Origin of the sequence: Streptomyces hokutonensis (assembly GCF_000376565.1) — a bacterium.
GTDB classification, from domain to species: domain Bacteria; phylum Actinomycetota; class Actinomycetes; order Streptomycetales; family Streptomycetaceae; genus Streptomyces; species Streptomyces hokutonensis.
Map to the genome: position 1 here is coordinate 1 of NZ_BARG01000058.1, position 55,817 is coordinate 55,817.

At 67.7% G+C, this 55,817-nt stretch carries 58 protein-coding genes and 1 pseudogene; 11 read left to right on the forward strand and 48 right to left on the reverse strand.

The genetic code is table 11. From position 1 onward, the window contains the following. Positions 1 to 50: 50 nt before the first annotated feature. The 30 genes from rplQ to rpsJ form a co-directional block, all read right to left on the reverse strand. Positions 51 to 551: a 50S ribosomal protein L17 gene (rplQ, locus tag SSP08S_RS34745; protein WP_019072274.1), complete on the reverse strand. Its 501-nt coding sequence runs from the start codon at positions 549 to 551 to the stop codon at positions 51 to 53. 83 nt (positions 552 to 634) lie between these two features. Continuing rightward, entirely contained in the window at positions 635 to 1,657 is a 1,023-nt protein-coding gene (locus SSP08S_RS34750; RefSeq protein WP_019055532.1) for a DNA-directed RNA polymerase subunit alpha, read from the reverse strand. A gap of 116 nt (positions 1,658 to 1,773) precedes the next feature. Then, positions 1,774 to 2,178, reverse strand: a complete 405-nt coding sequence (gene rpsK, locus SSP08S_RS34755; RefSeq protein ID WP_003956432.1) for a 30S ribosomal protein S11 — start codon at positions 2,176 to 2,178, stop codon at positions 1,774 to 1,776. A 69-nt stretch (positions 2,179 to 2,247) separates the two neighbouring features. Then, on the reverse strand, positions 2,248 to 2,628 hold the full coding sequence (gene rpsM, locus SSP08S_RS34760; RefSeq protein WP_019055531.1) for a 30S ribosomal protein S13: 381 nt from the start codon (positions 2,626 to 2,628) through the stop codon (positions 2,248 to 2,250). A gap of 206 nt (positions 2,629 to 2,834) precedes the next feature. Then, positions 2,835 to 2,948 (reverse strand): 50S ribosomal protein L36, encoded by a 114-nt coding sequence (gene rpmJ / locus SSP08S_RS34765; RefSeq protein WP_003998809.1) that lies wholly within the window; start codon positions 2,946 to 2,948, stop codon positions 2,835 to 2,837. A 59-nt stretch (positions 2,949 to 3,007) separates the two neighbouring features. Continuing rightward, entirely contained in the window at positions 3,008 to 3,229 is a 222-nt protein-coding gene (gene infA / locus SSP08S_RS34770; RefSeq protein WP_003948620.1) for a translation initiation factor IF-1, read from the reverse strand. A gap of 228 nt (positions 3,230 to 3,457) precedes the next feature. Beyond that, positions 3,458 to 4,294, reverse strand: a complete 837-nt coding sequence (gene map / locus SSP08S_RS34775; protein ID WP_019072275.1) for a type I methionyl aminopeptidase — start codon at positions 4,292 to 4,294, stop codon at positions 3,458 to 3,460. A 103-nt stretch (positions 4,295 to 4,397) separates the two neighbouring features. Continuing rightward, a complete protein-coding gene (locus SSP08S_RS34780; protein WP_026179094.1) occupies positions 4,398 to 5,057 on the reverse strand; it encodes an adenylate kinase in 660 nt (219 codons plus the stop codon). Beyond that, on the reverse strand, positions 5,057 to 6,370 hold the full coding sequence (gene secY, locus SSP08S_RS34785; RefSeq protein ID WP_019072277.1) for a preprotein translocase subunit SecY: 1,314 nt from the start codon (positions 6,368 to 6,370) through the stop codon (positions 5,057 to 5,059). Before secY ends, SSP08S_RS34780 begins: the two co-directional genes overlap by 1 nt. A 168-nt stretch (positions 6,371 to 6,538) precedes the next feature. After that, positions 6,539 to 6,994, reverse strand: a complete 456-nt coding sequence (rplO, locus tag SSP08S_RS34790) for a 50S ribosomal protein L15 (protein ID WP_019072278.1) — start codon at positions 6,992 to 6,994, stop codon at positions 6,539 to 6,541. 2 nt (positions 6,995 to 6,996) lie between these two features. Next, positions 6,997 to 7,179, reverse strand: coding sequence for a 50S ribosomal protein L30 (gene rpmD / locus SSP08S_RS34795; RefSeq protein WP_006376032.1), 183 nt, complete (start codon positions 7,177 to 7,179; stop codon positions 6,997 to 6,999). Further along, the gene (gene rpsE / locus SSP08S_RS34800; protein WP_006376045.1) at positions 7,179 to 7,784 is read right to left on the reverse strand and encodes a 30S ribosomal protein S5; all 606 of its coding nucleotides are present in this window, start codon (positions 7,782 to 7,784) and stop codon (positions 7,179 to 7,181) included. Before rpsE ends, rpmD begins: the two co-directional genes overlap by 1 nt. 37 nt (positions 7,785 to 7,821) lie before the next feature. After that, positions 7,822 to 8,205, reverse strand: coding sequence for a 50S ribosomal protein L18 (gene rplR, locus SSP08S_RS34805; RefSeq protein WP_019055526.1), 384 nt, complete (start codon positions 8,203 to 8,205; stop codon positions 7,822 to 7,824). A 3-nt stretch (positions 8,206 to 8,208) separates the two neighbouring features. Then, entirely contained in the window at positions 8,209 to 8,748 is a 540-nt protein-coding gene (gene rplF / locus SSP08S_RS34810) for a 50S ribosomal protein L6 (protein WP_019072279.1), read from the reverse strand. Between the two features lie 22 nt (positions 8,749 to 8,770). Next, the gene (gene rpsH, locus SSP08S_RS34815) at positions 8,771 to 9,169 is read right to left on the reverse strand and encodes a 30S ribosomal protein S8 (protein WP_013001411.1); all 399 of its coding nucleotides are present in this window, start codon (positions 9,167 to 9,169) and stop codon (positions 8,771 to 8,773) included. A 213-nt stretch (positions 9,170 to 9,382) separates the two neighbouring features. After that, positions 9,383 to 9,568, reverse strand: a complete 186-nt coding sequence (locus SSP08S_RS34820; protein WP_003948630.1) for a type Z 30S ribosomal protein S14 — start codon at positions 9,566 to 9,568, stop codon at positions 9,383 to 9,385. A gap of 5 nt (positions 9,569 to 9,573) precedes the next feature. Then, positions 9,574 to 10,131 (reverse strand): 50S ribosomal protein L5, encoded by a 558-nt coding sequence (gene rplE, locus SSP08S_RS34825; protein ID WP_019072280.1) that lies wholly within the window; start codon positions 10,129 to 10,131, stop codon positions 9,574 to 9,576. Next, on the reverse strand, positions 10,131 to 10,454 hold the full coding sequence (rplX, locus tag SSP08S_RS34830) for a 50S ribosomal protein L24 (protein ID WP_019072281.1): 324 nt from the start codon (positions 10,452 to 10,454) through the stop codon (positions 10,131 to 10,133). The genes rplE and rplX overlap by 1 nt, the downstream gene beginning before the upstream one ends. Before the next feature lie 2 nt (positions 10,455 to 10,456). Beyond that, entirely contained in the window at positions 10,457 to 10,825 is a 369-nt protein-coding gene (rplN, locus tag SSP08S_RS34835; protein ID WP_003998823.1) for a 50S ribosomal protein L14, read from the reverse strand. A 128-nt stretch (positions 10,826 to 10,953) separates the two neighbouring features. Beyond that, positions 10,954 to 11,241: a 30S ribosomal protein S17 gene (rpsQ, locus tag SSP08S_RS34840; protein WP_019072282.1), complete on the reverse strand. Its 288-nt coding sequence runs from the start codon at positions 11,239 to 11,241 to the stop codon at positions 10,954 to 10,956. Next, on the reverse strand, positions 11,241 to 11,465 hold the full coding sequence (gene rpmC, locus SSP08S_RS34845; protein ID WP_003998824.1) for a 50S ribosomal protein L29: 225 nt from the start codon (positions 11,463 to 11,465) through the stop codon (positions 11,241 to 11,243). Before rpmC ends, rpsQ begins: the two co-directional genes overlap by 1 nt. Beyond that, positions 11,465 to 11,884, reverse strand: coding sequence for a 50S ribosomal protein L16 (gene rplP / locus SSP08S_RS34850; RefSeq protein WP_010986348.1), 420 nt, complete (start codon positions 11,882 to 11,884; stop codon positions 11,465 to 11,467). Before rplP ends, rpmC begins: the two co-directional genes overlap by 1 nt. A 5-nt stretch (positions 11,885 to 11,889) precedes the next feature. Next, positions 11,890 to 12,741, reverse strand: coding sequence for a 30S ribosomal protein S3 (gene rpsC / locus SSP08S_RS34855; protein ID WP_019072283.1), 852 nt, complete (start codon positions 12,739 to 12,741; stop codon positions 11,890 to 11,892). Beyond that, complete coding sequence (rplV, locus tag SSP08S_RS34860; RefSeq protein WP_003974262.1) at positions 12,741 to 13,088, reverse strand: 50S ribosomal protein L22; 348 nt, start codon at positions 13,086 to 13,088, stop codon at positions 12,741 to 12,743. Before rplV ends, rpsC begins: the two co-directional genes overlap by 1 nt. Positions 13,089 to 13,128: 40 nt before the next feature. After that, positions 13,129 to 13,410 carry a 30S ribosomal protein S19 gene (gene rpsS, locus SSP08S_RS34865; protein ID WP_019072284.1) on the reverse strand — a complete coding sequence of 94 codons (282 nt, stop codon included), beginning with the start codon at positions 13,408 to 13,410 and terminating at the stop codon, positions 13,129 to 13,131. Between the two features lie 12 nt (positions 13,411 to 13,422). Then, positions 13,423 to 14,259, reverse strand: a complete 837-nt coding sequence (rplB, locus tag SSP08S_RS34870; RefSeq protein WP_007384068.1) for a 50S ribosomal protein L2 — start codon at positions 14,257 to 14,259, stop codon at positions 13,423 to 13,425. Between the two features lie 38 nt (positions 14,260 to 14,297). After that, positions 14,298 to 14,717 carry a 50S ribosomal protein L23 gene (rplW, locus tag SSP08S_RS34875; RefSeq protein WP_019072285.1) on the reverse strand — a complete coding sequence of 140 codons (420 nt, stop codon included), beginning with the start codon at positions 14,715 to 14,717 and terminating at the stop codon, positions 14,298 to 14,300. After that, positions 14,717 to 15,373, reverse strand: a complete 657-nt coding sequence (gene rplD, locus SSP08S_RS34880; RefSeq protein ID WP_019072286.1) for a 50S ribosomal protein L4 — start codon at positions 15,371 to 15,373, stop codon at positions 14,717 to 14,719. The genes rplW and rplD overlap by 1 nt, the downstream gene beginning before the upstream one ends. A 5-nt stretch (positions 15,374 to 15,378) precedes the next feature. Further along, the gene (rplC, locus tag SSP08S_RS34885) at positions 15,379 to 16,023 is read right to left on the reverse strand and encodes a 50S ribosomal protein L3 (RefSeq protein WP_019072287.1); all 645 of its coding nucleotides are present in this window, start codon (positions 16,021 to 16,023) and stop codon (positions 15,379 to 15,381) included. Positions 16,024 to 16,040: 17 nt separating this feature from the next. Continuing rightward, positions 16,041 to 16,349: a 30S ribosomal protein S10 gene (gene rpsJ, locus SSP08S_RS34890; protein WP_003948644.1), complete on the reverse strand. Its 309-nt coding sequence runs from the start codon at positions 16,347 to 16,349 to the stop codon at positions 16,041 to 16,043. A gap of 614 nt (positions 16,350 to 16,963) precedes the next feature. Between rpsJ and SSP08S_RS34895 the strand changes: the two genes are divergently transcribed. The 3 genes and pseudogenes from SSP08S_RS34895 to SSP08S_RS56440 form a co-directional block, all read left to right on the forward strand. After that, entirely contained in the window at positions 16,964 to 18,136 is a 1,173-nt protein-coding gene (locus tag SSP08S_RS34895) for a right-handed parallel beta-helix repeat-containing protein (protein WP_026179095.1), read from the forward strand. Between the two features lie 674 nt (positions 18,137 to 18,810). Further along, entirely contained in the window at positions 18,811 to 19,758 is a 948-nt protein-coding gene (locus tag SSP08S_RS59775) for a helix-turn-helix domain-containing protein (protein WP_245608016.1), read from the forward strand. Further along, positions 19,682 to 20,134 (forward strand): annotated as a pseudogene (locus tag SSP08S_RS56440) (Uma2 family endonuclease); the annotation flags it as partial. The gene SSP08S_RS59775 and the pseudogene SSP08S_RS56440, both read left to right, overlap by 77 nt. A gap of 73 nt (positions 20,135 to 20,207) precedes the next feature. On the opposite strand, the gene SSP08S_RS34910 reads toward SSP08S_RS56440, so the two are convergent. Then, positions 20,208 to 20,567 (reverse strand): hypothetical protein, encoded by a 360-nt coding sequence (locus tag SSP08S_RS34910; protein ID WP_019072292.1) that lies wholly within the window; start codon positions 20,565 to 20,567, stop codon positions 20,208 to 20,210. A 183-nt stretch (positions 20,568 to 20,750) separates the two neighbouring features. Here SSP08S_RS34910 and SSP08S_RS34915 point away from each other — a divergent pair, with 183 nt between their 5' ends. Both SSP08S_RS34915 and SSP08S_RS58360 read left to right on the forward strand, forming a co-directional pair. Then, entirely contained in the window at positions 20,751 to 22,142 is a 1,392-nt protein-coding gene (locus SSP08S_RS34915) for a S41 family peptidase (protein WP_019072293.1), read from the forward strand. Between the two features lie 170 nt (positions 22,143 to 22,312). Next, the gene (locus SSP08S_RS58360; protein WP_019072294.1) at positions 22,313 to 22,708 is read left to right on the forward strand and encodes a hypothetical protein; all 396 of its coding nucleotides are present in this window, start codon (positions 22,313 to 22,315) and stop codon (positions 22,706 to 22,708) included. Positions 22,709 to 22,757: 49 nt separating this feature from the next. On the opposite strand, the gene SSP08S_RS61975 is transcribed toward SSP08S_RS58360, so the two are convergent. The 9 genes from SSP08S_RS61975 to SSP08S_RS34965 all read right to left on the reverse strand — a co-directional run bounded on the left by SSP08S_RS61975 (position 22,758) and on the right by SSP08S_RS34965 (position 34,201). Beyond that, on the reverse strand, positions 22,758 to 23,279 hold the full coding sequence (locus SSP08S_RS61975) for a hypothetical protein (RefSeq protein ID WP_158697248.1): 522 nt from the start codon (positions 23,277 to 23,279) through the stop codon (positions 22,758 to 22,760). Beyond that, a complete protein-coding gene (locus SSP08S_RS34930) occupies positions 23,276 to 25,291 on the reverse strand; it encodes a hypothetical protein (RefSeq protein WP_245608017.1) in 2,016 nt (671 codons plus the stop codon). The genes SSP08S_RS61975 and SSP08S_RS34930 overlap by 4 nt, the downstream gene beginning before the upstream one ends. Positions 25,292 to 25,331: 40 nt before the next feature. Next, positions 25,332 to 25,733 (reverse strand): hypothetical protein, encoded by a 402-nt coding sequence (locus tag SSP08S_RS34935; RefSeq protein ID WP_369407107.1) that lies wholly within the window; start codon positions 25,731 to 25,733, stop codon positions 25,332 to 25,334. A 13-nt stretch (positions 25,734 to 25,746) separates the two neighbouring features. Then, positions 25,747 to 28,812 carry a glycosyl hydrolase 115 family protein gene (locus SSP08S_RS34940; RefSeq protein WP_043259899.1) on the reverse strand — a complete coding sequence of 1,022 codons (3,066 nt, stop codon included), beginning with the start codon at positions 28,810 to 28,812 and terminating at the stop codon, positions 25,747 to 25,749. Positions 28,813 to 28,994: 182 nt separating this feature from the next. Then, a complete protein-coding gene (tuf, locus tag SSP08S_RS34945; RefSeq protein WP_019072299.1) occupies positions 28,995 to 30,188 on the reverse strand; it encodes an elongation factor Tu in 1,194 nt (397 codons plus the stop codon). Between the two features lie 143 nt (positions 30,189 to 30,331). Further along, a complete protein-coding gene (fusA, locus tag SSP08S_RS34950) occupies positions 30,332 to 32,461 on the reverse strand; it encodes an elongation factor G (protein WP_019072300.1) in 2,130 nt (709 codons plus the stop codon). Between the two features lie 39 nt (positions 32,462 to 32,500). Continuing rightward, positions 32,501 to 32,971 (reverse strand): 30S ribosomal protein S7, encoded by a 471-nt coding sequence (gene rpsG / locus SSP08S_RS34955; RefSeq protein ID WP_005481264.1) that lies wholly within the window; start codon positions 32,969 to 32,971, stop codon positions 32,501 to 32,503. Positions 32,972 to 32,974: 3 nt separating this feature from the next. Continuing rightward, a complete protein-coding gene (gene rpsL / locus SSP08S_RS34960; RefSeq protein WP_003948652.1) occupies positions 32,975 to 33,346 on the reverse strand; it encodes a 30S ribosomal protein S12 in 372 nt (123 codons plus the stop codon). Positions 33,347 to 33,655: 309 nt separating this feature from the next. After that, the gene (locus tag SSP08S_RS34965) at positions 33,656 to 34,201 is read right to left on the reverse strand and encodes a DUF1707 and DUF4190 domain-containing protein (protein ID WP_102133483.1); all 546 of its coding nucleotides are present in this window, start codon (positions 34,199 to 34,201) and stop codon (positions 33,656 to 33,658) included. Between the two features lie 230 nt (positions 34,202 to 34,431). Here SSP08S_RS34965 and SSP08S_RS34970 point away from each other — a divergent pair, with 230 nt between their 5' ends. The 6 genes from SSP08S_RS34970 to SSP08S_RS34995 all read left to right on the forward strand — a co-directional run bounded on the left by SSP08S_RS34970 (position 34,432) and on the right by SSP08S_RS34995 (position 43,713). Next, positions 34,432 to 35,187 (forward strand): Crp/Fnr family transcriptional regulator, encoded by a 756-nt coding sequence (locus SSP08S_RS34970; protein WP_019072302.1) that lies wholly within the window; start codon positions 34,432 to 34,434, stop codon positions 35,185 to 35,187. Between the two features lie 879 nt (positions 35,188 to 36,066). Then, a complete protein-coding gene (locus SSP08S_RS34975) occupies positions 36,067 to 36,999 on the forward strand; it encodes a hypothetical protein (RefSeq protein WP_026179098.1) in 933 nt (310 codons plus the stop codon). Continuing rightward, positions 36,996 to 39,248: a hypothetical protein gene (locus SSP08S_RS34980; RefSeq protein ID WP_019072304.1), complete on the forward strand. Its 2,253-nt coding sequence runs from the start codon at positions 36,996 to 36,998 to the stop codon at positions 39,246 to 39,248. Before SSP08S_RS34975 ends, SSP08S_RS34980 begins: the two co-directional genes overlap by 4 nt. Positions 39,249 to 39,319: 71 nt before the next feature. Beyond that, positions 39,320 to 41,902 carry a hypothetical protein gene (locus SSP08S_RS62890; RefSeq protein WP_174479427.1) on the forward strand — a complete coding sequence of 861 codons (2,583 nt, stop codon included), beginning with the start codon at positions 39,320 to 39,322 and terminating at the stop codon, positions 41,900 to 41,902. After that, complete coding sequence (locus SSP08S_RS34990) at positions 41,899 to 42,450, forward strand: Pycsar system effector family protein (protein WP_019072305.1); 552 nt, start codon at positions 41,899 to 41,901, stop codon at positions 42,448 to 42,450. Before SSP08S_RS62890 ends, SSP08S_RS34990 begins: the two co-directional genes overlap by 4 nt. Before the next feature lie 45 nt (positions 42,451 to 42,495). Beyond that, positions 42,496 to 43,713 (forward strand): M48 family metalloprotease, encoded by a 1,218-nt coding sequence (locus tag SSP08S_RS34995; protein WP_019072306.1) that lies wholly within the window; start codon positions 42,496 to 42,498, stop codon positions 43,711 to 43,713. A 79-nt stretch (positions 43,714 to 43,792) separates the two neighbouring features. On the opposite strand, the gene SSP08S_RS35000 is transcribed toward SSP08S_RS34995, so the two are convergent. The 8 genes from SSP08S_RS35000 to rplK all read right to left on the reverse strand — a co-directional run bounded on the left by SSP08S_RS35000 (position 43,793) and on the right by rplK (position 55,759). Then, positions 43,793 to 47,692 (reverse strand): DNA-directed RNA polymerase subunit beta', encoded by a 3,900-nt coding sequence (locus SSP08S_RS35000; RefSeq protein ID WP_019072307.1) that lies wholly within the window; start codon positions 47,690 to 47,692, stop codon positions 43,793 to 43,795. A 94-nt stretch (positions 47,693 to 47,786) separates the two neighbouring features. Continuing rightward, complete coding sequence (gene rpoB, locus SSP08S_RS35005; RefSeq protein ID WP_026179099.1) at positions 47,787 to 51,272, reverse strand: DNA-directed RNA polymerase subunit beta; 3,486 nt, start codon at positions 51,270 to 51,272, stop codon at positions 47,787 to 47,789. Between the two features lie 549 nt (positions 51,273 to 51,821). After that, a complete protein-coding gene (gene rplL / locus SSP08S_RS35010) occupies positions 51,822 to 52,205 on the reverse strand; it encodes a 50S ribosomal protein L7/L12 (protein ID WP_086022033.1) in 384 nt (127 codons plus the stop codon). Positions 52,206 to 52,328: 123 nt separating this feature from the next. Further along, positions 52,329 to 52,859 (reverse strand): 50S ribosomal protein L10, encoded by a 531-nt coding sequence (gene rplJ, locus SSP08S_RS35015; protein ID WP_019055481.1) that lies wholly within the window; start codon positions 52,857 to 52,859, stop codon positions 52,329 to 52,331. A gap of 265 nt (positions 52,860 to 53,124) precedes the next feature. Continuing rightward, positions 53,125 to 53,289: a hypothetical protein gene (locus SSP08S_RS61980; protein ID WP_019072310.1), complete on the reverse strand. Its 165-nt coding sequence runs from the start codon at positions 53,287 to 53,289 to the stop codon at positions 53,125 to 53,127. 131 nt (positions 53,290 to 53,420) lie between these two features. Next, complete coding sequence (locus SSP08S_RS35025) at positions 53,421 to 54,362, reverse strand: SCO4651 family lipoprotein (protein ID WP_019072311.1); 942 nt, start codon at positions 54,360 to 54,362, stop codon at positions 53,421 to 53,423. 158 nt (positions 54,363 to 54,520) lie between these two features. After that, a complete protein-coding gene (gene rplA / locus SSP08S_RS35030) occupies positions 54,521 to 55,246 on the reverse strand; it encodes a 50S ribosomal protein L1 (protein WP_019072312.1) in 726 nt (241 codons plus the stop codon). Between the two features lie 78 nt (positions 55,247 to 55,324). Beyond that, complete coding sequence (gene rplK, locus SSP08S_RS35035) at positions 55,325 to 55,759, reverse strand: 50S ribosomal protein L11 (RefSeq protein WP_019072313.1); 435 nt, start codon at positions 55,757 to 55,759, stop codon at positions 55,325 to 55,327. Positions 55,760 to 55,817 lie beyond the last annotated feature (58 nt).

Below are 55,817 nucleotides of genomic sequence, written 5' to 3' on the forward strand. Positions count from 1 at the left end.
CCGCCGCGTGGGCGCGACCAGCCACGACGGCGAGTCAGCCAAAGAACGACTTACGCGTCCTTGGACTCCTCGTCGGCCTCGACCTCAGCCGGCTTCGCGTCCTCGACGACCTCAACCGGAGCCGAAGCCTCGGCGTCCTTCGCGGCACGCTTGGTGGCCGCCTCGGCCTCACCCGTCGCAGCCTGCGCGACGGTCAGGGCCTCGACGAGCTCGATGACAGCCATGGGCGCGTTGTCGCCACGACGGTTACCGATCTTGGTGATACGGGTGTAGCCACCGGGACGGTTCTCGTAGCGCGGGCCGATCTCGGTGAAGAGCGTGTGGACGACGCTCTTGTCCGTGATCACCTGGAGCACCTGACGGCGGTTGTGAAGGTCGCCCTTCTTCGCCTTGGTGACCAGACGCTCGGCGTACGGCCGCAGCTTGCGGGCCTTCGCCTCGGTGGTGGTGATACGGCCGTGCTCGAAGAGGCTCTTCGCGAGGTTCGCGATGAGCAGCTTCTCGTGCGCGGCGCTGCCGCCCAGACGGGCACCCTTGGTGGGCTTCGGCATTTCTTTCTCCTTGGTATCTGCCCCGGCCGTATGAGGTACCGGGGTCAGGACCCGGTGAGCGGACGCTCACCGGCAACAACCGATCAGTACTGCTCGGTCTCCACAAAACCCGCGTCCACGTCGTCGTCGGCGCCGAAGGCGTCGGCAGCGGCCGTCGGGTCGAATCCGGGCGGGCTGTCCTTCAGGGCCAGGCCCATGCCGGCCAGCTTCGCCTTGACCTCGTCGATGGACTTCGCGCCGAAGTTGCGGATGTCCAGGAGGTCGGCCTCGGAACGAGCCACGAGCTCACCCACGGAGTGGATGCCCTCGCGCTTGAGGCAGTTGTAGGAGCGGACGGTGAGTTCCAGCTCCTCGATCGGCAGGGCGAGGTCGGCGGCCAGGGCGGCGTCCGTGGGGGACGGGCCCATGTCGATGCCCTCGGCGTCGATGTTCAGCTCGCGGGCGAGACCGAACAGCTCCACCAGGGTCTTGCCGGCCGACGCCATCGCGTCACGGGGACGCATCGCCTGCTTGGTCTCGACGTCGACGATCAGCTTGTCGAAGTCGGTGCGCTGCTCGACACGCGTCGCCTCGACCTTGTACGTGACCTTCAGCACCGGCGAGTAGATCGAGTCGACCGGGATCCGGCCGATCTCCTGACCCACCTGCTTGTTCTGCACCGCGGAGACGTAACCGCGGCCACGCTCGACCGTGAGCTCCATCTCCAGCTTGCCCTTGCCGTTGAGCGTGGCGAGGACCAGGTCGGGGTTGTGCACCTCGACACCGGCCGGGGGCGCGATGTCGGCGGCGGTGACCAGACCCGGACCCTGCTTGCGCAGGTACATCACGACCGGCTCGTCGTGCTCACTGCTCACGACCAGCTGCTTGATGTTGAGGATCAGGTCGGTGACGTCCTCCTTGACGCCCGGCACGGTGGTGAACTCGTGCAGGACACCGTCGATCCGGATGCTGGTGACAGCGGCTCCGGGGATCGAGGAGAGGAGCGTACGGCGGAGGGAGTTGCCGAGGGTGTAGCCGAAGCCGGGCTCCAGCGGCTCGATCACGAACCGCGAACGGAACTCGTCAACGACCTCTTCGGTCAGAGACGGACGCTGAGCGATCAGCATGAGGTGATTCCTTCAGTCATGGACACCCACTATTTGATGTCCTGCTGTTACTACAAGGGTACGGGCGATACGGCACCGAAGTGCCGTACCGCCCGAATCCTCAAGACAGCCGTGCGTCAGACGCGGCGGCGCTTCGGCGGACGGCAGCCGTTGTGCGGGGTGGGGGTGACGTCCTGGATGGAGCCGACCTCAAGACCGGTGGCCTGGAGGGAGCGGATCGCGGTCTCGCGACCGGAGCCCGGGCCCTTCACGAAGACGTCGACCTTGCGCATGCCGTGCTCCTGCGCGCGACGGGCGGCCGACTCGGCGGCCATCTGCGCGGCGAAGGGGGTGGACTTGCGCGAGCCCTTGAAGCCGACGTGGCCGGCGGAGGCCCAGGAGATCACGTTGCCCGAGGGGTCCGTGATCGAGACGATCGTGTTGTTGAACGTGCTCTTGATGTGCGCGTGGCCGTGAGCGACGTTCTTCTTTTCCTTGCGGCGCACCTTCTTGGCAGCGCCCTGACGACCCTTGGGGGGCATCTATTACTCCTACGGGGAGGTGGTCGGTCCTACAGCGAAGACCGCTGGTGAAGCGTTGTCCGCTGTGGACTACTTCTTGCCCGGCTTCTTCTTGCCGGCGATGGCGCGACGCGGACCCTTGCGGGTACGAGCGTTCGTGCTGGTGCGCTGACCGCGAACGGGCAGACCACGACGGTGACGGAGACCCTGGTAGCAGCCGATCTCCACCTTGCGGCGGATGTCGGCCTGGATCTCGCGACGGAGGTCACCCTCGGTCTTGATGTTGGCGTCGACGTACTCACGAATCGCGACGAGCTGCTCTTCCGAGAGGTCGCGAACGCGGGTGTTGGGGTCGATGCCGGTCTCGGCCAGCGTCAGCTGGGAAAGGGTCCGACCAATGCCGAACACGTAGGTGAGGGCGACCTCCACGCGCTTTTCGCGCGGGATGTCGACACCGGAAACGCGTGCCATTCAATGGCTCCTGGTGATCTTCGGAGGTCTTCCGCAGAACCGGATCCCAGCCGCCGGCCTCTTCGTTCGAAGATTTGGTACGGCGTGGGTCCCCAGCCTCCGAGCCGGGGGTGTCGGGCGCCTACTACGCCCGGGTCCTGCGTATGAACATGTACTGCTCGCGTCGCGCGAATCTCTGCGAAAAGATGCAGAGGGAAGGTCGTGCGTCAGCCCTGGCGCTGCTTGTGGCGCGGGTTCTCGCAGATGACCATGACCCGACCGTGACGGCGGATCACCCTGCACTTGTCGCAGATCTTCTTGACGCTCGGCTTGACCTTCATTGGTGAGGTTCTCCGGGTCAGTTGCCTGCGGCGCCGCTTGCGCGGAACCTGGGCAAGATCTACTTGTAGCGGTAGACGATCCGGCCACGCGTCAGGTCGTACGGAGACAGCTCCACCACGACCCGGTCGTCAGGGAGGATGCGGATGTAGTGCATACGCATCTTGCCGCTGATGTGTGCCAGGACCTGGTGGCCGTTCTGGAGCTCCACCTTGAACATGGCGTTCGGGAGAGACTCGACGACAGTGCCTTCGATCTCGATGGCACCTTGCTTCTTGGCCACGCTTCGCCCTTCGAATCGACTACCTTGATCGACTCGCGCGCGTTCCCCTTGCGGGGTGCATGCGGACATGCGGGTGCACGAGAGCCGACGAGTCAGTCTACGTCAGGGCCCTCGGAAAGACGAATCGATGGAGGATGCCCCGGCTCGAAGATCACTAAGCACAAGGAGAGTGTTCTTAGGGGCGCGGGGAACTGCGCGACCAGCCCCCACCGGCGGTCAGCCGGACAACTACGCCACGGGATCCGGCGCAGCCGTGATCCCATACTCAGCCAGCTTCGCCTTACCCCCATCAGGAGCCGTCAGCACGAGCGGCCCCTCCTCGGTCAAGGCAACCGAGTGCTCCCAGTGGGACGACCACGTCCCGTCGGTCGTGATCACCGTCCAGTCGTCGGACAGCACCTCGGTCTTCGGCGTACCGAGCGACACCATCGGCTCGATCGCCAGGCAGAACCCGGGAATCAGCTTCGGCCCCTTGCCCCGCCGCTTCTCCACGTAGTTCAGCAGATGCGGATCCATGTGCATCTCGGTACCGATGCCATGACCGCCGTAGTCCTCGACGATCCCGTACTTGCCACCGCCGGGCTTCGGCTGCCGCCGGATGTACGTCTCGATCGCGCGGGAGATGTCGACGAGCCGGTTTCCGAGCTTCATCGCGGCGATGCCCGCCCACATCGACTCCTCGGTCACCCGGGAGAGCTCGATGAGCTCAGGGGCGTGACCGGAGCCGACGAACGCGGTGTACGCGGCGTCCCCGTGCCAGCCGTCGATGATCGCGCCGCAGTCGATGGAGATGATGTCGCCGTCCTTCAGCACCACCTCGTCGGAGGGGATGCCGTGGACGACGACCTCATTGACCGAGGTGCAGATGGTGGCCGGGAAGCCGCCGTAGCCAAGGAAGTTGGGCTTCGCGTTGTGGTCGGCGAGGACCTTGCGGGCCACCTCGTCCAGATCCTTCGTGCTCGCGCCGGGTACGGCCGCTTCACGCGTGGCCGCGTGGATCGCGGCGACGACCAGCCCCGCCTCGCGCATCTTGGAGATCTGCTCGGGGGTCTTGATCTGCACCATGGGGGCCTGCGCTCTCCGTCTTCCGCGTCACATGGGATATGGCTGTACACAACAGTACGGCCGCGACGCCCGTGAGGGCACCGCGGCCGGAACTGGTGGGCGACTACTTGTCGTCGTCGCGCTTCAGCGCGTCCAGCGCGCGCTGGGTGATCTCGTCCACCGGGCCGAGCGAGGAGATCGTGACCACCAGGCCCTGGGCCTTGTAGTAGTCGATGATCGGCTCGGTCTGCGTGTGGTAGACCTCCAGCCGGGTGCGGACGGTGTCCTCGGAGTCGTCGTCGCGCTGGTACAGCTCGCCGCCGCAGGTGTCACAGACACCGTCCTGCTTGGGCGGGCTGTACGTCACGTGGAAGACGTGGCTGGAGTCCTTCCGGCAGATGCGGCGGCCGGCGATGCGCTTGACCACCTCTTCCTCGGAGACCTCCAGGTCGAGGACCGCGTCCAGCTTGATGCCCTCGGTCTTCAGCAGTTCGTCCAGCGCCTCGGCCTGCGACACATTGCGCGGGAAACCGTCGAGGAGAAAGCCGTTCACAGCGTCCGGCTGCTCCATGCGGTCCTTGGCCATCGCGATGGTGACCTCGTCCGGGACCAGGTTGCCCGCGTCCATGTAGGACTTCGCCAGTTTGCCGAGTTCCGTGGCCTGACTGATGTTGGCACGGAAGAGATCGCCGGTGGAGATGTGCGGGATGTGCAGCGTCTTGGCCAGTCGCACAGCCTGCGTTCCCTTACCGGCGCCCGGCGGCCCGACGAGGACGATTCGCATCAGCGGAGGAACCCTTCGTAATTGCGCTGCTGGAGCTGGCTCTCGATCTGCTTCACCGTCTCGAGACCGACACCCACGATGATGAGGATGCTGGTCCCGCCGAACGGGAAGTTGCCGCTTGCGTTGAAACCGACCAACGCCATCGTCGGTACGAGAGCGATCAGACCCAGATACAGCGAACCCGGCCAGGTGATCCGGTTGAGTACGTAACTCAGGTACTCAGCGGTGGGCCGGCCAGCCCGGATGCCCGGGATGAAGCCACCATACTTCTTCATGTTGTCGGCGACTTCCTCGGGGTTGAACGAGATCGCCACGTAGAAGAACGCGAAGAAAACGATCAGGAGGAAGTAGCTGACCAGGTAGATCGGGTGGTCACCCTTGGTCAGGTTCTGTGTCACCCAGGTCTTCCAGGCGGAGTCGCCGCTGGAGAACTGCGCGACCAGAGCCGGGATGTAGAGCAGCGAGGACGCGAAGATGACGGGAATCACACCCGCCTGATTGACCTTCAGCGGGATGTAGGTCGACGTACCGCCGTAGGAACGGCGGCCGATCATGCGCTTCGCGTACTGCACGGGAATGCGGCGCTGGGCCTGTTCGACGAAGACCACCAGGCCGACCATGACCAGGCCGACGAGGATGACGGTGCCGAACTCGATCCAGCCGTCGGCCAGCGTGCCCTGCTTCTTGATGGCCCACAGCGCGGACGGGAAGGTGGCCGCGATCGAGATGAACATCAGGATCGACATGCCGTTGCCGATGCCGCGGTCGGTGATGAGCTCGCCGAGCCACATCACGACGCCGGTGCCGGCGGTCATGGTGACGACCATGGTGATGGTCGTGAAGATGGCACGGTCCGGGACGATGCTCGTCGCGACCGTGCAGCCGGAGAAGAGGGCGCCGCTGCGGGCGGTGGCCACCAGGCCGGTGCCCTGCAGGATCGCGAGCGCCACGGTCAGATAGCGCGTGTACTGCGTGATCTTCGCCGTACCGGCCTGGCCCTCCTTCTTGAGGGCCTCCAGACGCGGGATCACCACGGTCAGCAGCTGAAGAATGATGCTCGCCGTGATGTACGGCATGATGCCGAGCGCGAAGACCGTGATCTGCAGCAGCGCACCGCCGGAGAACATGTTGACCAGTCCGAAGAGGCCCTGGTTGCCGGAGGCCTCGGTCACACACTGCTGTACGGCCGTGTAGTTGACGCCGGGGATCGGGACGTGGGTACCGACCCGGTAGACCACGATGATGCCCAGCGTGAAGAGCAGCTTCTTGCGCAGGTCGGGCGTCCTGAACGCCCGGGCGAACGCGGTGAGCACGGTGCCTCCTGCGACCCCCGCGCCAGTGCGTCAAGGGTGACGGTCTTGAGGTTCGACGAATAAGAACAGTGCAGGCCACCTTACCGGCGACTCTGCCCCCGTGGAACGACCAACCGGGGATACCCCGTTATGGGGTATCCCCGGTCGGGATCGCTTATGTCATCGCGCTCAGACGAGCTCGGTGACGGTACCGCCGGCGGCGGTGATCTTCTCCTTGGCGGAACCGGAGACGGCGTCCACCGTCACCTGCAGCGCCACGGAGATCTCGCCCTGGCCGAGGACCTTGACGAGGCTGTTCTTGCGAACCGCACCGTTGGCGACGAGACCCTCTACGGTGACCTCGCCACCTTCCGGGTACAGGGCCGCCAGCTTGTCGAGGTTCACGACCTGGTACTCGGTCTTGAACGGGTTGCGGAAGCCCTTCAGCTTCGGAAGACGCATGTGGAGGGGCATCTGGCCACCCTCGAAGCGCTCCGGAACCTGGTAACGGGCCTTCGTACCCTTGGTTCCACGACCGGCCGTCTTACCCTTCGACGCCTCACCACGACCCACACGGGTCTTGGCGGTCTTGGCGCCCGGGGCGGGACGGAGGTTGTGGATCTTGAGCGGGTTGTTCTCCGCCATGATCAGTCGACCTCCTCAACCGTCACGAGGTGGCGGACGGTGTGCACCATTCCGCGGAACTCGGGGCGGTCCTCCTTGACGACCACGGTGTTGATCCCCTTGAGACCAAGGGACCGCAGTGTGTCACGGTGGTTCTGCTTGCTGCCGATGTACGACTTCGTCTGCGTGACCTTGAGGCGAGCCATTACGCACCCGCCCCGGCACGTGCACGAAGGAGAGCCGCGGGGGCGACGTCCTCGAGGGGCAGACCGCGGCGGGCCGCGATCTCCTCGGGACGCTGCAGGCCCTTGAGGGCCGCCACGGTCGCGTGCACGATGTTGATCGCGTTGGACGAGCCGAGCGACTTCGACAGGATGTCGTGAACGCCGGCGCACTCGAGCACTGCACGCACCGGACCACCGGCGATAACGCCGGTACCGGGGGAAGCAGGCTTGAGCAGGACGACGCCCGCGGCCTTCTCGCCCGTGATCGGGTGCGGGATGGTGCCCTGGATACGGGGGACCTTGAAGAAGTGCTTCTTGGCCTCCTCAACACCCTTGGCGATGGCGGCCGGCACCTCCTTGGCCTTGCCGTAACCGACACCGACGGTGCCGTCACCGTCGCCCACCACGACGAGCGCGGTGAAGCTGAAGCGACGACCACCCTTGACAACCTTGGCGACGCGGTTGATCGCGACTACGCGCTCAACGTACGCGGTCTTCTCGGCGGCAGCAGCGCCGCCGTCACGGCCCTTCCGGTCCCGCCGCTCGCCGCCACCGGCACCGCTTCCACGGCGCTGGGGTCCAGCCATTGGATTACCTCTCTCTTTCCGCTAGCTACGGAAGCGACTAGAACTTCAGTCCGGCTTCGCGGGCGGCGTCCGCCAGGGCGGCGATGCGCCCCGCGTACTGGTTGCCACCGCGGTCGAATACGACAGCCTCGACACCGGCGGCCTTGGCGCGCTCGGCGACCAGGGCGCCGACCGACTTGGCCTGCGCGGACTTGTCGCTCTCGCCGCCGCGGATCGAGGTGTCCAGGGTCGACGCCGACGCCAGGGTGTGACCCTTGATGTCGTCGATGACCTGGGCCACGATGTGGCGGTTGGAGCGGGTCACGACCAGGCGCGGACGCTCAGCCGTACCGGAAATGTGCTTCCGGATGCGGATGTGACGACGCTTGATGGCAGCACGCTTGTAAGCGTCGCCCTTAGCGATCTTCGTACCGTATGCCATGGCTTACTTACCCGCCTTTCCGACCTTGCGCCGGATGACTTCGCCCTCGTACTTGACGCCCTTGGCCTTGTACGGGTCGGGCTTGCGCAGCTTGCGGATGTTGGCCGCAACCTCGCCGACCTTCTGCTTGTCGATGCCCTCGACCGAGAAGTGCGTCGGGTTCTCGACCTTGAACGAGATGCCCTCGGGCGCCTCGACGGTGATCGAGTGGCTGTAGCCGAGCGCGAACTCGAGGTTCGATCCCTTGGCCGCAACGCGGTAACCGACACCGCTGATCTCGAGCTTCTTCACGTAACCCTCGGTCACGCCGGTGATCATGTTCGCCACCAGCGTGCGGGACAGGCCGTGCAGGGCCTTGTTCTGACGCTCGTCGTTGGGGCGGGTGACGTTGAGAACGCCGTCCTCACCCTTGGCGATGTCGATCGGCGAAGCGACGGTGTGGGTCAGGGTGCCCTTGGGGCCCTTGACCGAGACCGTACGGCCGTCGATGGTGACGTCCACGCCGGCGGGAACCGTGATGGGGAGCTTGCCAATACGCGACATAGCTTCTTCCGATTCCTTTCCGCTACCAGACGTAGGCGAGAACTTCTCCGCCTACGCCCTTCTTGCCGGCCTGCTTGTCGGTGAGGAGCCCGTGGGACGTGGAGATGATCGCCACGCCGAGGCCGCCCAGCACCTTGGGCAGGGAGGTGGACTTCGCGTAAACCCGGAGACCGGGCTTGGAGATCCGCTTGATGCCCGCGATGGAGCGCTCACGGTTCGGGCCGAACTTCAGCTCGAGAACGAGGTTCTTGCCGACCTCGGCGTCCTCGACCTTCCAGCCCGTGATGAAGCCCTCCTGCTGGAGGATCTCCGCGATGTGAGACTTGATCTTGGACGCCGGCATCGTCACGGAGTCGTGGTATGCCGAGTTCGCGTTCCGCAGACGCGTAAGCATGTCTGCGATCGGATCAGTCATGGTCATGAATTGGCCTTCGGCCTCTCTCGCCGGGGTTTCCAGGTGCCCATCCCTCTCCTCGATCCGAGACGAGGCGGGTGCGGTGCGGTGGACCTACGGCGTAGTAAGTCGTATGGGCGGCAATCAGGCGCCCAACCCCCCTAGCCTAAGCCATGGAGGGGTGGGCACCTGACCGTGCCCTCTGCTTACCGAGAGCTTCGGGAGTCCGGAAGTACCGGACTACCAGGAGCTCTTGGTCACGCCCGGCAGCTCGCCACGGTGAGCCATCTCACGAAGGCACACGCGGCAGAGGCCGAACTTGCGGTACACGGAGTGCGGGCGGCCGCAGCGCTGGCAGCGGGTGTAGCCACGCACACCGAACTTGGGCTTACGAGCAGCCTTGGCAATCAGAGCCTTCTTCGCCATCTCGCTTACGCCTCCTTGAAGGGGAAGCCGAGGTGACGGAGAAGGGCACGGCCTTCGGCGTCGTTGGTCGCCGTGGTCACCACGGTGATGTCCATACCCCGGACGCGGTCGATCTTGTCCTGGTCGATCTCGTGGAACATGACCTGCTCGGTGAGACCGAAGGTGTAGTTGCCACGACCGTCGAACTGCTTGGGAGACAGACCGCGGAAGTCGCGGATGCGCGGAAGCGCGAGCGACAGGGTGCGGTCCAGGAACTCCCACATGCGGTCGCCACGGAGCGTGACGTGGGCACCGATCGGCTGACCCTCGCGCAGCTTGAACTGCGCGATGGACTTGCGGGCCTTGGTGATGGCCGGCTTCTGACCGGTGATCGTGGTCAGGTCACGGACGGCACCGTCCATGAGCTTGGAGTCACGGGCGGCGTCGCCGACACCCATGTTCACCACGATCTTGACGAGGCCGGGGATCTGCATGACGTTCTCGTAGGAGAACTCCTCACGCAGCTTGCCCGCGATCTCCTCGCGGTACTTCGTCTTGAGACGCGGAGTGGTGGTGGTAGTCATCAGATGTCCTCACCCGTCCGCTTGGCAACGCGAACCTTGTTGCCCTCGTCGTCGAAGCGGTAGCCGACACGCGTGACGACCTTGTTGCCGTCCTTCTCAACGACCAGCTGGACGTTGGAGACGTGGATCGGCGCCTCGGTCGTGACGATGCCACCGGCCTGCGAGCCCTTGGCGGTGGGGCCGGCCTTGGTGTGCTTCTTGACCCGGTTGACACCCTCGACCAGGACGCGCTCGTCGCGCGGGTAAGCGGCAATGACCTTGCCCTGCTTGCCCTTGTCCTTGCCGGTGATGACCTGAACCGTGTCACCCTTCTTGATCTTCATGCTTACAGCACCTCCGGAGCCAGCGAGATGATCTTCATGAACTTCTTCTCGCGCAGCTCGCGCCCGACCGGGCCGAAGATGCGGGTACCACGAGGGTCGCCGTCGTTCTTCAGAATGACGGCGGCGTTCTCGTCGAAGCGGATGTACGAGCCGTCCGGACGGCGGCGCTCCTTCACGGTGCGAACGATGACGGCCTTGACGACGTCACCCTTCTTCACGTTGCCACCGGGGATCGCGTCCTTGACGGTGGCGACGATGACGTCACCGATGCCCGCGTAGCGGCGACCGGAGCCACCGAGCACACGGATGCAAAGGATTTCCTTCGCACCAGTGTTGTCGGCGACGCGCAGTCGCGACTCCTGCTGGATCACGTCTATCTCCTGATCGTCTGCCGGTTCCCCAACAGGGCTGAAGAATCAGCCCTGTTGGAGCCTGGCGGAACTGTCCTGCGGAATTACCCCGCAGGCTGTATTACTTGGAATTCCCTTGCGGGAATTACCTACTTGGCCTTCTCGAGGATCTCGACGATGCGCCAGCGCTTCGTCGCGGACAGCGGACGCGTCTCCATGAGGAGGACGCGGTCGCCGACGCCTGCGGCGTTCTGCTCGTCGTGGGCCTTGAGCTTGTTCGTACGGCGGATGACCTTGCCGTACAGCGCGTGCTTCACGCGGTCCTCGACGGCGACGACGACGGTCTTGTCCATCTTGTCGCTGACGACGAGACCCTCACGGGTCTTGCGGAAGCCGCGGGAAGCGGTCTGCTCTTCAGTCACGTTGCTCTCGCTCATCAGGCGCTCTCCACCGTCTCGATGCCCAGCTCGCGCTCACGCATCAGGGTGTAGATCCGCGCGATGTCCTTCCGGACGGCCTTCAGCCGACCGTGGTTCTCGAGCTGACCGGTCGCCGCCTGGAAGCGGAGGTTGAACAGCTCTTCCTTGGCTTCGCGGAGCTTCGCGAGAAGCTCCTCGTCACCCAGTTCGCGCAGCTCGGACGCCTTGGTACCGGCCGACATCACGCTTCACCTGCCTCGCGCTTGACGATCCGGCACTTCATCGGCAGCTTGTGGGCTGCGCGAGTGAGGGCCTCACGGGCGATCTTCTCGTTGGGGTAGGACAGCTCGAACATGACCCGGCCCGGGTGCACGTTCGCGATCCACCACTCGGGAGAACCCTTACCGGAACCCATGCGGGTCTCGGCAGGCTTCTTCGTGAGCGGGCGGTCCGGGTAGATGTTGATCCAGACCTTGCCGCCACGCTTGATGTGGCGGGTCATCGCGATACGGGCGGCCTCGATCTGGCGGTTCGTCACGTACGCCGGCGTGAGGGCCTGAATGCCGTACTCGCCGAACGAAACCTGCGTACCGCCCTTGGCCTGACCACGGCGCTTGGGGTGGTGCTGCTTGCGGTGCTTGACCCTACGGGGGATCAGCATGTCGGTCAGGCCTCCGTTCCGGTGCTCTCAGCCGGAGCGGCAGCGGCGGCGGGAGCCTCGGCCTTGGGGGCCTCGGCAGCCGGCGCGGACTGCTGCTGCGGCTTGCGGCCGCGGCCGCCACGCTCGCCACCGCGGCCACCGCCACGGGCCGGGCGGTCGCCGCCCGGGCCGCCACCGCGAGCCGGGCGGTTACCCGCACGGGCAGCGGCGTTCTCGGCGCGGACCTCGGCGATGTTCTTGACGTCGCCCTTGTAGATCCAGACCTTCACACCGATACGGCCGAAGGTCGTCTTGGCCTCGAAGAAGCCGTAGTCGACGTTCGCGCGGAGCGTGTGCAGGGGCACACGGCCCTCGCGGTAGAACTCCGAGCGGGACATCTCGGCGCCGCCGAGGCGGCCACCGCACTGGATCTTGATGCCCTTGGCGCCGGCCTTCATCGCCGACTGCATGCTCTTGCGCATGGCACGGCGGAAGGAGACGCGGGAGGACAGCTGCTCGGCGACGGCCTGAGCCACCAGCTGAGCGTCCGTCTCCGGGTTCTTGACCTCGAGGATGTTCAGCTGGACCTGCTTGCCGGTCAGCTTCTCCAGGTCACCGCGGATGCGGTCGGCCTCGGCGCCGCGGCGGCCGATGACGATGCCCGGGCGAGCGGTGTGGATGTCCACACGCACGCGGTCACGGGTGCGCTCGATCTCCACCTTCGAGATGCCGGCGCGCTCCATGCCGGACGTCATCATCCGACGGATGGCGACGTCTTCCTTGACGTAGTCCTTGTACAGCTTGTCGGCGTACCACCGGGACTTGAAGTCCGTGGTGATGCCGAGCCGGAACCCGTGCGGGTTAACCTTCTGGCCCATTACCGGGTTCCTTCCTTGCTGCTGACGACCACGGTGATGTGGCTGGTCCGCTTGCGGATCCGGTAGGCGCGGCCCTGGGCACGCGGACGGAACCGCTTCAGGGTCGGGCCCTCGTCGACGTAGGCCTCGGAAATGAAGAGGCTGTCGGCGTCGGTGTGGTCGTAGTTGTGCGCGGCGTTGGCAATGGCGCTGTCCAGCACCTTGCCGACCGGCACGCTCGCGGCCTGCGGGGCGAAACGCAGGACCGCCTGAGCCTCCGTGGCGTCCATGCCACGGATGAGGTCCACCACGCGGCGGGCCTTCATGGGCGTGACGCGGATGTACCGCGCCTGGGCCCTGGCTTCCATGGTTGTCCCTTCAGTGTTTGTCATGGTCGTTCACCCCGCGCTAGCGGCGCTTCGACTTCCGGTCGTCCTTGACGTGACCCCGGAAGGTGCGCGTCGGCGAGAACTCGCCGAGCTTGTGGCCGACCATCGACTCGGTGACAAACACCGGGATGTGGGTCTTGCCGTTGTGCACCGCGATCGTGTGGCCGAGCATGGCCGGGACGATCATCGAGCGGCGGGACCAGGTCTTGATGACGTTCTTGGAACCGGCTTCGTTCTGGGCGTCCACCTTCTTGATGAGGTGTCCGTCGACGAAGGGCCCCTTCTTGAGACTGCGCGGCATCTAAACCCGCTCCTAGCGCTTCTTGTTCGTCTTGCGGCGGCGGACGATGTACTTGTTCGAAGCCTTCTTCGGCGAACGAGTACGACCCTCCTTCTGACCCCACGGGGAGACCGGGTGGCGACCACCGGAGGTCTTGCCCTCACCACCACCGTGCGGGTGGTCGACCGGGTTCATCGCCACACCGCGGACGGTCGGGCGGACGCCCAGCCAGCGCTTGCGGCCGGCCTTGCCCCAGTTGATGTTGCTCTGCTCGGCGTTGCCGACCTCGCCGACCGTGGCGCGGCAGCGCTGGTCGACCAGGCGGATCTCACCGGAAGGCATACGAAGGTGGGCCATCGTGCCCTCCTTCGCGAGCAGCTGCACGGAGGCACCGGCGGAGCGGGCGAACTTGGCGCCGCCACCGGGACGGAGCTCGATCGCGTGGATCGTGGTACCGACCGGGATGTTGCGGAGCGCCAGGTTGTTGCCCGGCTTGATGTCGGCCCCGGGACCGTTCTCCACGCGGTCGCCCTGCTGCAGGTTGCGCGGGGCGAGGATGTAGCGCTTCTCGCCGTCCGCGTAGTGCAGCAGCGCGATGCGCGCGGTGCGGTTGGGGTCGTACTCGATGTGCGCGACCTTCGCCGGCACGCCGTCCTTGTCGTGACGACGGAAGTCGATCACTCGGTAGGCGCGCTTGTGTCCGCCACCCTGGTGGCGAACGGTCACACGACCGGCGTTGTTACGGCCGCCCTTGCTGTGCAGCGGGCGGACCAGCGACTTCTCCGGCGTGGACCGCGTGACCTCGACGAAGTCGGCGACGCTGGAGCCACGACGGCCCGGCGTAGTCGGCTTGTACTTGCGGATTCCCATTTCTCAGTCCTCGTCCGATATCGGACGATCCGACCCGCTTACGCGGCCGGACCGCCGAAGATGTCGATACGGTCGCCCTCAGCGAGGGTCACGATCGCGCGCTTGGAGCCCGCGCGCTGACCGAAACCGGTCTTGGTGCGCTTGCGCTTGCCCTGGCGGTTGATCGTGTTGACCCCGGTGACCTTGACCGAGAAGACCGCCTGGACGGCCTGCTTGATCTGGGTCTTGTTGGCGCCCGGGGCCACGATGAAGGTGTACTTGCCCTCGTCGAGGAGCGCGTAGCTCTTCTCCGAGACGACCGGCTTCAGCAGCACGTCACGGGGGTCCGTGTACGACTTGCTGATCGGCGTCTCGACGGTGTTCTTGCCTTCGGCCTCGTGGCGCTTCGCCTTGGCGACGCGCGCGGCCTTGGCGGCCTTGGCCGCCTTGGAGGCGATGCTCGGGTGACGCGTAGCCATCAGGCTTCGCTCCCTTCGGTGTCAGCGGCCTGGGGGCCAGACACGAAGGACTCGAAAGCGGCCTGGGTGAAGACCACGTCGTCCGAGACGAGAACGTCGTACGTGTTCAGCTGGCCCGGCTCCAGGATGTGGACCTGGGGCAGGTTGCGCGCGGAAAGCAGCGCGGCCTCGTCGGAGCGCTCGATGACCAGGAGCACGTTCTTGCGCTCGCTGACCTTGCCGAGGAAGCTCCGGGCGGCCTTGGTGGAGGGGGTCTCGCCCTCGATCACGCCGGTGATGACGTGGATGCGAGCGTTGCGGGCCCGGTCGGTGAGGGCGTGGCGCAGGGCCGCGGCCTTCATCTTCTTCGGGGTCCGCTGCGAGTAGTCGCGCGGCGTGGGGCCGTGGACGACGCCACCGCCGGCGAACTGCGGGGCGCGGGTCGAACCCTGACGGGCGCGGCCGGTGCCCTTCTGGCGGTACGGCTTCTTGCCGCCACCGCGGACCTCGCCACGACGCTTGACCTTGTGCGTGCCCTGACGGGCGGCGGCCAGCTGTGCGACGACGACCTGGTGAAGCAGCGGGATGCTGATCTTCTCTACGTCGAAGATCTCGGCCGGGAGCTCTACGGTCCCGGCGGTGTCGCCGGAGGGCGACAGAATGTCAATGGTGCTCATAGTCCTCAGGCCCCCTTGGCCGCGGTGCGGACCAGGACGAGGCCGCCGTTCGGACCAGGAACCGCGCCCTTGATGAGGAGCAGGCCCTTCTCCGCGTCAACGGCGTGAACGGTCAGGTTCTGGGTGGTGACCCGCTCGTTGCCCATACGACCCGCCATGCGGAGGCCCTTGAACACACGACCCGGGGTGGCGCAGCCACCGATGGAGCCGGGAGAGCGGTGCTTGCGCTGGGTGCCGTGTCCGGCGCCGAGGCCCTTGAAGTTGTGACGCTTCATGACACCGGCGAAGCCCTTGCCCTTGCTCTTGCCGGTCACGTCCACCTTGACGCCGGCCTCGAAGGTCGCGGCGGTGATCTCCTGGCCGAGGGTGTACTCGCTGGCGTCAGCGGTACGGATCTCGACGAGGTGACGACGGGGGGTGACGTCGGCCTTGGCGAAGTGACCCTTGAGGGGCTTGTTCACCTTGCGCGGGTCGATCTCGCCGAAGGCGATCTGGACCGACTCGTAGCCGTCGGAGTCATTCGTACGGACCTGGGTCACGACGTTGGGTCCGGCCTTGACGACGGTGACCGGAACAACACGGTTGTTCTCGTCCCACACCTGCGTCATGCCGAGCTTCTCGCCCAGGATGCCCTTGATCTGCTTTGCCATCTTCAGCTCACCGACCCCTAGAGCTTGATCTCGATGTCGACACCGGCCGGCAGGTCGAGTCGCATCAGAGAGTCAACGGTCTTGGGGGTGGGGTCGAGGATGTCGATCAGGCGCTTGTGCGTGCGCATCTCGAAGTGCTCGCGAGAGTCCTTGTACTTGTGCGGCGACTTGATGACGCAGTACACGTTCTTCTCAGTGGGCAGCGGCACCGGGCCCGCGACCGACGCACCAGTGCGGGTCACCGTCTCGACGATCTTCTTCGCCGAGCTGTCGATGACCTCGTGGTCGTAGGCCTTGAGCCGGATGCGGATCTTCTGTCCCGCCATGGCTACTCAGTAGTCCTGTCTCTAGTAACGCTCTGCACCCCGGCAAGCTCTTCTGCTCGCTTCGTTCTTCGATTCCTCCGACCCACGCGGTCGGGTGTGTCGCGCTCTCACCGACACAGAAGTCCCAAGGTTCGGAACTTCCCTACTGGGAAAGCACGGCCCTTCCGGAACCGCAGGCCGAGGGCGAAGAAGCCCACCGGGTGCCTGGCCTGCGCTGCACTGACGCTTCCCGAAAGATTCCCGTACGTCCGCCTCAGCGCTGCCGTAAGGCAGTTGGGGCGACGAGTACTGTGGGACTCGCTTCCGGTCCTCCCGACGGGAGGCGCGCAGCATCAACACTCGACCGAGCAACTCGGACAGTCTGCCATATGGGGCAGGGGGCTGGCCAATCGGGGCGTAGAGATTACCCGGGGAGTGACGCAGGTCAAACACGCGCGCCAGCCGGGTGTCTCGCTCGGCCCCCATCGCCGTTCACCCCTGTGAATAAGAATCAAGTACACGTCCATTGACGCGTCCATAGCAAGCGCTTACGGTCCCTCACGAGAAGCGGGAAAGCGCTTTCCCTTGCACTTGTACGGCACCCCTGGTCATGGGACGACCCTGGAGGCAGAACGATGCAAGCGAGACCAGTCATGGCGTGCGTCGGCCTGATGGCCGGCACACTCGTAGCACTCTCCGGCACCCCGGCGCAGGCCGCGAGCGCCACCCAGTACGTGTCACCGACCGGCACCGCGAGCGCGGCCGGCACCCTGGCCGCCCCCACCACCCTCGCCACCGCGATCGGCCGCATCGCGTCCGGCGGCACGATCTACCTGCGCGGCGGGACGTACGCCTACGGCTCGACGATCACGATCCCGGCGGGCGCCGACGGCACGGCGTCCGCCCGCACCACGCTCATCGCGTACAACGGCGAGACCCCGGTCCTCAACTTCGCTTCGCAGAGCGAGAGTTCATCGAACCGAGGGCTCCAGCTCTACGCCAACTACTGGCACGTCTACGGCCTCACGGTGTCGCACGCGGGCGACAACGGGATCTACGTCGGAGGCAGCAACAACGTCATCGAGCGCACGGTGACGTCGTACAACCGCGACACGGGTCTCCAACTGGGCCGCATCTCCTCCAGCACGCCGAGCTCGTCCTGGCCCTCGAACAACCTGGTCGTCAGCTCGGAGTCGCACGACAACGCCGACTCCGACGGCGAGGACGCGGACGGCTTCGCCGCGAAACTGACGACCGGTACCGGGAACGTCTTCCGCTACGACGTCTCCCACAACAACATCGACGACGGCTGGGACCTGTACACCAAGACGGACACGGGCGCGATCGGCCCGGTGACCATCGAGTACTCCCTCTCCTACGGCAACGGAACCCTCACCGACGGCAGCCAGAGCGGCGACGGCGACCGCAACGGCTACAAGCTCGGCGGCGACGACATCGCCGTCAACCACGTCGTCCGCCACGACATCGCCTACGGCAACGGCCATCACGGGTTCACCTACAACAGCAACCCGGGCACGATGACGATCTCGAACAACGTCGGCATCGACAACGCGGAGCGCAACTTCTCGTTCGACACGGGGACTTCGGTGTTCCGTACGAACACGTCCTGCCGCTTCGCGGTCAGCGGCTCGAACGACAAGACGGTGGGCGACGCGGACAGCACCAACCAGTTCTGGACCGGGACGAACGGGTCCCGGTGCTCGTCGTACAGCGGCGCGCTGGGGTGGTCGTTCGCGTCGAGCGGGGCGTTGAGGGTGACGTTCGGGGGGACGGTGGTGAATCCGTAGGGGAAGGCCCCTCCGCACGACTGTCTGTCTCCCTGCCCGCCTGCTTGGACCGGCCCACTCGGCGCTGTTCGGCGGCGCACGCGACGAAGTCGGTCCAGGCGGTGGGGGCGAGGGCGAGGCGGGGGCCCTGGGAGCACGTCGTGGCCGAGCCGGCGCGCCAACGCGGCCACACACGGCCGCGTACCGGCCGGGACTTCGGACTCACGCTCTACGTCGGCGGCGGCACCCTGCGCATCGGAGTCACCGACACCTGTGGCGACCGCCTGCCCCGCCGTCAACACCCGGTTGCGGAAGCCGAATCCACCGGGACTCCCCCTGGTCGAGGCGCTCGCCGACCGCTGGAGCATCGCCCGAAGACCGCGCCCACGCAAGACGATCCGGGCGGAACCGGACCTCGTACCGGAACCGGAGCACGGATCCTCGTGCTCCGGTGCGAGGGGCGCTCTTTCCCAAGAACCACGACGGTGAAAGAACCCCCACCAAGCCCCACCCCACCCTCCCGCCGGCCGAGTTCACGAATCACCCATGTGGGTGAACATGACCAACTGGGCTGGATTCCGGACGGGTTGCGTGATCTACGCTCAGCGCAAACAACTCCAGACATACGACGGCCCTCGCCGGGACTGGCATCCCAAGGCGAGGGCCTGACCACCAAGGAAGAGAACAGCTTCCCGATGGATACACGCGACATTACCGCGCCCCCGCACACCCGGTCCCGGCACACCGCCGACAAACACCCGAACCAGCGGCACCAGGCGCCCGGAGTTGGGCTCACGCACGACAACTCCCGCCACACCACCCGCTTCACGGTGATCGGCAACCACCTCGCCCAGCACCCGCAGCTGTCGGCCCTCGCCATCGGACTCGGCGTCCACCTCCAGTCCCTCCCCGCAGGCGCCCGCGCCGACATCAAGACCCTCGCCGCCCGCTTCCCCGAGGGCAAGACCCGAATCGCCGCCGCGCTACGGGAGTTGGAGACCCACGGCTACCTCCGTCGCGAACGCCACCGCGTCCCCGACGGCCGGATCATCACGCGCACAATCTCCTGCAACCAGCCCGGCGGCCGTAGGGATCGTAAGGACCCCCACGCGCGGCCGGAAGCAGTGAAGGCCGCCGCGCCCCGCCCCCGCAAGGCGCTCCCACCCGTGCCGCGCCCGTCCTACCCGGCACCCGCCCTCCTCCAGAGGGCCACCGACCTCCTGGCAGACCTCCGGCGCCACGCCCCCGACTTCCTTCTGTCGGCCTGCGACACAGCGCACCTCGCCCCAGGAGTCGCGGCCTGGCTGGAGCGAGACGTCAGCCCCACCGCCGTACGCCACGCACTGACCACGGACCTGCCACCCGAAGGACTACGCCGGCCAGCAGCCCTCCTGGCCCACCGCCTGACGGCCCAGCTCCCGCCCCCACCACCGTTCCGCGCACCGGCGGCGGCACCAGTCGTACGGCACCCCCTCCAGAACTGCGAAGGCTGCGACCGCGCCTTCCGCTCCCCCACCCCAGGCCGCTGCGACGACTGCCGAACCGATCTCCCGGAGGCCACCCAGCATGAAGGGGACGATCCAGTACCGAGCCATGAGGGACTTTCTGCAGTCCATGGACGACACCCTTCCCGGCAAATTTGAGATCACCAAGGAAGGGATCGTCCACGACATGACGGCGGGCATCGGTCCGCACCAGCTGACCACGCAGTGTCTTCGCAAGCGCCTGGAGAAGGTCATGCCGGACGAGCTGGTCGCTCACACGGGTGCACCTGATGTGGAAGTCGAAGGAGAGGGCATCCTGCGCCGTCCCGATGTGATGGTGATCGCGTGGTCGGACATGGACGTGCCGGGTTCGTTCAACCCGCGCTCTCTGATCGCCGCCATCGAAGTCGTCTCCCGCTCCAACCCGGACAACGACTGGGTGAGCAAGATGCGCGACTATCCCCTGATCGGGATCCCCACCTACGCCGTCTTCGACCCCCGTACCGGCACGGGCGCCGTCCTCACCGACATCCACTACGGGGCAGTCCCGTAAATCGGGAAACCCAACGGTGTTCTTGAGGCCCCCGCCGGGGTCGGAAACCTCCCGGCTAGATCCGCGCCACGAGGATCATGACGACCATCCAGCCGACACAGCCCCCACATGCGATCACCAGCGGCAGCCACCTCTGGGCGCGCCGGGCCCGGACGACCAACCACACCGCGACCGCAACCACCGCGAGCCCCATGACGCCCGCGATCACCTGAAGACCACCGGACGCCTCCCCCGGGCCCTGGCCTGTCGCGGCCAGGCGGAGGACCGCCAGGAGGCCTACGGCGAGCAGTGTCACGAAGATGCAGGTGAGGCCGGAGAACAGGTTCCGATTTCGGTCGTCGACCGCGGCCAGCGCGTCTGTGCCGTCGCCGAGGCGGACGCCGCCGTCGGAGTTTGCCTGGTTCTCACGGTTCATCACGGCGTGCACCCTATGGGACTTCGGCGGATACGCGAGGCAGGGAAACGGCGGACGTCCCGGGGGTTTCCCTCACCCCGATGCTCGGGTGTGCCGGATGGCAGGGGCGACCGTCGCTCGGTCAGGGTTGTAAGACATGCAGGTCAAGCAGGTCGGACCGCCGCACCGCGGGGAGATCAGAACGTGCGTATCGCCACTGCTACCACCACCGCCACCGTCATCGCCTTGACCCTCGCCGCAGGCATCGCCGCGCCGGCCGCGTCCGCCTCCGGCGCCGGTCCCACCGTCGACGGCCTCTGGCGCATGAACGGCTACGGCACGGTCCTCGCCCTCGATCACGGGACGTACCAGGAGTACCAGACCACGTCCGTGAGCTGCCTCAAGGGCGACACCGCACGGCGGACGGGCCCGGGGACGTACACGGTGGGCGGCGACGTCCTGACCGTCCGGCTGGGCCGCGACGGCGACCACGCCATCCTCGGCGCGGCCAGCGCGGTGGGCCATCGCAAGCTGGTCCGCATCTCGGCCCTACCGGCCGCCTGCACGCGCCCAACCCCCAAGGACCCGCTGACCACCTTCGACGTCTTCTGGCAGTCCTACGAGGAGAACTACCCCTTCTTCGCCGCCAAGGGAATCGACTGGCACGCCGTACGGGACGAGTACCGCCCACAGGTGCACAAGAACACGACCAGGGCGGAACTGTTCGACATCTTCAGCAGGATGGTGCGTCCGCTCTACGACGCCCACGTCGCGGTCCAGGACGGCGACCGCGTGTTCGCCGAGGGCCGCCCCGGCACCGAGGTCCCCGACGAGGAACTGGACGCGAAGGTCAAGAAGTTCATCGAGGCGCGGGATCTGGCGAACGCGCCGTACCGCCGGGACTTCGCCAACGGCCGTATCACGTACGCGGACCTGGCGGGCAGCGGCCGTATCGGCTACCTCCGCATCTCCGGTTTCGCCGGCTACCTGCCCGACGAGAAGGCGTCGTACGCGGCCCAACTGGCCGAACTAGACCGGGCGTTGAACACCATCCTCACGCCGGAACGGTCACGTCACCTGCACGGCCTGATCATCGACCTGCGCATCAACGGCGGCGGCTCCGACGCCCTCGGCATCCACGTCGCGCAACGCCTGACCGACACCCCGTACATCGCCTACGCCAAGCGCGCCCGCAACGACCCGACAAACCCGAACCGCCACACTCACCCCGAACCGATCCAGGTACTCCCGGCCAAGGCCCCGCACTACACCGGCCCGGTGGCCGCCCTGACCGGCGGCTCGACGGTCAGCGCGGGCGAGACCTTCACCCAGGCCCTCCTCGACCGCCCCACCCGCACGATCCGCATCGGACAACCCACCCAGGGCGTCTTCTCCGACGTCCTGGAACGCGAACTCCCCAACGGCATGACCGCCTGGCTCCCGAACGAGGAGTACCTGACCGACTCGGGCCGGACGTTCGACGGGACGGGGATACCACCGGAGGTGACGGTGCCGGTGTTCACGAAGGAGGAGTTCGACAAGCGACAGGACTCGGCGTTCGACCGAGCGATGAATCTCCTCGGGACCGGCCACTGAACCCGGAGTACTGGACAACAAGGCCTACCCCGCCGAACACCCATCGCCCAAGGCATCACCCTTAACGACCTTTCGATGTCATTAATTATCATCACCTCCAAAAATATGTAATGGAGCAGTTAATCTGCTCATCGACCGAATAATCCGGTCTGTCGATGATGGAGGTGTGTATGCGCAAGTGGGCGAAGATCGCTCTTGTGGCAGCCATGGCCTTGGGGGGCATGTCGGGACCGAGCGCAGGAGTCAGTTCCGCCGCGACGAGCTGCTACGGCGGCGCACGGTCGGCGACCATCAGGCTGCCGTACGGCTCCAACGCGGTGGGGCCCTACTACACGACCAACCGCTGCATGGACATCAACGTGCGGCTCACGTACGTCCGATACCAGACGGACGCCCGCTCCTGCCTGGAGCGGGCCAACGGTGCGACGATCAGCTGTAGCCGTTGGAAACTGCTGCCGTATCCGGGATGGGCAACGTTGTCCACCAACGTGCGGGACAACACCCGTTTCCGCCTGGAGTTCAGGACACAACCCGGCGAGAGCATCAGCTACCTCGTGGCTTCATAAGGCGTGCACACAGGTGGGTGGTGCCGGATGCGACATCCGGCACCACCTCTCACCTGCACCCCAAGGTCTTGAGGGTCGCCGGGAAGTAGGCCCGCATGAACTTCTCGATGTCCTTTCGGTGGGTGTGGTCCGTCAGGCGGATTGGGGGGACTTGGAGGGTGAGGGTGAAGTATTTGCCGCCGTTGGATTGGCAAGTGGCAGTCGAAATGGCTCCGTCGATGCCGACGATTGTCTTGTAGGCGGAGTTGATACTGCGCGGTTCCGTCACACGCGAGACCGATCCGGTGTTCTTGGCCAGATACATGAGATCTGTCTCGCTATCGCGCCATGAGAAGCGGAAGCCAAGCACTACCTCTCGCCCGGACAGCACCAGGCAAGGAGCGGTGATTGCCGCGGCCCGGTCAACGCGATCGTACTCATGCCACTCCTCGGTAGACGTCACAAGCGGACGCGCAAGATTGGGAGCGATACGCGTACCGCAGATCACATCTGGAATCCCCTTGTCGTTGGAACCACCACAGGACACAACAAGGGCAGATGAGAGGAACAGAGTGCAGAGACGCGCCTTCACCTGGATCGCTCCCCAGACATCCCAGTCGCACGATCCATACCGTCCTCAGCTGATCGGCTGATCTCCGCCTGCGGATCGAGGTGCACGCCACCATCTTGCTGATGCACCCTTTTCCATTCATTGGCGAGAGCCATCAGCTGACCGTTCCTCTTGGTATACGCCTGGATATTGTCGTCCGCCTGCTTGTTGTCCAGCCGCCGCTGCTCGTCAGCCAGCCACTGGTCCGTCACATAGTCAAACCCCGTCTGCACATCCCCACTGACCACAGGGATATAACTGATCGCCTTGTCGAAGAACGGCTTCGTCTCGAACTCTGCGACCTTCGGGTCTCCCGCGGCCTGGACCCGGGCCTCCTCCAGGAAGCCGACGGTGCGGCCGGCCGCGCTGAGGGAATCGGATGAGTTCGAGTGGTCGTTGTGGATGGCCGACACCAGCGCCTGGTTCATCCCACCGTTCAACGTGCCGTACGCGCCCTCGTCCTTGGACACCTGTTTCGCGACCTCGAAGAGGCGGTGCTGGTCCAGAGGGGATTTGCTGACATCGACCTCGCTCATGGCCGCATGCACGGTATCCCCATGATTGATGAGCACGTTGGCCATCGGCTTCCGCAAAGACGGCGGAAAGTCGTCGCCGCTGTCCGACAGATATGTCAGCGCCGACTTGAAGACCGCGTCGTTCGTCGCCCGATCCCCCACCCGCGCCCCATGAGGATGCGCCGGATCGATCCCTGTCGCCGCCGCCTGCAACGCCGCGCCGAATCCCGCCCGGTCGTCGCCGTCCAGCCGGGGGACATGGTGGCCGCCCTTCGAAAGGCCCTCGTCGTTCAGGGTGACGTTCCAGTCGCGGTCCTTCATGAGGTATTTCATGTGGGCGTCGGAATGGAGATAGCGCGCGGCCTCGGCGGGGTCGCGGCTCATGATGCCGAGGATGCCGTCGACGGGGTCGTTGGCGAACCAGCCGCCGCCCGCGCCGGCGTACGTGCCCTTCACCCGCCAGATCCCGGGGTTTTTCTTCTCCGCCGCGATCATGTCGTCGGTGAGGTCCTCGACCATTTCGGGCGCGTACCCGTGGCCCTTCCGCATCAGCGTGACCAGCGACTGGTAGCCGACCGCCTTGTCGAGGTGGAGGCCCTGGGCATCGGTGGCGTAGTGCTGGAGGCCCGCGTGGCGCATGTCGGTGCGCCATTTCCGGTACCAGTCGGCCTGTGGATGCCTCGTCGCCGCGGCTAGCGTGTTCGCGAGGCCCGTCTCGATCGTCGCGTACGTGCCCGCACCGGCGCCGCCCCGGACATGGATACGGTCGTTCAGCTCGTTCGTGAGTCGGAGCGTGTCCGTCGCGCCCAGGTCGTCCAGTAGTGTCCGCGCGAACACCTCGTCGCCGCTGTTGTCGCGGAAGGACCGTTCCAGTTCGGCGAGTTGAGCGTCCGTCAACTCGCCGCCCCTGCTCAGTTTTTGCAGGTACCGGTCCGTCTCATCGGCCTCGTAGCGTTCCACGTCACCCATCGCCCTGCCGTTGAACCCCCGCCCGCCGGCGAGGAGTTCGGAGTCGACGACGACGCCTGCCAGCGCGATCCGGACGCCCGCGTCCGCGTCCGTCACGTCGTGCACCGCCTTGGTGATGCGGTCCTGCCACTGCTGCGCGGCGTGCGGATCGGCGGGGGTGTCCGGCTGGCCGGGACCGGGGCTCACCACTCCCTGATCAGAGACCTGCATGCCCGCCCGGATCGCGTCCCCGCGCGCCGCCTCCACCCGGCCCCGCAGCTCCACGAACCGCTCGTGCGCGTCCCGCAGCAGCGACGCGATCGCCTTGGCCTCCGTCTGCGCGTACCCGAACTCCTTGAGCGTGGTGTCGAAGCGGGCGTTCGCCGCGTCGGCACTGAGCCCGGTCCACGTCGTGCCCATGGAGATGCCGTGCACATCCCGCCGGTACGCCGTCTCCTGCTTCTCGAACTCGCCCGCCATACCGTCCCAGCGCTCGGCCGCAGTGGTCAGCGCGGCCAGGTCGGTGGTCATGATCTCGTGATACGTCGGCATGCGCCCCGTCACCCCAAGCTCAGTACGTGTCCAGCGAGGACTGCTGCCGCAACGTCGACCCCACCGCCAGATCCGTACTCGTCAGCACCGCGTTCCCGCTCCGCAGCGCGTCCTTCTCCGCGCCGAGCCGGTCCATCAGGTTCTTCACCTGGTCCGCCCACGCCCCGTGCGCCTTCTTGAGAGCGGCCGAGGTGAGCCACCCGTCCCCGTCCCTCGCCGCGAACTCCCGTACGGCGGCGCCCACTTCCTCGTCCGCCCAGCGGCCCGCCGCGAGCGTGTCGGGTTCGATGCACTCCTCGATCGCCTTCGCCGCCGCCCGTTTCTCCCCCGGCGAGGACGCCAGCTTCCCCGGAGCCGAAACGCCCAACTCCCTCGGCACACCCGACACGCCCAGCACACTCGACACACCCGGCACGCTCACCGCGATCCCTTCGCTACACCCGTCGGCTCTCCAACGGCCCCAGGTACAGCGCCGGCAGACCCCCCGTGTCGATCACGAGCCGCTGCAGCACCACCGTCGGGTCCACCATCCAGAACTTCAACCGGTGGACCCCGGCCTTCGTCACGGAGTGTTTCGTCGACGTCGCGTTGACGTTGTCGGAGGTGTTGCGGGCCCACACCGCGTTCAACAGCCCGTCATCAGCACCGACGTTGATGTCGACGGTCTCGATCGGCCCGTCGTCGAGCGAGACGCCGTAGCGCAGACCGCCCGTCGGCAACGCAGGGTTACGAGGGGACAGATACGCCCACACCGTCACCTCGCCCCCGGAAGCCGCCCCCAACAGGCTCACCTCGTACTCCAGCCGCGGCGAACCCGCCCCGCCCGGCGTCTGCCGGGGCAGCGTCACGGGCCACGGCGTCACCCCCGCCCCCGTCCGCCCGATGCCGTCGATACGGCGCCACCCGCCGACCGCCCGTTCGTAGTGCTCCGCGTCGATCGCCACATAACCGCCCGCCTCCACGAACCCCCGCAACCCGCGGGCCGACGGCTTCTCGGCGACGCAGGTGACAGCCACCGACGCCCCCGCACCGGTCACCGTCAGCACCCCCTCCGCACGCCCCACCGGCACCCGGGCCCAGTCCACCCCCACCTCCACCCGCACCTGCCGCTCCACCCGCCCCCGCGGCCGCTCCACCACCAACCACGGCACCGCCGACGTATCGATCCGGTAGTCGAAGGCCGTACGCCCCCGGTTGAACACCTCGACGAACTGCTGCGGCCGGGTCTGGTACGGACTGAAGACCGGCAGGACGGGCGCCGCCCCCGCCCCACCCCCCGGCCACCACACCCCCGTCTCCGAACCGTCCACCGCCACCCCCAGTTCCGCCCGCTCCCCCACCTCGATCCGCCGCACCGCCGGAAACAGCACGTCCGGCAGCGCCACGTTGTCCCGCTCGGGCTGCTGCCAGCCGGCATTGGGCCCGTACCGCTCCACATCCCCGTAGTCGATGTGGGGCTGCGTCTGGAAGCCGTGCCATTTCCCGCCCGCCACCGCCGAGTTGAAGTGGTCGGCCAACGCGAAGTCCGTCGCCAGCCCGGCCTCCGCCGTGTCCGCGAGGTCGTTCGTCGCGGCCCGGCCCTGCGCCGCGTAGAGCAGGTTCGTGAACTCGGCCGACCGCAGCTCGTACAGGTTGGCGGTCGCCAGCACCTCGTACCCGACGAGTTCGAACCACGCGTCCCGCACCCCACCGCCACCCGGCAATCGCCGCCCGATCCGCTCGGCCCGTCGCCCCAGCTCCCGCCACTCCTCCGTGACCCGCTCCAACTCCCGGTGCCCGAAGGCGAACGGCGTCTGCTGGTCGTCGGGGACCACCTGGCCGTCGACGAGAGTGATCCGCCGGTTCAGCAGTTCCGGCTTGCGGCGCGCCTGCAACTGCCCGTACTCCGCGAGGACGGAAGCGATCTCCTGCGACAGGGCGGCTCCGAAGTTCTGCCGCGCGTACCGCCGTTCCCACTCCCCGAGCCGCGTGAGATCCCAATCCCCGGGATTCCAGGCGTAGTTGAGGAAGAATTCGGCCGGCAGCTCGTTCCCCTTCAGGTCGCCCACATTCGCGACCCACAGCCCACGGTTCCCGTACGCGTGCGCCGCGTGCAGTTGCTCCCACACGTTCCGCAGGTTCGCCGTGTCCACCCACTTGTAGTTCCGCCCGGAGCCCACATAGTCGAAGTGGTAGTACAGCCCGTAGCCTCCGGCCCGATCGCCCTCCCCCGCATCCGGATGCCTGCGGATGTTCCCCCAGTTGTCGTCCGTCAGTACGACCGTCACGTCGTCCGGGGCCCTCAACCCCCGGTCCCAGTACCGCTGGACCTCCTTGTACAGCGTCCACACCTGCGGGGTCTCCGCCGCCGGGCGGCCCGTCACCTCCTCGATGATCTGGCGTTGCGCCGTGATGATCTCCCGCATCAGCTCGATGCCGTCTCCGTCCGGCAGGCTCGTGTCGCCGTTGCCGCGCATGCCGAGCGTGACGACGCCCTCGAAGCCCTGGTCGACCATGCGCTGCACTCCGGCGCGCCAATAGGCGCGGATCGCCTGGGAGTTGAGCCGGTACGACCACTCGCCCGTGCCGCCGTACGGATCGTGTCCCGGTGTCACGATCGCGCCGGAGGAGTCGCGGACGGCGGCGACCGCGTGCCGGTTCCACTCCTCGATGCCGCGCATCATCGGCGCCTCGTGCGACGTGCCCATGACAACCCCGTACTCCGAAGCCCGCCGGTAGTTCTCCGGGTCGTCCTCCGCGAAGGCCCGCCCCCACACCGCCGGCCAGAGGTAGTTCCCCTTCAGCCGCAGCAGCACCTCGAAGACCTTGCCGTAGAAGTCCGCGGTGAAGCCGCCCGGATACCCCGGCGCCCTGCCCGGCCCGAAGTACGCCGGCGCCCAGGTCCCCAGCGCCGGGTTCTCGTCGTTGATGAAGAAGCCGCGGTACTTCACCGCCGGCGTGCCCTGCGAGTACCGGCCCGGCAGCACCCACACCTCGTCGCGCCGCGTCGGCGGTACGTCGTCCCACCAGTGCCAGGGCGAGACCCCGATGCCGTACGAGACGTCGTAGGCGCCGAAGATCGTGCCGCGCGGGTCGCTCCCCGCGACGACGAACGCCCGGTCCACCCCCGGCATCGGACGCTCGACCACCGTCTGCAGCGAGGTCTCCCACCTGCCACGGATCCCGGAGACATCCAGTTTCCCGGCGGCCACCAAGCCGTCGATCAGCGCGCTGCGGCCGATCGTGCCGACCAGCACCGCCGTACGGGCGAGCGCGCTTCCGGGGCGTACGCCCGTGACGCGTTCGATGTCGGCCCGCAGATCCCCTGCTACCCGTACGACTCCGGGGTGATCGTCGGGGTCCACCACGACCGGGGCGCCGACCAGGGGGAAGGCACCCGTCGTACGCGAGAAGGAGATGTACGCACCCGCCTGGACGGACCGGGGGACCCCCGACGACAGCATCGGCACCGCGGCAAGTCCCGCGCCCAGAACGGCTCTTCGGCTCACGTACCCACTCATGACTCATCCCTCCCACGCGAATTTGCTCAGCGGCATGACAAATGGTGGGACGAGCGACCGGAGGGGACAACGGGTCGTGCGCGCCGAATAGTTTCGTAACAGCGGCCCCACGACAGCAAAGAGGCCCGTACGACCGAAGTCGTACGGGCCTCCCCGGAAACTACAACCGGGTCAGATCAGAACTACTTGTTGATCTTGGTGACCTGGCCGGCGCCCACCGTGCGGCCACCCTCGCGGATGGCGAACTTCAGGCCCTCTTCCATGGCGACGGGCTGGATGAGCGAAACGGTCATCTCAGTGTTGTCGCCCGGCATGACCATCTCGGTGCCCTCGGGGAGGGTCACGACGCCGGTCACGTCCGTGGTGCGGAAGTAGAACTGGGGACGGTAGTTGTTGAAGAACGGCGTGTGACGGCCACCCTCGTCCTTGGACAGGATGTACGCCTGGGCCTCGAACTCCGTGTGCGGGGTGACCGAGCCGGGCTTGATGATGACCTGGCCGCGCTCGACGTCCTCGCGCTTGATGCCACGGAGGAGGAGACCGACGTTCTCACCGGCCTGGCCCTCGTCGAGCAGCTTGCGGAACATCTCGATGCCGGTGACCGTGGTGGTGGTCTTCTCCTGCTTGATGCCGATGATGTCAACGGTCTCGTTGACCTTCAGGACACCACGCTCGATACGGCCGGTGACGACCGTACCGCGACCGGTGATCGTGAAGACGTCCTCGACGGGCATGAGGAACGGCTTGTCGACGTCACGCTCGGGGGTCGGGATCGACTCGTCGACGGCGGCCATCAGGTCGAGGACCGTCTGGCCCCACTCCTTGTCGCCCTCGAGAGCCTTGAGCGCCGAGACCTTGACGACCGGCAGGTCGTCGCCCGGGAACTCGTACTCGGAGAGGAGCTCACGGACCTCGAGCTCGACGAGCTCCAGGATCTCCTCGTCGTCCACCATGTCGGCCTTGTTCAGGGCGACGACGATGTACGGAACGCCGACCTGGCGGGCCAGGAGCACGTGCTCCTTGGTCTGCGGCATCGGGCCGTCGGTGGCCGCGACCACGAGGATGGCGCCGTCCATCTGCGCCGCACCCGTGATCATGTTCTTGATGTAGTCCGCGTGACCGGGGCAGTCGACGTGGGCGTAGTGACGCGTCTCGGTCTGGTACTCGACGTGCGCGATCGAGATCGTGATACCGCGCTGGCGCTCCTCAGGAGCCTTGTCGATCTGGTCGAAGGCCGAGGCCTCGTTCAGGTCCGGGTACGCGTCGTGCAGCACCTTGGTAATGGCGGCCGTGAGGGTCGTCTTACCGTGGTCGATGTGACCGATGGTGCCGATGTTGACGTGCGGCTTAGTCCGCTCGAACTTTGCCTTCGCCACTGGGGTCCTCCTGCGGAGTGGTTCTGGTACGCCTTACTCATCGGCGCCAGGTGATCTTTGCTGGGATGCCGCCCGCCGGGGTCTGCCCTCCCGGGTGAGCCCCGGCGGTCGGTGTCAAGCCTAAAGCGTGCAAACGGTGTGTGTTACTCGCCCTTGGCCTTCGCGATGATCTCCTCGGCGACGTTCCGGGGAACCTCGGCGTAGGAGTCGAACTGCATCGAGTAGCTTGCGCGACCCGAGGTCTTGCTGCGGAGGTCGCCGACGTAGCCGAACATCTCCGAGAGCGGCACGAGGCCCCTCACGACGCGGGCACCGGCACGCTCCTCCATGGCCTGGATCTGACCACGGCGGGAGTTGATGTCGCCGATGACCTCGCCCATGTAGTCCTCGGGCGTGGTGACCTCGACGGCCATCATCGGCTCGAGGAGCACGGGAGACGCCTTGCGGGCGGCCTCCTTGAACGCCTGCGAACCGGCGATCTTGAACGCGAGCTCGGAGGAGTCGACCTCGTGGTAGGCACCGTCGAGCAGCGTGATGCGGACGCCCGTCATCTCGTACCCGGCGAGGATGCCGAACTGCATGGCCTCCTGCGCACCGGCGTCCACCGACGGGATGTACTCCCGCGGGATACGGCCACCGGTGACCTTGTTCACGAACTCGTACGCCGGACCGTCGGTCTCGGTGATCGGCTCGATCGCGATCTGCACCTTGGCGAACTGACCGGTACCACCGGTCTGCTTCTTGTGGGTGTAGTCCACGCGCTCGACGGCCTTACGGATCGTCTCACGGTAGGCGACCTGCGGCTTGCCGACGTTGGCCTCGACCTTGAACTCACGGCGCATACGGTCGACCAGCACCTCGAGGTGCAGCTCGCCCATACCGCCGATGATCGTCTGGCCGGTCTCCTCGTCCGAGTGGACCTGGAAGGAGGGGTCCTCCTCCGCGAGACGCTGGATGGCGACACCCAGCTTCTCCTGGTCGCCCTTGGACTTGGGCTCGATCGCGACCTGGATGACCGGCGCCGGGAAGTCCATGGACTCCAGGATCACCGGGTTCTTGTCGTCGGACAGCGTCTCACCGGTGGTGGTCTGCTTCAGGCCCATGACGGCGACGATGTCGCCGGCGCCCACCGAGTCGATCTCCTCACGCTTGTTCGCGTGCATGCGGTAGATCTTGCCGATGCGCTCCTTCTTGCCCTTGACCGAGTTCAGCACTGCCGAACCCGCCTCCAGGCGGCCCGAGTAGACCCGGACGAAGGTGAGCTTGCCCAGGTGCGGGTCGCTCATGATCTTGAACGCGAGCGCGGACAGCGGCTCGTCCACGGACGGCTTGCGCTTGACGACGACCTCGGGGTCCTTGACGTCGTGGCCCTCGATGGCCTCGACGTCGAGCGGGGTCGGCAGGTAGCGCACGACCGCGTCGAGCAGGGGCTGGACGCCCTTGTTCTTGAACGCGGTGCCACAGAACACCGGGGTGACCGTGGTGTCCTTGGACTTGCCGGACGCGATGGTGATACGACGGATCGCGGCGTACAGCTGCTCCTCGGTGGGCTCCTGGCCCTCCAGGTACAGCTCCATGATCTCTTCGTCGTTCTCCGCGACGGCCTCGACGAGCTTGTTGTGCCACTCCTCGGCGGCCTCGGTGTGCGTGGCCGGGATGTCGACGACGTCGTACATCTCGCCCTTCGCAGCCTCGGCGGACCACACGAGCGCCTTCATGCGGACCAGGTCCACAACGCCCTTGAAGTCCATCTCGGCACCGATCGGCAGCTGCATGACGAGCGGCTGGGCGCCCAGGCGGTCCGAGATCATGTCCACGCAGCGGTGGAACTCGGCGCCGGTACGGTCCAGCTTGTTCACGAAGCAGATGCGCGGCACGCCGTAACGGTCGGCCTGACGCCACACCGTCTCGGACTGCGGCTCGACACCGGCGACACCGTCGAACACCGTGACGGCACCGTCGAGGACGCGCAGCGAGCGCTCCACCTCGACCGTGAAGTCGACGTGCCCCGGGGTGTCGATGATGTTGATCGTGTAGTCGTTGTCCTCAAGCGGCCAGTGACAGGTGGTGGCAGCAGAGGTGATCGTGATGCCACGCTCCTGCTCCTGCTCCATCCAGTCCATGGTGGCGGCGCCGTCGTGGACTTCACCGATCTTGTAGCTGACGCCGGTGTAGAAGAGGATCCGCTCGGTGGTGGTCGTCTTGCCCGCGTCGATGTGGGCCATGATCCCGATGTTGCGGACCTTGGCCAGGTCAAGTGAAGTGGTAGCCATAAGGCTTCAGTCTTCTCTCGGTCTCGATGGGGTCTGCGACTACCAGCGGTAGTGCGCGAAGGCCTTGTTGGACTCGGCCATCTTGTGGGTGTCCTCGCGCTTCTTGACGGCCGCGCCGAGGCCGTTCGAAGCGTCGAGAAGTTCGTTGAGCAGACGCTCGGTCATGGTCTTCTCGCGACGGGCGCGGGAGTAACCGACCAGCCAGCGCAGCGCGAGCGTGTTGGCGCGACCGGGCTTGACCTCGATCGGAACCTGGTACGTCGCACCACCGACACGGCGGGACTTGACCTCGAGCGTGGGCTTGATGTTCTCCAGCGCGCGCTTCAGCGTGATGACCGGGTCGTTGCTGGTCTTCTCGCGCAGGCCCTCCATGGCGCCGTACACGATGCGCTCGGCGGTGGAGCGCTTGCCGTTCAGCAGCACCTTGTTGATCAGGGAGGTGACAAGAGGAGAACCGTAGACCGGGTCGATGATGACCGGGCGCTTCGGGGCGGGGCCCTTACGAGGCATTTTCTACTTCTCCTTCTTGGCGCCGTAGCGGCTGCGGGCCTGCTTGCGGTTCTTGACACCCTGGGTGTCAAGGGAGCCGCGGATGATCTTGTAGCGAACACCGGGCAGGTCCTTCACACGACCGCCACGCACGAGCACGATGGAGTGCTCCTGCAGGTTGTGTCCCTCACCCGGAATGTAGGCCGTGACCTCGATCCCGCTGGTCAGACGCACACGCGCGACCTTACGCAGGGCCGAGTTCGGCTTCTTCGGGGTGGTCGTGAACACACGCGTGCAGACGCCGCGACGCTGAGGGGAACCCTCGAGTGCGGGCGTCTTGTTCTTCTCGACCTTGTCCTGCCGGCCCTTCCGGACCAGCTGCTGGATCGTAGGCACTACTTCTCCGGTTTCTGTGTGCCGATGGTGAAGCTAACCTGGAACGTCGCCGACCCACGCGGTCGGGTGTGTCGAATCCCGCAGACTTTCGCCGGGTAGCAAAAGGGGCGCAGATTGCGGTGGCCAGTGTCGGCCCCCTTAGTGCGGTTCAAGGCACGCACGAGGGCCAGGGCACACCCCAGGCACAAGGTCTGAGCGTACCTACCTCATTCGCTGCGGTCAAAACAAATGGGTGTCACCCACGGCTCGGCACGGAACAAGCCGAAGCCGCACCCCCTCCGCGATCTTCGAATCTACGGCTCGGAGGGGTCAGTTCGAGCTCACGCCGGCCACCACCAGCAGCATCAGGAACAGGGTCCAGGCGCTGACCGCGAGCCACCCGAAGACCAGTCCGGTCAGCGCCATCCCGTCGCCGATCTCGTCGGTCCGGCGTATCTCCGCGCGGGCGGTGTGGCCCAGGATCACCGCGGGGATGCCGGTCAGGCCCAGCGTCGGCACGGTCAGCAGGCCGCAGACCAGGGCGCCGACCGCCTTGCCGTTGGTCGGCGGCAGCGGAGCCGGCAGGAAGGTCGGCGGCACCGGACGGAAACCGGGCGGCGGCACCTGGACGACCGTCGCCTGCGGGCCCTGGGGCAGATCGGCGACCAGCAGCATCAGCTCGCCGACCGTCCGGGCGTCGTAGGCCCGCGCGACCCGCTTCTCCAGCTCGTCCTCGCGCAGCCGCCCCTCGGCGAAGCCCGCGCGGAGGACGTCCACGGCGCGCTCGCGGTCGGCGGTCGCCGCCAGCATCGACGACCCGCCCTGTCCGTGCCACGGCTGCGGTCCCTGCCCCTGCCACGGTGTCGGGTACGACACGGAACACCTCCCCCGGCGCCGGAGACCGAATGCCTCCATGATGCTCCAACGTGTCGAAAAGGGCACTGGTTCCCCACCGGACGCCTCCCCGGCCGCGGCGGCCCCGATGGCGTGAACCCGCATGCTGACCGACCGGCTTCCGCCAGTGGCCGGTTTCCGCGCTTTCACTCTCCGCGACTCCGTGCTTTCAGTACGTTGATCGACCCACTGTCGGAATTCGGGGGATGTAAATGACAACGGGGATATCGGCGTACACGCCCGACGACGGGGGTCTGGACGACCAGGTGCCGTTCCTGGCCCGGCTGGAGGGCGAGGACCGTTCGGCGCTGCTGGCCCTGGGACGCGCGCTGGACTTCACTCCCCGGATGGTCCTGGTCCGCCAGCACGAACCCTCCGCGCACGTGCTCTTCCTCGTGCACGGCTGGACCAAGGTCACCGCCTCGGCCGCCAACGGCTACGAGGCCCTGCTCGCGCTGCGCGGCCCCGGCGACATCGTCGGCGAGTCGGCCGCGCTCACCGGGCGCCCCCGGTCGGCGACGGTGACCGCGCTGGAACCGGTGCGGGCGGTGGCGGTGGAGCGCGGCCAGTTCAAGGGCTTCCTCAACCGCTCGCCCGCCGCCTCCTTCGCCCTCCTCGGCCTCACCACGGACCGCACCCGCGCGGCCGACCGGCGCCGGCTGGAGTTCGCGTCGATGAGCGTGCGCGAACGGTTCGCCGTCCTGCTCCTGGACCTGACCCGCACCCACGGCCGCCGCACCCCCGACGGCATCGAACTCGCCGTACCCCTCAGCAAACAGGAGCTGGCCGGGTCGGTCGGCGCCTCCCGGGAGATGGTCCAGCGCCTGCTGAAGGAGTTACGGGACAAGGGGGCCGTAGCCACCGGCCGCCGCACGATGCTGATCATGCGCCCGGACATCCTGCGCCGGATCGCGGCCGCAGGGCCGACGGCGGGGATTCCGTCGCCACCGGGGCCGGTGGAGGACTGAGGATCGGGGCCCGCCCCGGGTCCGCGTGGTCCCGCCGGCCCCCGGGCCGCACAGTCCCGCCGTCCGCCCGGAGCCGAAGGGACGGGCCTCGCTCGCGGTGTCAGCTGCCGAGCAGATGTACTCGTACAGGCTGGATGCGGGCTTCGCCCGGTACAGCGGGAGTACGTGCCGGGCTCCGCGGGCGGGACCTTGCCCGCACGTTCCACGGCCGCCCGTCCGGCGAATCCTGTTGCAGACGCGGGGTGCGCGACGTCCCACCGTCCGCCCGGAGCCGGAGGGCAGGGCTCGCTCGCGGTGTCAGCTGCCGGGCGGATGTACGCGTACCGCCTGGACGTGGGCTTCGGCCGGTACGGCGGGAGAACGTGCCGAGCTCCTCCACAGGCGGCCGGTACCTTGCCCGCACGTTCCACGGCCGCCCGTCCGGCGGATCCTGGTGCAGACGCGGGGTGCGCGACGTCCCGTCCTCCGCCCGGAACCGGAGGGCAGGACTCGCTCGCGGTGTCAGCTGCCGGGTGGATGTACTCGTACTGGAAGGGACATGCTCCGGCCTTCGGCTTTCGGCCGGTTCAGCGAGCGCGAGCGGGGACCAGGGCCCAGGCCGTCCGGTCGGCCGGTCAGGGTGCGGTGAGTTGGTGGGCGGACACGCGAGGCGGGCCCGCGCGACTTCGAGGCAGTGGGGTGCTCGGGCCACCCGCCCCGTGTCCCCGACCGGACCGCCGGCCCCGCCCATCAACCCCCGCCGACCCCGACTGTGAACACCTTCACAGTCCAAGTGCGTCATCCTCCCTCACCGCTGATGCCCCGTCAGCCTCACGCTGCTGCTCTGCACAAGCACGCCCCCGCGCAATCGGCACAAGCGCGCCCCCGTGAAAGGCGACCATGAGCGACCCCGTGAGCCGCACGATCCTGTTGCTGGACATCGAGAGGTACAGCGACCGGGACGACGTGGAACAGGCCTATCTGCGCCGCATGCTCTACGACATCACCGACCGCACGCTGGAGAGCGCGGGCATCGACGAGACCCGGCGGCTGCGGGCCGACCGCGGTGACTCGGTGATGGAGCTGATCGACGCGAGCGCCCCCGTCACGGCACTGCTGCGGGCCCTGCTCACGGAGGTGCCGGTCCGGCTGAAGGCTGTCAACCGCATGGCGTCCCGCTCCGCGCAGATCCGGCTGCGCGGTGTCGTCGCCACGGGGTACGTCGCCGTGGACCTGCACGACGGCTGGGTCGGCTCCGACCTCAACCACGCCTGCCGGCTGCTGGACGCGGACGTCCTGCGCGCCGCCCTGCGCGAGCGGACCGAGGACTTCGCGCTGTGCGTCTCGGACGCCCTGTACGCGGGAGTCGTCCGCCACGACCACCCGGGCATCCCGGCCGACGACTTCCACCGGGTGACGGTGGCGAGCAAGAACGGCCCGCTGGAGGCCTGGCTGCACGGACCGGTGCCCGAGGGGGCGGCCGGCGCGAACCACGGTGACACGGGGGAGGGGGAGGCGCAGGGCGGATCGGGGGACCGCCCTGCGCCCCACGCCACGGGATCGGAAGCTCCCGCGCCCGATGCCCCCGCATCGCAGCCTCCGGCTTCGGACGCCCCCGAGGAGCGGGTGCCGCCGCAGGGCGGGTCACCGGAGAACAGCCCGGCGCCGGACGGACCACGGGGAGCCCCGGCGCCGGGTGTCGTCTTCAACTTCAACGGCGGTCCGCCGTCGTTCGGCGGCAGCCTGGTCGGCCACGACCAGCACGGCGTCAGCGGCGGCCAGGTCACCGGCGACGTCCACCTCGGCGGCCACGAGCGGGGAGACGGCGCATGAGCGACCAGGAGGAGCCGGAGAAGCCGAGAGCCGCGTCCGGCGGCCCCTCCGACGCCAAGGACCAGAAGGGCCCGAAGGACCAGAAGAACGCCAAGGGCGCCAAGGGTTCCGGCGACCCGAAGCAGGGCGAGACCACGGCCGACGACACCGCACAGGGCGGCACCGGCGACGACGAGGAACACGACCAGCCGCAGACCGCCTGGGCGGCCCGCCGTGACCTGATCGACCACAGCCCGCGCAGCATGCACGTCGGCGACCGCTCCCGCTTCGGCGGCAGCCTGGTCGGCCACGACCAGCACGGCGTCAGCGGCGGCCGGGTCACCGGCGACGTCATCATGGGCAGCAAGACGGAGATCCACTACGCGATACCCGGCCTGTCCGCCCCCGCCTCCGCCTCCGGCGAGGTCCCGCGGATCGTCCTGGAGCGCCTGGCCGAGACCTTCGTCGCCGACGAGGAGTACATGGCCGGACTGCTCGAACGCCTGCGCAGCGACCGCGTCCTGGTCCTCTCCGGCGCCCGCTTCACCGGCCGCCACACCGCCGCCCTGATGCTGCTGCACCGGCTGGGCGCCGACCCCGTCCGCACCCTGGTGCGCGACACCGACCCGGCCTCCCTCGCCAAGGAGTTCAACTCCGAGGACCAGGCCCGCGGTTACCTCGTCAGCGACCTCGCCACCCGCCGCGACCGCCCGCTGCGCGAACCGCACCTCCTCGCCGCGAAGGACCGGCTCGTCGAGCAGGACGCCTATCTGGTCATCACCGTCGGCCCCACGGCCGTACTGGAGGACGTACCGAAGGCCGAATGGCGGCCGCCGAGCGCGGCCGAGGTCCTCGCCGCGCATGTGCGCACGCGCACCGACGAGGAGACCGCCGCCAAGCTGCTGGAGCTGCCGGACGTGGTCGAGTTCCTCGGCCGCGACCACCAGCTGCGCGAAGTCGTCGCGTTCGCAGGGCAGTTGGGCCGGTTCGTGGCCGGCGAGATCACCGAGGACGCGATCGCGCAGTTCTCGCTGATCTCCCTGGAGAGCCAGGTCCAGGAGTGGTTCGAGGAGGACGAGAGCGCGATCCATCTGCGCGACAAGGCGTTCCTGGTCGCGCTCGCCGCCTTCGACGGCGGACCGTACGCCCTCACGGCCGAACTGAGCGATCTCCTCTACCGGTTCCTCCAGGAGACCGAGAACCCCACCCGCGTCCCCGAGGTCCCCGTCTTCGGCACCCACATCGGCAAGCGCCTCCAACTCGCCCGCGCCACACGGTACGAGGAGGACGAGCACACCGAGTGGGGCCCGGTCGCCCAGCAGAAGGCCAGGTTCCTCGACGAACGGGCCTCGCTGGTGCTGCTGCGCGAACTGTGGACCGGCCATCCGTCGGCCCGCCCGGCCCTCATCAACTGGCTGCGCCGGCTCGCCGACGACGGCCGCCCACTGGTGCGCACCCGCGCCGCGTCCACCGTCGCGATCCTGGCCCGCACCGACCTGCCCTCCGCGATGGCCCTGGTCATCGAGGTGTGGGCCACCTCCAAGCTGTTCCGGCACCGGCTGGTCGCCGTCAACTCGCTGACCCTCGCCCACCTCGTCGACACCCCCAACATCCCGCGCATCCTCGACGACTGGTGCGAGGGCGACGACGAGCGCCGCCGCTGGGTGGGCGTCCGGTCGTACGGCCTGATCGGCTCGGAGCGCCCGGAGCAGGCACTCGCCGCGCTGCGCAAGGCGGTACGGCGGCTCTACGAGAACGACCAGGACCTGGATCTGGAGATCGGGCGTGAACTCGCCGAGGCCGTAGGGCTGTTGCTGCTCTCCTCGGCCGAGGAGCGGGTGCTCGCGGAGCTGCGCCAGCACCTCGACGACGACCGCGCGGTGCGCGACCTCACGCTCGCCGGCTTCGTCAACGCCTGCGGTCGCACCGAGGGCGACGAGCGCTACGGCATGCCGCTGGTCCTCGACTGGTACGCCCGCGCGGTGGCCGCGGGCAGCGCCTCGGCGTACGGCATCCCGTACCTCTGGCGGGCCGCGCTGGCCGATCTGCGCACCACCCGGCCCGCGCTGGACGTGCTGAAGGCGTGGGTGCTGATCGCCGACCGCGCCACCGCCACCGAGTGGGCGCTCGCCGCCCTGCTCCCGACCCTGGTGGCCACGCCCGAGGACCACCAGCGCCTCAGCCACCTGCTGCGCACCATGTCCGGCGAGGACGGAAAACCGCCGCCCCGGGTGGCGGCCCGCCTGCTGACCACGCTCCCCATCCGCTGACCCACGTCATCCGCCGACCCACGTCGGAACGACCCGCGCACGCCGGGTGGTACGCCCGAGGAGACACGCCCATGCCCACCTTCCGCCAGCCCGAGTGGCAGCAGCCGGCCGACCGGCACACCGAGATCGTCGACCCCGTCCTCACCGTGCGGCAGCTGTCGCGCTTCGAGTTCAACCTCAAGTCGTACGTCCGCATCGACAACGCCCTGGTCTTCGCCACCGGCAAGGGCGGCTTCGTGGCGTACCTCCCGCCGCAGCGGCCGACCCGCGGGGACATCGCGGCGAACCGCTACACCGCCGTGTACGAGGTCGACATGGGCGTGCATCCGCACACCTGCGAGCTCGCGCTGCCCAGCGACAACGACGCGTTCGAGTTCACGGCCGCGGTCGACCTGTCCTGGCAGGTCCTCGACCCGGTCCGGTTCGTGGCCAGCGGCCACCGGAACGTACCCGGGCTGCTGCTGGGCGAACTCCAGCAGGCGGCGCGGCCGGTGACCCGCCGGTTCGCCATCGCCGACAGCGCGTCGGCCGAGGTCGAACTGCTGGAGCGGATGAACCTGCTCGGCCCGCTCGGCGCCCCCGCCGGACTCCAGGTCACCTGGACCCTGCGGCTGAAGCGCGACGAGGCCAACATCGAGCACGAGCTGCGCAAGCAGGCCATCGAGCACTCCGCCGACGAACAGATCCGGGCGGCGCAGCGGGGCATGGACATCGACGTCGAGGTCGACCGCCGCGCCCGCCAGGGCGACGCGCTCCAGCTCGACCGCGCCCTGCAGTACGGCACCCACCAGCAGGAACTCCTCCTCCAACAGCAGCGCTGGCAGCACGCGCAGGCCCTGCTCGCGGGCCAACAGCAGCTGGAACTCCAGCGGTTGGAGGAAGAGAAGATCAATTTCTACCAGTTCCACCTCCAACAGGGCGGCGTCCACCAGTGGGCACTCCACCTCGCCCAGCACCCGGAGGACTCCCACATGGTCATGAACAGCATGCGGGAGGACCAACTCCGCATGATCCAGGCCCAGATGGAACTGGTCCAACAGCTCTTGAACGGCGACACGGCCGAGAGCTGGGAGTTGGAGGGCCCCAAGCAACTGGCCCTCCGCACGGTGAACGACATCCTCACCCAACGCCTCCCGGGCGTACCCCAGAACCCGCCTCCGCCGCTCCCTCCGGGGGCGGGCCCGGAATACCCCGGCGAGCAGATCGCCGGCTCGCCTGCAGGAATGGGCCCGGGGATGACCACTCCTTCGGCCATGCCTCCGGGTGAGCCGGGGCTGGGCGGACAGCCGACGGCTATGGGGGCGTATGCGCCGCCTGGGCAGGGTGGGATGCCGGGGGGTTATGGGGCGGGGCCGGGGGTGGTGCCTGGGGGTTATGCGGGTGGGCCGGGGGCTTATGGGGGTGGGCCGGGCTCGACGCCGGGGGCTTATACGGGTGGGCAGGGCGCGGCGCCAGGGGCCCATGCGGGTGCGCCCGGTGCGGTGCCGGGAGCGTATACGGCAGGGCAGGACGCGGCGCCTGGCGCTTATGCGGGTGGGCCTGGTTCGACGCCTGGGACATATTCGGGTGGGCCGGGTGCGGCACCAGGGGCTTATGCAGGTCCGCCCGGTGCAGCGCCAGGGGCTCATCCGGGTACGCCCGGTGCGGCGCCGGGAGCGTATACGGCAGGGCAGAGCTCGACGCCGGGGGCGTCTGCGAGTGGGCAGGACGCGACGCCGGGAGCGTCTGTGGGTGGGCCGGGGGCCGCGCCCGGGACTTACGCGGGTGGGCAGCCCTCGGCGCCCGGGGCGTACGTTCCTGGGCAGGCGCCGACGGCAGGAGCGCATGGGCCCGGGCAGGCGGCGGAACCAGGGCCGTACGGATCCGGGCAGGCCTCGGCGCCGGGACCGCACGCACCTGGACAAACGCCGGGGACGGGACCGTACGGGCCCGGGCAGTTCCCGGCGACAAGCCCGTACGGTCCCGGACAGGGCTCGGCATCAGGGGCGTTCCCGAACGGGGCCGACCCCAGCGATCCGTATCCGAGCGGGGCCAACCCCGGCGGCCCGCACCCGAACTCCTCCAACCCGAGCGGCCCGTATCCGAGCGGGCCCTACCCGGGTGCGCCGACGGCTGTCCCCGGCGCCGCCGCCGGATCGTTCCCCGGTGCCCCGGGCCCCCTGGCTTCCGGCCAGTCTCCGGCACATGCCGGACCCACCGGACCGACTGCCCCTGCCGGACCGGCCGGACCCACTGGGTCGAGTGGGTCGAGCGGGCCTGCTGGGCCGACTGGGCCGGCCGGATCGGCGGGACCGGCCGGATCGGCCGGATCGGCCGGCGTCGCGCCGTATCCGCAGGAGCCGACCGCAGGCATGCCGACGTCCACGCCCCACGGCTCACCGCCCGCCGGGCGCGCACCGCAGGGCTCGTACCCGGATGCCCCGGCGCAGCCCCCGGCATCGTCTCCGGCCGCCCTGCCACAGCCGTCGGGTTCGACACCCGCTGCCCTGTCCAAGGCCCCGGCCGACCAGTCGCCGACGTCTGCCGCACCCGAGGGCTCCGCCTGGCAGCCCCCGCCCGGATACGGCCGGACGCCGACCCTGCCGGAGGTGGCCGCAGGCTCAGAGGAGGAGGACGTCGAAGAACCCGACAGGCCAGAGGGCGGCGGCGCATGACCACACTCGACCCCGCTCCCACGCCACTCCCCCGTCCCAACCCCAACCTCAACCCCACCGACCTCATCCCCCTCTGCGAAAGGCTGCTCTCCGAGCTCCGTAGCGAAGTCGCCCGTGCGGACGGCAAGGCGTCCGTGCTCGTCGGGGCTCTCGGGATGACCGGCGGTGTGTTCAGCGGGCTGTTGGCGGGGCGGGGGTGGACCCCGGACGAGCTGTCGGCCACGGCCACCGTGCTGTGGTGGGTCGCACTGGCCACCCTCGGACTCTCACTGTTCGCGCTGCTGCTCGCCGTGCTGCCCCGCTACCGCTCCGAGCGATGGACGCCCGGCCGGCCCCTCTCCTACTTCGGTGACATCCAACAGGCCGTCCGGCAGGGCCAGTTGGAGACCGCGCTCGGCGACACCGGGCGTGACCCCACGACCGGGCTGACCCAGGCCCTCGCCGAGCTGAGCCAGATCGTCGCCCGCAAACACCAGTGGATCCGTACCGGCCTGATCGCCTTCTGCACCGGCACGGTCCTGCTGCCCGCCTCACTGCTGATCGGCTGACCGCCGCACCGGCACCCGTCCCCGCCTCAGAAGGAAGCAAGCACCATGACCCAACCACCAACGGGATACCCGGAGTACCCCGAGTACCCCCAGCAGTCGGCGCAGGTACCCCCGCAGTACCCCCAGCAGCAGCCGCAGCCGCCCACCTATCCGCAGTCCCCGTACACCTACCCGCAGGCCCCGCAGGCCTCCACCCCGATACCCCCGCAGTACCCGCAGACCCCGCCCCAGGCACCCCTGACTCCCCCGGCCCCTGCTCCGGCCCCGGCCGCCAAGTCCGCGCCCGCGCCCGCCGACGACCCGGACCACCCGAACCACATCAACACCGACGCCCGCCGCGTCCACATCTCCAGCCAGCAGCGCCACACGGACGCCACCGCGGTCGGCAACCTGCTGCTCTATCTGCCGAACTTCCTGTGCAGCCTCGCCGTCGTCGGCCTGTTCTCCGCCCTGTTCGGCAAGCTCGCGTTCGTGGTGATCCTGCTCTGGCTGGCCAGCGGCGCACTCGTGTTCCACCGCCCCACGGAAAGCGCCCTCGCGCGCCGTTTGCTCCACCTGCGCTACCCCACTCCGCAAGAACGAGCCAAAATCGAACCGGTCTGGCGGGAGGTCACCGCCCGCGCCGGCGTCGAGGGCCGTAACTACGAGCTGTGGGTCGAGGACAGCGACGGCCTCAACGCGGTCGCCGCGGCCGGCCACATCGTCGGCGTCACCCGCTTCGCCCTGAACGAGCTGCCCAACGGCGAGCTGGCCGCCGTCATGGCGCACGAACTCGGCCACCACGTCGGCGGCCACGCCTGGTCCGGGCTGCTCGGCTACTGGTACGCGCTGCCCGGCCGGATGGCCTGGCGGGTGCTCAAGGCGGCCTCCGTCGTCGCCTTCCACGTCTCGCGCGCCTTCGGCTGCTTCGGCGTCGCCTTCGTCGTGATGATCGTCGGCGGTCTCGCGTTCGCCACCATCAGCACGCTCTACGGCCTGCCGCTGCTGATCCTGGGCGTGCCGTACGCGCTCGCCGCCGTAGGCCGGCGTGCCGAACTGCGCGCCGACGAGCACGCCGCCGCCCTCGGTTTCGCCCCGATGCTGGCCTCCGTACTCGACAAACTGCACCAGGGCGAGCAGCACGAACAGGCCGCGCAGACCGCGCGGAACGGCGGTGTCCCCGTCGAGGAGAGCGCGCTGAGCAAGCTGCTCTCCTCGCACCCGGACTACCACACCCGGCTGCACCACCTGCAGCAGTACCTCCAGCCGCAGCGGCCGTACTGAGCACAGCACCACGGCACGACTGAGGGCGGCCACCCCGTACGAAACGGGATGGCCGCCCTCAGTACTTCAGAGCCGACTACTACTGGTTGTACGGACCGTAGTCGTAGTCCTCCAGCGGGACGGCCTGGCCGGAGCCGGTGCCGAACGGCGAGTAGTCGATGTCGTCGTAGCCGACGGCCGAGTACATCGCGGCCTTGGCCTCCTCGGTGGGCTCCACCCGGATGTTGCGGTAGCGGGACAGACCCGTACCGGCCGGGATGAGCTTACCGATGATGACGTTCTCCTTGAGGCCGATCAGGGAGTCGGACTTGGCGTTGATCGCCGCGTCCGTCAGAACCCTGGTCGTCTCCTGGAAGGACGCCGCCGACAGCCAGGACTCCGTGGCCAGCGAGGCCTTGGTGATACCCATGAGCTGCGGACGACCGGAGGCCGGGTGACCGCCCTCCTGCACCACACGACGGTTCTCCTGCTCGAAGCGGGAGCGCTCGACCAGCTCGCCGGGCAGCAGCTCGGCGTCGCCGGACTCGATGATCGTCACGCGGCGGAGCATCTGCCGGATGATGATCTCGATGTGCTTGTCGTGGATCGACACACCCTGCGAGTTGTACACCTTCTGGACCTCGCCGACCAGGTGGACCTGGACGGCACGCTGACCCAGGATGCGCAGCACGTCGTGCGGGTTGGTGGCACCCACGGTGAGCTTCTGGCCCACCTCGACGTGCTCGCCCTCGCTGACCAGAAGACGGGCGCGCTTCGAGATCGGGAACGCCGTCTCGTCGCTGCCGTCGTCCGGGGTGACGACGATCTTCTTGGTCTTCTCGGTCTCCTCGATCCGCACGCGGCCCTGGGCCTCGGAGATCGGGGCGACACCCTTGGGCGTACGAGCCTCGAAGAGCTCGACGACACGGGGCAGACCCTGGGTGATGTCGTCACCGGCCACACCACCGGTGTGGAAGGTACGCATCGTCAGCTGCGTGCCGGGCTCACCGATGGACTGGGCGGCGATGATGCCGACCGCCTCACCGATGTCGACCAGCTTGCCGGTGGCCAGCGAGCGGCCGTAGCACATGGCGCAGGTGCCGACGGCGGACTCGCAGGTCAGGACCGAGCGGGTCTTGACCGTCTCGATGCCGTGCTTGACCAGCTCGTCGATGAGGACGTCGCCGAGGTCGGTGTTGGCCGGGGCCAGCACCTTGCCGTCGACGGTGATGTCCTCGGCCAGCGCACGGGCGTACACGCTGGTCTCGACGTTCTCCGCCTTGCGCAGGACACCGTCCGCGCCGCGCTCCGCGATGTGCAGCTTGAGGCCGCGGTCGGTGCCGCAGTCCTCCTCGCGGATGATGACGTCCTGGGAGACGTCGACGAGACGACGGGTGAGGTAACCCGAGTCGGCGGTACGCAGAGCCGTGTCCGCCAGACCCTTTCGAGCACCGTGGGTCGAGATGAAGTACTCCAGCACCGACAGGCCCTCACGGAAGGAGGCCTTGATCGGACGCGGGATCGTCTCGTTCTTGGCGTTCGACACCAGACCACGCATACCGGCGATCTGGCGCATCTGCATCATGTTTCCTCGGGCACCCGAGTCAACCATCATGAAGATGGGGTTCGTCTTGGGGAAGTTCTCGTTCATCGCCTCGGCGACCTCGTTGGTCGCCTGGGTCCAGATCTGGATGAGCTCCTGCGTGCGCTCTTCCTTGGTGATCAGACCGCGCTCGTACTGCTTCTGGACCTTCTCGTCCTTGGCCTCGTAGCCGGCGACGATCGCCTTCTTCGCCTCGGGCACGACGACGTCGGAGATGGCCACGGTGACACCGGAACGGGTCGCCCAGAAGAAGCCGGCCGCCTTCAGGTTGTCGAGCGTCGCCGCCACGATGACCTTGGGGTAGCGCTCGGCCAGGTCGTTGACGATCTCGGAGAGCTGCTTCTTGCCCACCGAGTAGTCGACGAACGGGTAGTCCTCGGGCAGCAGCTCGTTGAAGAGCGCGCGGCCCAGGGTCGTCTTCAGGCGGAAGGTGTCACCCTGCTGCCACTCGGGCTCGCCCTCCTCGCGGACCGGCGGCACCCAGCCACGCGGCGGGATGGTGCCCACCGGGAAGCGGATGTCGACGGCCGACTGGAGCGCCAGCTCGCCGGCGTCGAACGCCATGGTCGCCTCGGCCGTGGAGCCGAACGCGCGGCCCTCGCCCTTGACGTCACGGAGCTCGCCGTCGGTGGTGAGGAAGAACAGACCGAGGACCATGTCCTGGGTCGGCATCGTCACCGGACGGCCGTCGGCGGGCTTCAGGATGTTGTTCGAGGACAGCATCAGGATGCGGGCCTCGGCCTGCGCCTCCGCGGAGAGCGGCAGGTGTACGGCCATCTGGTCGCCGTCGAAGTCCGCGTTGAACGCGGTGCAGACGAGCGGGTGGATCTGGATGGCCTTGCCCTCGACCAGCTGCGGCTCGAAGGCCTGGATGCCGAGGCGGTGCAGCGTGGGCGCACGGTTCAGCAGCACCGGGTGCTCGGCGATGACCTCTTCGAGGACGTCGTAGACGACCGTGCGGCCGCGCTCGACCATCCGCTTCGCCGACTTGATGTTCTGCGCGTGGTTCAGGTCCACCAGGCGCTTCATCACGAACGGCTTGAAGAGCTCCAGCGCCATGGCCTTCGGCAGACCGCACTGGTGCAGCTTCAGCTGCGGGCCGACGACGATCACGGAACGCGCGGAGTAGTCCACGCGCTTGCCGAGCAGGTTCTGACGGAAGCGACCCTGCTTGCCCTTGAGCATGTCGGACAGCGACTTCAGCGGACGGTTGCCGGGGCCCGTCACCGGGCGGCCACGGCGGCCGTTGTCGAAGAGCGCGTCGACGGCCTCCTGGAGCATGCGCTTCTCGTTGTTCACGATGATCTCGGGGGCACCGAGGTCGAGAAGGCGCTTCAGGCGGTTGTTGCGGTTGATCACACGGCGGTACAGGTCGTTCAGGTCGGAGGTCGCGAAGCGGCCACCGTCCAGCTGCACCATCGGGCGGAGGTCCGGCGGGATGACCGGGACGCAGTCGAGGACCATGCCCTTGGGGCTGTTGGAGGTCTGCAGGAAGGCAGACACGACCTTCAGCCGCTTCAGGGCGCGGGTCTTCTTCTGGCCCTTGCCGGTGCGGATGATCTCGCGGAGGCGCTCGGCCTCCTCCTCGAGGTCGAAGGACTCCAGGCGCTTCTGCAGCGCCGCGGCACCCATCGAGCCGTCGAAGTAGGTGCCGAAGCGGTCCCGCAGCTCGCGGTAGAGCAGCTCGTCACCCTCGAGGTCCTGGACCTTGAGGTTCTTGAACCGGGTCCACACCTCGTCCAGGCGGTCGATCTCGCGCTGCGCACGGTCGCGCAGCTGCTTCATCTCCCGCTCGGCGCCTTCGCGCACCTTGCGGCGCACGTCGGCCTTGGCACCCTCGGCCTCCAGCTCGGCCAGGTCGGCCTCGAGCTTCTTGGCGCGGGCCTCGAGGTCGGAGTCACGCCGGTTCTCGACCTGCTGACGCTCCACGGAGACATGCGCCTCCAGGGAGGGCAGGTCGCGGGTGCGGCGCTCCTCGTCGACGAACGTGATCATGTACGCCGCGAAGTAGATGACCTTCTCGAGGTCCTTCGGGGCGAGGTCGAGCAGGTATCCCAGCCGGGACGGGACACCCTTGAAGTACCAGATGTGCGTGACGGGCGCGGCCAGTTCGATGTGGCCCATCCGCTCACGGCGCACCTTGGCGCGGGTCACCTCGACGCCGCAGCGCTCACAGATGATGCCCTTGAAGCGGACGCGCTTGTACTTGCCGCAGTAGCACTCCCAGTCCCGGGTCGGACCGAAGATCTTCTCGCAGAAGAGTCCGTCCTTTTCGGGCTTGAGCGTGCGGTAGTTGATGGTCTCGGGCTTCTTGACCTCGCCGTGGCTCCACTGACGGATGTCGTCAGCGGTTGCCAGACCGATCCGGAGCTCATCGAAGAAGTTGACGTCGAGCACTATGCGTCAATCCCTCTCAGGGTTGTAAGTCTTGGGGTCTGATACGGGGGTCCTGGGGCCGGAGACCTGCGCGCGGCAGGTCTCCGGACTCCCGTCAGACCTCTTCGACGCTGCTCGGCTCGCGCCGGGACAGGTCGATGCCGAGCTCCTCCGCTGCGCGGAAGACATCCTCGTCGGTGTCACGCATCTCGATGGACATACCGTCACTGGACAGCACCTCCACGTTCAGGCAGAGCGACTGCATCTCCTTGATGAGCACCTTGAAGGACTCGGGGATGCCGGGCTCGGGGATGTTCTCGCCCTTGACGATGGCCTCGTAGACCTTCACGCGGCCGGTGACGTCGTCGGACTTGATGGTCAGCAGTTCCTGGAGGGCGTAGGCGGCGCCGTATGCCTCCAGCGCCCACACCTCCATCTCGCCGAAGCGCTGACCACCGAACTGCGCCTTACCACCCAGCGGCTGCTGGGTGATCATCGAGTACGGACCGGTCGAACGGGCGTGCAGCTTGTCGTCGACCAGGTGGTGCAGCTTCAGGATGTACATGTAGCCGATCGAGATCGGCTCCGGGAACGGCTCGCCGGAGCGGCCGTCGAACAGGTTGGCCTTTCCGGAGGCCTGGACCAGGCGGTCGCCGTCGCGGTTCGGGATCGTGGCCTCGAAGAGACCGGAGATCTCGTCCTCGCGGGCGCCGTCGAAGACCGGGGTCGCGACGTTGGTGCCCGGGGCGACCTGGTCGGCGCCGATGGCCTGCAGGCGGCGCGCCCACTCGTCGCTGAGCCCGGAGACGTCCCAGCCGCGGCTGGCGAGCCAGCCGAGGTGGATCTCCAGGACCTGCCCCGGGTTCATTCGGGACGGGACACCCAGCGGGTTGAGGATGATGTCGACCGGAGTCCCGTCCTCGAGGAACGGCATGTCCTCGATGGGCAGGATCTTGGAGATGACACCCTTGTTGCCGTGACGGCCGGCCAGCTTGTCACCGTCGGTGATCTTGCGCTTCTGCGCAACATACACCCGGACCAACTGGTTGACGCCGGGCGGCAGTTCGTCGCCCTCCTCGCGGTCGAAGACGCGGACGCCGATGACCTTGCCGATCTCGCCGTGCGGCACCTTCAGCGAGGTGTCGCGCACCTCGCGCGCCTTCTCACCGAAGATCGCGCGGAGCAGGCGCTCCTCGGGGGTCAGCTCGGTCTCACCCTTGGGCGTGACCTTGCCGACGAGGATGTCACCGGCGACGACCTCGGCACCGATCCGGATGATGCCGCGCTCGTCGAGGTCGGCGAGGACCTCCTCGGAGACGTTCGGGATGTCCCGGGTGATCTCCTCGGGGCCGAGCTTGGTGTCACGGGCGTCGACCTCGTGCTCCTCGATGTGGATCGAGGAGAGGACGTCGTCCTGTACGAGGCGCTGCGACAGGATGATCGCGTCCTCGTAGTTGTGACCCTCCCAGGGCATGAACGCCACGAGCAGGTTCTTGCCGAGCGCCATCTCGCCGAACTCGGTCGCCGGACCGTCGGCCAGCACCTGGTTGGCGACGACGCGGGCGCCCTCGTCCACGACAACCTTCTGGTTGACGGAGGTGCCCTGGTTGGAGCGGGAGAACTTGGCGAGGCGGTACGTGGTGTACGTGCCGTCGTCGTTGGCGGTGGTGATGTAGTCCGCGGAGACCTCCTGGACCACACCGTCCTTCTCCGACTTCAGGACGTCACCGGCGTCGACCGCGCAGCGGTACTCCATGCCGGTGCCGACCAGCGGCGCCTCGGACTTGATGAGGGGCACGGCCTGACGCATCATGTTCGCGCCCATGAGGGCACGGTTGGCGTCGTCGTGCTCCAGGAACGGGATCATCGCGGTCGCGACCGACACCATCTGGCGCGGGGAGACGTCCATGTAGTCGACGTCGTCACCGGGGACGTAGTCGACCTCGCCGCCGCGGATGCGGACCAGGACGCGGGACTCCTCGAAGCGGAACTCGTCCGTCAGCGGCGCGTTGGCCTGCGCGATGACGAATCGGTCCTCTTCGTCGGCCGTCAGGTAGTCGACCTCGTCGGTGACGACACCGTCGGTGACCCGGCGGTACGGCGTCTCGACGAAACCGAACGCGTTGACGCGGCCGTAGGAGGCGAGCGAGCCGATCAGGCCGATGTTCGGGCCTTCCGGGGTCTCGATCGGGCACATGCGGCCGTAGTGCGAGGGGTGCACGTCACGGACCTCGAAGCCGGCCCGCTCACGGGAGAGACCACCCGGGCCAAGGGCCGACAGGCGGCGCTTGTGGGTGAGACCCGACAGCGGGTTGTTCTGGTCCATGAACTGCGACAGCTGGCTGGTGCCGAAGAACTCCTTGATGGAGGCGACGACCGGCCGGATGTTGATCAGGGTCTGCGGCGTGATCGCCTCGACGTCCTGGGTCGTCATCCGCTCGCGGACGACTCGCTCCATACGCGCCAGACCCGTACGGACCTGGTTCTGGATGAGCTCGCCGACGTTGCGCAGACGACGGTTGCCGAAGTGGTCGATGTCGTCGGTCTCGACGACGATCGTGGTGCCGTTGTCACCGACGGTCTCGGTCTCGCCGGCGTGCAGCTTCACCAGGTACTTGATCGACGAGATGATGTCCTCGACGGTCAGCACACCGGCGTCCAGCGGGGCTTCGCCGCCCAGCTTCTTGTTGACCTTGTAGCGGCCGACCTTGGCGAGGTCGTAGCGCTTCGGGTTGAAGTAGAGGTTCTCCAGAAGCGTCTGCGCGGCCTCGCGGGTCGGGGGCTCGCCCGGACGCAGCTTGCGGTAGATGTCGAGGAGCGCGTCGTCCTGGCCCTGGGTGTGGTCCTTCTCCAGGGTGGCGCGCATGGACTCGTACTCGCCGAACTCCTCGAGGATCTGCTCGGTCGTCCAACCGAGAGCCTTGAGCAGGACGGTGACGGACTGCTTGCGCTTGCGGTCGATGCGGACACCGACCATGTCGCGCTTGTCGATCTCCATCTCCAGCCAGGCACCCCGGGAGGGGATCACCTTGGCGGAGAAGATGTCCTTGTCGGACGTCTTGTCGATCGAGGAGTCGAAGTAGACGCCCGGCGAACGGACCAGCTGCGACACGACGACACGCTCGGTGCCGTTGATGACGAAGGTGCCCTTGTTGGTCATGAGCGGGAAGTCGCCCATGAAGACCGTCTGGGACTTGATCTCGCCGGTCTCGTTGTTGGTGAACTCAGCGGTCACGAAGAGCGGGGCGGCGTACGTGAAGTCGCGCTCCTTGCACTCGTCGATGCTGTTCTTGGGAGGTTCGAAACGGTGGTCGCGGAAGGTCAGCGACATCGACCCGGAGAAGTCCTCGATCGGGGAGATCTCCTCGAAGATCTCCTCCAGACCGGACTTGGTGGGGACGTCCTGACCCGACTCCAGAGCCGCCTCGACCCGACTCTGCCAGGCGGTGTTGCCGAGCAGCCAGTCGAAGCTCTCGGTCTGCAACGCGAGCAGGTTGGGAACCTCGAGGGGCTCCTTGATCTTTGCAAAGGAGATGCGCAGCGGGGCGGTGCTGGCGCCGTTGTTCATATTCGCGGTCGAGGCAGTGCGCGAGGCGGCCAAGAGGGGGTCCTTCCGAGGGCTCGGACTCACTACGCGCGTACCGGCCCCCCACTCGCGCACAGAGACAGGAGTCCCAGGTCAGGGACGATCCGATCGTCGGTGCTAGAGCGAGGGCATGCCCCTGGTGACGGGCAGGGAGCAGCTAACAGGCAGCGCAAAGGGTCAGTGTAGCCACTTGGCGCACTGATGTCCAGCCCCGCTTTTTTGAGACCCTCGTCGTGCTCAACACCCTCGGCAAGCTCACGTCCTCAACGCGTTGATACTGCCCTCTTCGCCGCCGATCCATGCCTCGGATTCGGATCGTTGTGACGACGCGTCCTGAGAATTGCGCGCTACGTGCGGTTCGTCAAGGCCTCCATGGCCCACCCCACATGCCACCAGGGTGCTCGGAGGCACGAAGAAGATCACCATACTCCGCGAACCCCTGGCCGCAAGGCTGCCGCTCACCCGACCCAGGAACGCCGAAGAGCGACCACCCAGATGGATGATCGCTCTTCGGTGCTTAGGCGTTACAAGGTCCTTGAGACCTCGTCCACGACCTCGCGGGTGTTACTTGACCTCGACGGAGGCGCCGGCGGCCTTGAGGGACTCGGCGGCCTTCTCGGCGGCGTCCTTGGCGACCTTCTCGAGGACGGGCTTCGGAGCGCCGTCCACGAGGTCCTTGGCCTCCTTGAGGCCCAGGGAGGTCAGCTCACGCACGACCTTGATGACCTGGATCTTCTTCTCGCCGGCGCCGGTGAGGATGACGTCGAACTCGTCCTGCTCCTCAGCGGCCTCGACCGGGGCGCCGGGGGCGGCGGGACCGGCAACGGCGACCGCGGCGGCGGCGGTGACGTCGAACTTCTCCTCGAACGCCTTCACGAACTCGGAAAGCTGGATGAGGGTCATGGTCTCGAACTCGGCGAGCAGTTCGTCCTGGGTGAGAGCCACGATGGCTTCCTTCCACTAATTTCGGCTGGTGCCGGTGTGTACATGTCTGGCGGGCGTACGTTCGGCCCGCTACGACCGTTGCCGTGCGGCGCGGAGCCTCAGGCGGCGGTCATGCTGCGAGCCGAATTACTCGGCACCGCCCTGCTCTTCTTGCTTGGCGCGAAGGGCGTCCACCGTGCGGACGAGCTTCGACGGGAGCGCCTGGAAGAGCTGCGCAGCCTGAGTCTGCTTGCCCTTGAAGGCACCCGCCAGCTTGGAGAGCAGAACCTCGCGGGACTCGAGGTCCGCGAGCTTCTTGATCTCGTCGGCGGACAGCGCCTTGCCGTCAAGGACACCGCCCTTGATGACGAGGTTCGGGTTGTCCTTGGCGAAGTCACGAAGACCCTTCGCCGACTCCACCGGGTCACCGGTGATGAAGGCGACCGCCGTCGGACCGTTGAACAGGTCGTCGAGCGTAGAGATCCCGGCCTCGTTGGCCGCAATCTTGGTCAGCGTGTTCTTCACCACGGCGTACTGGGCGTTCTCACCGAGCGAACGACGCAGCGTCTTGAGCTGCGCCACGGTGAGACCCCGGTACTCGGTCAGCACGGCGGCGTTCGAGTCGCGGAACTGGTCCGCGAGCTCGGCTACCGCGGCAGCCTTGTCGGGCCTTGCCATAGAGCGTCGGCCTCCTTCCGGGTGATGAGGACCGCTCAGAAGGGGCTGGGACAGAGAAAACGCCCCGGCGCAGGCGCACGGGGCGTAGCTCGACCGAAAACAACGTCTCCGGGAGCACATCCAGTTCACCTGCGCGGGTCGTCCACTGTTCAGCGGATCCTTCGGTCACCACACCCTTTGACAGGCACGGCAACGACCAGCGGTCTTTGGCTTCTCCGGAAGAGTACGGGACCCACACACGCCCAAGCAAATCCGCCCGTACGGCTCAGCCCCGGGCGTCCTTCATCAGCTGGGCGAAGTCGGCGGAGTCATTCGCCGGCGGGACGGCGGCCTCGGCGGCCGGGTTCTTGTCGGCCCCGGCCGCGCCGGTCCCGTTGGCGGTCAGGTTGCTCCCCAGGCCGCCCAGCTCCTTGGCCGCCGCGAGCGCCATGTCCCGCGAGGAGTCCGCGGCGAGCTTCGAGCAGCCGACCGCTCTCCCGGCGAGGAGCAGGGCGGCGAGCCCGGCACCGGCGAGTTGGGCGGTCTGGTGAATCCCCTTGGCCCCAGGGCGAGTTGGGCGGCTCAGGAGCTGGTGCCGGAGCCGGTCGCCGTGTCGGCGCTGCCCGGGGTCACCCCCTGCTTCTTCAGCAGCGTCATGAAGTCCTCGGTGTCGCTCGCCGGGGGCACCGTGGCCTCGACCTTCACGCCGTAGTCGCTGTAGTAGGCGGTCTGGCTGTACTCGCCCGACGACATCTCGCCCTTCTCGACCTTCTTGACCAGCAGGTCCTGGGCGTTGATCCAGATGTCGACCCGCTCCGTGGAGACGCCGGCCGAGGTGAGCTGCTTCTTCAGGCCGGCGAGCTGGCTGGCGGTGAGGTTGGAGTTCTTGGTGGCGAGGTCGGCCACGTTCACCGTGCCCGAGTAGTGCGTGGTCTGCTGGCCGCGGACCGACTCCGTGCCGACCTTCTTGACGTCCCCGGAGGCGAGCAGGAGCTTCACCGACTGGTTCGGCGTGGAGTTCTGCATCTGGTCCTTGAGGTACGCGCCGGAGCTGCCGCCGAGCTTGGCGAGGTCGTCGTACACGTACTTGATCCAGTGCTTGCCGCCGGCCTGCGCGGCGAACTTCTCGCCCATCTTGGCGTAGTAGGCGTCGGGCAGATAGCGGGCCTCCATCGAGGTGCTGCCCGCCGCGCGCATCGCGTCGGCCATGCTGCCGCCGGTGTAGTTCATCGTGAGGGTGCCGCTGATGCCGTCGCTCCAGCCGAGGTTGCCCTTGGCGTCCATGGACATCAGGGTGCCCAGGACCGTGGAGGACTCGACCTTGGCGGAGTCGGCCTTGTCGGTGGACTGCTCGGCGCTGCGCAGGGCCGCTATGGGGCTCACCCGGGTCGTGCCCTTGCCGACCGTCTTGTCGTCCTTGCCCGAGCCCCCGGAGGAGCCCGTGGAACTGCAGGCGGCCACCGAGACCAGCGCGGTCCCCACCGCGATCGACAGACCCACCCTGCGCACGGTCGTGCTCTTCATCCGTCCCCCACCCCTATGCGATTGCTGTGCCTGCCTCAAACGCTAGCGCAGGGCACTGACACCCCGTACGAAAGAGGACGAGCCCCGCACCTCGAAGGTTGCGGGGCTCGTCCAATTCTGACGCGTACGCGACGCGGCTACCGGGGTGAGCGCGGGGCTCAGACGGCGGCCGGGTCCTCCTCGACGAGGAGGTTGCGGGTGCGGTTCGGGTCGACCGGAATGCCGGGGCCGATCGTGGTGCTGATCGCGGCCTTCTTGATGTAACGACCCTTGGCGGCGGACGGCTTCAGACGGAGGATCTCCTCCAGGGCCGCGCCGTAGTTCTCCACCAGCTGGGTGTCGTCGAAGGACGACTTGCCGATGATGAAGTGCAGGTTCGAGTGCTTGTCGACGCGGAACTCGATCTTGCCGCCCTTGATCTCGTTGACGGCCTTGGCGACGTCCGGGGTCACGGTGCCGGTCTTGGGGTTCGGCATGAGACCACGGGGACCGAGCACGCGGCCGAGGCGGCCGACCTTGCCCATGAGGTCCGGGGTGGCGACGACGGCGTCGAAGTCCAGCCGGCCCTTCGCCACCTCGTCGATGAGTTCGTCGGAGCCGACGATGTCGGCGCCCGCGGCGGTCGCGGCCTCGGCACGGTCACCGGTCGCGAAGACCAGGACCCGGGCGGTCTTACCGGTGCCGTGCGGGAGGTTCACGGTGCCACGGACCATCTGGTCGGCCTTGCGCGGGTCGACACCCAGACGGAAGGCGACCTCGACGGTGCCGTCGAACTTGGAGGTGGAGGTCTCCTTGGCGAGACGGACGGCCTCGAGCGGGGCGTAGAGCTTGTCCCGGTCGATCTTCTCGTCCGCAGCGCGGAGAGACTTGCTGCGCTTGCTCACTACTGCTCCTGATGTGTTCTGAGGAGTCGTGGTACGGACCGAGCAGGTCCCACCACAATCACTTCTGCGGGATGAAGGTCAGCCCTCGACCGTGATGCCCATGGAACGGGCGGTGCCGGCGATGATCTTCGACGCGGCGTCCAGGTCGTTGGCGTTCAGGTCGGGAAGCTTGGTCGTGGCGATCTCGCGGACCTGCGCCTGGGTGATCTTGGCGACCTTGGTCTTGTGCGGCTCGCCCGAGCCCTTCTCGACACCCGCGGCCTTGAGGATCATCTTCGCGGCCGGCGGAGTCTTGGTGACGAAGGTGAAGGAGCGGTCCTCGTAGACCGTGATCTCCACCGGGATCACCCAGCCGCGCTGCGACTCGGTCGCCGCGTTGTAGGCCTTGCAGAACTCCATGATGTTGACGCCGTGCTGACCGAGCGCGGGGCCGACCGGCGGAGCCGGGTTCGCCGCACCGGCGTTGATCTGGAGCTTGATAAGCCCCGTGACCTTCTTCTTCTTGGGAGGCATTGCTCTCTCCGGGTCCTAGTGAGAGTTTTCGGCCCCCGTCCGGTCAATCCGGATGGAG

Bases quoted from the DNA above. Each gene is read 5' to 3' on its own strand.
- rplO (WP_019072278.1), bottom strand. From the start codon at position 6,994: ATGGCGGAGAACAACCCGCTCAAGATCCACAACCTCCGTCCCGCCCCG.
- SSP08S_RS34995 (WP_019072306.1), top strand. From the start codon at position 42,496: ATGACCCAACCACCAACGGGATACCCGGAGTACCCCGAGTACCCCCAG.
- rpsG (WP_005481264.1), bottom strand. From the start codon at position 32,971: ATGCCTCGTAAGGGCCCCGCCCCGAAGCGCCCGGTCATCATCGACCCG.
- SSP08S_RS34990 (WP_019072305.1), top strand. From the start codon at position 41,899: ATGACCACACTCGACCCCGCTCCCACGCCACTCCCCCGTCCCAACCCC.
- SSP08S_RS62890 (WP_174479427.1), top strand. From the start codon at position 39,320: ATGCCCACCTTCCGCCAGCCCGAGTGGCAGCAGCCGGCCGACCGGCAC.
- rplF (WP_019072279.1), bottom strand. From the start codon at position 8,748: ATGTCGCGTATTGGCAAGCTCCCCATCACGGTTCCCGCCGGCGTGGAC.
- rpsH (WP_013001411.1), bottom strand. From the start codon at position 9,169: ATGACCATGACTGATCCGATCGCAGACATGCTTACGCGTCTGCGGAAC.
- SSP08S_RS34910 (WP_019072292.1), bottom strand. From the start codon at position 20,567: ATGAACCGTGAGAACCAGGCAAACTCCGACGGCGGCGTCCGCCTCGGC.
- rplX (WP_019072281.1), bottom strand. From the start codon at position 10,454: ATGAAGATCAAGAAGGGTGACACGGTTCAGGTCATCACCGGCAAGGAC.
- SSP08S_RS59775 (WP_245608016.1), top strand. From the start codon at position 18,811: ATGGATACACGCGACATTACCGCGCCCCCGCACACCCGGTCCCGGCAC.
- rpsS (WP_019072284.1), bottom strand. From the start codon at position 13,410: ATGCCGCGCAGTCTCAAGAAGGGGCCCTTCGTCGACGGACACCTCATC.
- rpsE (WP_006376045.1), bottom strand. From the start codon at position 7,784: ATGGCTGGACCCCAGCGCCGTGGAAGCGGTGCCGGTGGCGGCGAGCGG.
- rpsC (WP_019072283.1), bottom strand. From the start codon at position 12,741: ATGGGCCAGAAGGTTAACCCGCACGGGTTCCGGCTCGGCATCACCACG.
- SSP08S_RS34980 (WP_019072304.1), top strand. From the start codon at position 36,996: ATGAGCGACCAGGAGGAGCCGGAGAAGCCGAGAGCCGCGTCCGGCGGC.
- SSP08S_RS58360 (WP_019072294.1), top strand. From the start codon at position 22,313: ATGCGCAAGTGGGCGAAGATCGCTCTTGTGGCAGCCATGGCCTTGGGG.
- fusA (WP_019072300.1), bottom strand. From the start codon at position 32,461: ATGGCTACCACTTCACTTGACCTGGCCAAGGTCCGCAACATCGGGATC.
- SSP08S_RS61980 (WP_019072310.1), bottom strand. From the start codon at position 53,289: ATGGCGCTCGCGGCGGCCAAGGAGCTGGGCGGCCTGGGGAGCAACCTG.
- SSP08S_RS34820 (WP_003948630.1), bottom strand. From the start codon at position 9,568: ATGGCGAAGAAGGCTCTGATTGCCAAGGCTGCTCGTAAGCCCAAGTTC.
- rpmC (WP_003998824.1), bottom strand. From the start codon at position 11,465: ATGTCGGCCGGTACCAAGGCGTCCGAGCTGCGCGAACTGGGTGACGAG.
- rplJ (WP_019055481.1), bottom strand. From the start codon at position 52,859: ATGGCAAGGCCCGACAAGGCTGCCGCGGTAGCCGAGCTCGCGGACCAG.
- SSP08S_RS34780 (WP_026179094.1), bottom strand. From the start codon at position 5,057: ATGCGAATCGTCCTCGTCGGGCCGCCGGGCGCCGGTAAGGGAACGCAG.
- map (WP_019072275.1), bottom strand. From the start codon at position 4,294: ATGGTGCAGATCAAGACCCCCGAGCAGATCTCCAAGATGCGCGAGGCG.
- SSP08S_RS34975 (WP_026179098.1), top strand. From the start codon at position 36,067: ATGAGCGACCCCGTGAGCCGCACGATCCTGTTGCTGGACATCGAGAGG.
- rplV (WP_003974262.1), bottom strand. From the start codon at position 13,088: ATGGAAGCCAGGGCCCAGGCGCGGTACATCCGCGTCACGCCCATGAAG.
- rplB (WP_007384068.1), bottom strand. From the start codon at position 14,259: ATGGGAATCCGCAAGTACAAGCCGACTACGCCGGGCCGTCGTGGCTCC.
- rplP (WP_010986348.1), bottom strand. From the start codon at position 11,884: ATGCTGATCCCCCGTAGGGTCAAGCACCGCAAGCAGCACCACCCCAAG.
- SSP08S_RS34940 (WP_043259899.1), bottom strand. From the start codon at position 28,812: ATGAGTGGGTACGTGAGCCGAAGAGCCGTTCTGGGCGCGGGACTTGCC.
- SSP08S_RS35025 (WP_019072311.1), bottom strand. From the start codon at position 54,362: ATGAAGAGCACGACCGTGCGCAGGGTGGGTCTGTCGATCGCGGTGGGG.
- rplD (WP_019072286.1), bottom strand. From the start codon at position 15,373: ATGAGCACCATTGACATTCTGTCGCCCTCCGGCGACACCGCCGGGACC.
- SSP08S_RS34930 (WP_245608017.1), bottom strand. From the start codon at position 25,291: ATGACCACCGACCTGGCCGCGCTGACCACTGCGGCCGAGCGCTGGGAC.
- rplC (WP_019072287.1), bottom strand. From the start codon at position 16,023: ATGGCAAAGCAGATCAAGGGCATCCTGGGCGAGAAGCTCGGCATGACG.
- SSP08S_RS34750 (WP_019055532.1), bottom strand. From the start codon at position 1,657: ATGCTGATCGCTCAGCGTCCGTCTCTGACCGAAGAGGTCGTTGACGAG.
- SSP08S_RS34895 (WP_026179095.1), top strand. From the start codon at position 16,964: ATGCAAGCGAGACCAGTCATGGCGTGCGTCGGCCTGATGGCCGGCACA.
- rplK (WP_019072313.1), bottom strand. From the start codon at position 55,759: ATGCCTCCCAAGAAGAAGAAGGTCACGGGGCTTATCAAGCTCCAGATC.
- rpsK (WP_003956432.1), bottom strand. From the start codon at position 2,178: ATGCCCCCCAAGGGTCGTCAGGGCGCTGCCAAGAAGGTGCGCCGCAAG.
- rpsJ (WP_003948644.1), bottom strand. From the start codon at position 16,349: ATGGCGGGACAGAAGATCCGCATCCGGCTCAAGGCCTACGACCACGAG.
- rplE (WP_019072280.1), bottom strand. From the start codon at position 10,131: ATGACTACCACCACCACTCCGCGTCTCAAGACGAAGTACCGCGAGGAG.
- rpmJ (WP_003998809.1), bottom strand. From the start codon at position 2,948: ATGAAGGTCAAGCCGAGCGTCAAGAAGATCTGCGACAAGTGCAGGGTG.
- rplR (WP_019055526.1), bottom strand. From the start codon at position 8,205: ATGGCATACGGTACGAAGATCGCTAAGGGCGACGCTTACAAGCGTGCT.
- rplQ (WP_019072274.1), bottom strand. From the start codon at position 551: ATGCCGAAGCCCACCAAGGGTGCCCGTCTGGGCGGCAGCGCCGCGCAC.
- rpsM (WP_019055531.1), bottom strand. From the start codon at position 2,628: ATGGCACGCGTTTCCGGTGTCGACATCCCGCGCGAAAAGCGCGTGGAG.
- rpmD (WP_006376032.1), bottom strand. From the start codon at position 7,179: ATGGCTCGCCTCAAGGTCACGCAGACGAAGTCGTACATCGGCAGCAAG.
- rplW (WP_019072285.1), bottom strand. From the start codon at position 14,717: ATGGCTACGCGTCACCCGAGCATCGCCTCCAAGGCGGCCAAGGCCGCC.
- SSP08S_RS34970 (WP_019072302.1), top strand. From the start codon at position 34,432: ATGACAACGGGGATATCGGCGTACACGCCCGACGACGGGGGTCTGGAC.
- rpsQ (WP_019072282.1), bottom strand. From the start codon at position 11,241: ATGAGCGAGAGCAACGTGACTGAAGAGCAGACCGCTTCCCGCGGCTTC.